Here is a 57,671-nt window from a genome sequence, read left to right as displayed (position 1 = left end):
GAATGATGTAATAATTGGTAATAATGTTACGATTAAATCTGGCGTGCAAATATGGGACGGGATAACAATAGAAGATAATGTATTTATTGGCCCCAATGCTACATTTACTAATGATCTGGTACCTCGCTCAAAAATCTATCCTGAAGAATTTAAAAGAACACTTATAAAAAAAGGTGCTTCTATTGGTGCAAATGCCACTATTGTTGCCGGTATCGAGATAGGCGAGTTTTCATTTATCGGAGCAGGTAGTGTTGTTACTAAATCTATCCCACCTTATACGGTTTGGTACGGTAACCCGGCTGTTCACAAAGGCTACATTACCCAAAATGCAAAAATTTTAGATATAAATTTATTGGATAAAGAAAGCAATATTCAATATGTTTTTGATGGATATAAACCTGTTATAAAATGATTAAGTTTTTAGATCTGCTGGCAATTAATAAACAACATAAAGAGGAATTAAAGAAAGCGTTTGAGCGTGTTTTGGATTCGGGCTGGTATATAATGGGCAATGAATTAAAGAACTTCGAAACCGAGTTTGCAACGTATTGCGGAGCTAAGCACGCAATAGGCGTGGCCAACGGGCTGGATGCATTAATTTTAATTATCAGGGCCTATAAAGAGATGGGGATATTTCAGGACGGTGATGAAATTATTGTACCTGCCAATACCTACATAGCCAGTATTTTGGCCATATCTGCTAATAATTTAGTTCCTGTGTTGGTTGAGCCTAATATAGATACTTATAATATTGACCCTGCACTAATTGAATATCACATAACAGAAAAAACAAAAGCTATTTTGCCGGTTCATCTATATGGCCAACTGTGTGATATGAAGTCAATAAATGCTATTGCCCAAAAACATCAGTTAAAAGTAATTGAAGATAGTGCACAAGCTCATGGCGCAACAAGTAATGGTAAACGGGCCGGTAATTTTGGCGACGCCACTGGCTTTAGCTTCTATCCGGGTAAAAACTTAGGTGCCTTAGGGGATGCAGGTGCTATTACCACTAATGATGACTCATTAAATGGATCTATACGGGCTTTACTAAATTATGGCTCACATAAAAAGTATGAAAACCTATATAAAGGAGTTAACAGCCGTTTAGATGAGTTACAGGCTGCTTTATTAAGCGTTAAATTAAAAACACTTGATCAGGAAACAGCAACTAAAAGAGCAATAGCAAATCGTTACCTGGCGGAAATAAACAATGGTAAAATTATTTTACCAAAAGTGGCTGAACAAAGTGCACATGTTTGGCATTTATTTGTTGTAAGAACAGATACGCGTGGGCATTTACAGCAGTACCTTACAGATAAAGGCATTCAAACAGTTATTCATTATCCTATCCCCCCTCATCAGCAAGAGGCTTATAAAGAGTGGAACCACTTGAGTTATCCACTAAGCGAAATGATTCATCGTGAAGTTTTAAGTTTGCCTTTAAGCCCCGTATTAAAGCCCGAAGAGGTTGATTATATTATAGAAAGCATAAATGAATATTAAAGAAGTTTTAAAGGAAAACATCATTTAATCAGAGCACTTGAAACTTATAAAGACTTCTTTTTTTTCGGCTATAATTACTTTTATTCGCATCGCTTCAGGCTTTGTCGCAAGCAAAGTTGTGGCTTTATTTACCGGTCCGGCTGGTATAGCGCTAATTGGACAATTTTCTAATTTTATAACCATCGCTTTAACATTTGCTAATGGCGCAATTAATACGGGTGTAATAAAATATACTGCAGAATTTGAGGGGGATGAACAGCAATTAAAAACACTATTTAGTACAGCGTTTAAAATAAGCGTAACTTGCTCGGCCATATTTGGCTTAGTGTTACTTTGCATAGCAACTTATATTTCTCAATGGTTATTTCATTCATCACTCTATATAAATCCGCTACGTGTTTTGGGGGTTACTATTATTTTATATGCCCTTAATTCGTTATTGATCTCGATTTTAAACGGAAAAAAGGAAATAAAAAAATACACCTTGGTCAATACAATAGGTAGTATTGTTGGTTTAGTTTTTACAGTTATATTAGTTTATTTTTATAAAATTACCGGTGCACTTTACGCTTTGGTTTTAGCCCAATCCATTGTATTCTTTGTCACCTTAACAATGATTGTAAAAAGTAGCTGGTTTTCGAAATCTTATTTTAACCAGTCTTTTAACAAAGAAACAGCGCGCAAACTATCAGGATTTAGTTTAATGGCTATAGTTTCGGCTTTAACTGTACCTGTTTCGCAGATTATTCTGCGTAATATGGTAATTAATAAATTGGGGATGAACGATGCCGGTTATTGGCAGGGTATAATGCGTATTTCTGATGGTTATCTGCTATTGGTTACTACCTCTTTAAGCACCTATTACTTACCTAAGTTATCATCATTGAATAATGACGACGATCTGCGTAAAGAAATATACCACGGGTATAAAATTATCCTTCCCGTCGTTTTTACAAGTTGTTTGCTCATTTACTGGCTGCGTTTCTTTATAACCCATATGTTATACTCCAAAGAATTTGAAGCCATGACCCAATTATTTGCATTTCAGTTAATTGGCGATTTTTTTAAAATGGCAGCGTGGATACTGGCTTACTTGATGTTAGCCAAAGCCATGACTAAGGCATTCATAATAACAGAAGTCGTATTCAGCATAAGTTATGTTTTGTTAGGATATGTTTGCATACATTTGTTTAACCTAAACGGTATCACTATAGCATTTGCAATTAATTATTTTATTTATTTAATAATTATGACTATGCTTTTCAGAAAATTGTTATTTAAACATGCTTAATTCGCCCCTTGTTTCTGTGCTTATACCATGCTATAACCACGAAAAGTATGTTGCCTATACCCTAAGCAGCATAATTGAAGACACTTACCTTAATAAAGAAATCGTTATTATTAATGATGGCTCAACTGATAATTCAGATGCAGTAATAAGACAATGGATAGCAGAGTATGGTAATAAAGTATCCATTATTTATAAAAGCCGCGAAAATAGAGGAATTTGTAAAACACTTAATGAATTATTAGATATATCAAAGGGGAAATATGTGTTACTTGTAGCAAGTGATGATGCTTTATATGGTAATACTATTCAACAGAGGGTTGAGATGATGGAAAGCAACGAGAAACGTGGCAAATTGGTGCTAATCGGGGATGCTTTAATAATTGATGAGAACAATAATATCAGTGGGCCAAGCTCAATGGCTATTAATGCTGGAAATAAGTTAAAATTTAAAACTGATGAGGGTATTTTAACCGAAATGATAAACCGACCGTCTACTGTTGGACCTATATCATTTATTAATAGATCCATTTATGACAAAATTGGATATTATCCTGAAGATTTATCTGCCGAAGATTGGTTCTTTTATCCAAGAGCCGCTGCCATAAACGCCATTTTATTTTGGGACAATATAGTAGCCAAATATAGAGTACATTCTGGCAATGTTTCAGGGCGCAATATTTCAATTAAGCAAAGCATCAAAAATCATAATGTAGTTAAAATATCAATATTTAGGAATATACGTTGGTTCCCTGGTTTATATTTTAAGCTCATGGGAATAAAGAAACTTCTTAAAATACAGTTAATTATTTTAAAATTAAATTTACAAAAACTCATCTCTGACTGATAAGCAGGTTTGCCAAATTATTATGGATTATTGATTTATCTTCTATTCATCCATATTATTTGCTCATTTACTCCAAGAATTATAAAGTATATGACAAAACATTCTTCGGTAACAGAACAGGCAATTGTGGTTGATTTATTTGTGAAATTATTAATAGTGTTTTTGTCAATCAATTAATAAGCACACCTTATGATAAACGCTTTGTTCCAAAAGATTAGAACCCTTATTTATTTTGCTTTGATATATCCATACTATAAAGTTGTTTTTAAAACGATTGGATCAAAATCAAAAATTATTTCCCCATTAAAAATTAATGGCGCAGCCAATATCTCTATAGGCAATAATGTTGTTGTGGAATATAAAACATGGCTTGCAGCTTATCCTCATACAGGCTTAACAGATTGTAATTTGATAATTGAAGACGGGAGCCGTATAGGGCATTTTAATCACATTTATGCTACCTCAAAAATACATATCGGTAAAAATGTGTTAACTGCGGATAAAGTGTATATAAGCGATAATTTACATTCATACGAAAACATAAATGTGCCAATAGTTAACCAGAAAATAAAACAAATTCAAGAAGTTATCATTGGCGATGGGGCTTGGTTAGGTGAAAACGTATGCGTTATCGGTGCTAATATAGGGAAAGGATGTGTTATTGGTGCAAATGCGGTGGTCACAAAAAACATTCCGGATTTTTGTGTCGCTGTAGGTAATCCCGCCAAAATAATCAAGAGATATAATATAGTTACAGGCACATGGCTGCCGACAAATGCAAGTGGCGAATTTGTAATATAGTAATAGGTTAGCATATGGATTTCTATAAAAATATATTAAGGGCAAGGCGATTATATCACAAACTGAAAACCTGTACATGGTATAAGCTATTTTTAAAAAAGTGCGGTAAAAATAATGTTGTTATTAAACCGATATCGTTTACGCCTAAGGGCATATCGCTGGGAAATAATATTTCTATAAATAATGGATGTAGGTTAGAAGGAGTTTTTAGTCATGCTGGGATAAGTTATAATCCTGTAATTGAGCTAAATAACAATATAAATATTGAACAGAATTTACATTTAACCTGTGCAAATAAAATTACAATAGGAAACGATACTGCAATTTCTGCAAACGTTACCATAACGGATATTATCCACCCATTTGAAAATAACGGAATTATTTATAAAAACCAACCACTTATTGTAAAAGAAGTTGTTATTGGTGACAACTGTTTGATATTAAACAACTCTGTTATATTACCTGGCGTCTTTATTGGAAACGGTTGTGTTGTCGGCGCAAATAGTGTAGTAAGAGAAGGGACATATCCTGATTTTAGTGTTTTGGCCGGGAGCCCGGCTCGTATAGTTAAGCGGTACGATACCACAAAAAAACAATGGGTCAGATAAAATAGGGAACGCATTGATCATAAAAATAATTGAATGAATAAAGTACTAATTACAGGCGGAGCAGGTTTTATTGGAAGTAACCTTGCATTATTGTTATTAAGCAAAGGTTTTGAGATTACTGTTCTTGATAATCTATCGCCCCAGATCCATGGCGATAATGCGGAGAATGAGTCGCCGTTATATTTGGCTATTAAAGATAAAGTTAACTTTATAAGGGGAAGTGTAACTTCAAGAGCAGACTGGGAAAAAGTTATTACAGGGCACAATGTTATTGTGCACTACGCGGCTGAAACCGGCACAGGCCAGTCTATGTACGAAATTGCACGATATACCGAAGTTAATATTCAAGGTACTGCCTTGATGCTTGATATTTTGGCCAACAGCACGCACCAGGTTAAAAAGGTCGTTATAGCATCCTCCCGATCTATTTATGGAGAGGGTAAATATTATGCCGAAGACCTGGATCAATATGTTTACCCGGAGCATCGTACATCGGCCTATATGGATGGCGGAGATTTTGAAGTAAAACATCCTGGTTACTCAAAAGCGTTAAAGCTTGTAGCTACTGACGAAAATTCAAAGATCCATCCATCATCGGTATACGGTATTACCAAACAAAACCAGGAACAAATGATCATGACAGTTTGCCCAACTATCGGCATTGCTCCGGTAGCTTTCAGGTATCAAAATGTATACGGACCCGGCCAGTCATTATCAAATCCTTATACAGGCATTCTTTCGATATTTTCTACACTTATAAAAAACAACAAAGGGATAAATGTTTTTGAAGATGGAAAAGAGAGCAGAGATTTTGTATTTATTGATGATGTTGTTAATGCCACTTATTTAGGTATTATAAATGATAAAGCCGATGGACATGTTTTTAATGTTGGTGCTGGCGTGGCAACCGATGTGCTTACAGTTGCTAAAACATTAATAAAGCAATACAGCATTGAAGTACCGCTTAATATATCAGGCAACTATCGGCTTGGCGATATCAGGCATAATTATGCAGATTTAACTAAGATTAACAAAACGCTTGGGTTTGTTCCTTCCGTTGATTTTGAAACTGGCATTGCCAGGTTTGTTAAATGGGTTAACGGGCAGCAGGTAAACACAGGTAAATACGAAGATTCAATTGCCGAAATGAAAGAGAAAGGTCTTTTTAAATAAATTATGGCAAAACTTGGTTTAGTAACAGAGTACTGTTTACCAATAACGAAGTGTTATGTGGCCTTTTTTAAGTACTGCAATGCAGATATTAAGGATTATTGTTTCACGTTCAATTGATCATCCCTGTAATAATGCTACAAATAGGTTGGTCATACAATCAATAAATAACACTTAACAAACTATTCACATTTTAAAACTGGATAATGATGAATGACACTTTGATTATTCAAAAGATCCACTTTTACGGTACTCGAAAAAGCTGGATGATCGAAGGCGCATTTTATCAACAGTTAGAAAAGCCTAAGGGAGGATTGTCGGAAGCAATGATATTGAGCCTAATTGTTAAGAGATGATAAAGGATATTAAAAATATTTTACGCCGTAATGGATTTCATTCCCGAATAGTGGTGTTGGTGCTTTATTTCGAAAAAAAATTTATCATCAAATTCCCATTCAAAATTATTCGGAAACTTATAAACCAATGTATTTATCATTGTGAAATACATCCAGATAGTTTTGCTGACATTAAAGCTATTGCTACCCTGCGACTACCTCATCCTTTTTTGATAATTGTTCATAGAACGACGAAAATAGGTCTAAACGGTACAATTTTTCAAGGAGTAACTATAGGCGTGGTTGAAAATAAAGAAATTAAAGCGGCCCAAATAGGAGATAATTTTTACATCGGCTGCAATTCTTCGGTTTTGGGGCCAGTTAATATCGTGAACAATGTGACTGTTGGGGCGCATTCATTAATACTAACAGATATTAACGAAAGTGGAGTTGTTTTTGGCTTACATAAAAAAATGAAAGAAACCCTGAAAAATCTGTAGTTAAAGAATACCTCAATTACACATATTGATTTTAAATAGCTTTCAACAAAATTTACTTATCAAAATTAGATGAGTTTTGAGCTATATATAAAATATAATAGTGATGCGTGAGACTTTAGCAAAACCAGAATCACTGCATTTGTCAATGTGTTAACAGGCAGCAATGAATTGAAGGCAAGCGAAAAAACGCTATTGCCAAAATGAAGGATAAAATGTTTTTTATAAATTATGGGAAAAATTGGATTAGTAACGGTTTTGTTTAATAGCGAAAAGGTATTGCCTGGCTTTTTTGAAAGCATAGGAAAACAGTCTTTTGCCGATTATCATTTGTACATCATTGATAACAATCCAAATCAACAATCTGCTGCGTTGATAGAGAACTTGGCGCGAAATAATAAGGTCACTGCATATACCTATATAAAAAACGACACGAATGTAGGCGTAGCAAAAGGTAATAATCAGGGTATAGCCTTATCTGTTGAAGCCGGCACAAGCCATACGCTGTTACTTAATAACGATATTGAATTTTATCAGCCCAACCTGTTGCAGGATATATTAGACCATTCTATAAAAAATAATGAAGCTATCGTTATCCCCAAAATATTTTTCTTTGATAACAAAAAAGTGCAGTTGGCAGGAGCAAAATTTTTATTGTATAAAGGCACAACTATTGGTATTGGCGAAGGAGAAGATGACGCCCCAATATATAATATTGAAAAGTATGTTGATTTTGGCCCAACCTGCTTTGCCTTATTGGATAATAAAATATTTGAAAAGGTTGGCCTTATGGACGAAAAATATTTTGTTTATTATGATGATACCGACTTTATGTACAGAGCGCATTATGTATACGGGTACAAAATTAAATTATTACCCTCCCTGCATATTTTTCATAAAGAAAGTTCGTCCACAGGTGGGGACAGAACCCTATTTTCCATTTTTTATGGTACCAGGAACCGGATCTATTTCATCAGGAAAAACTTTAACGGTTTGCGATTTGCAAGTGCATTATCCTATACACTACTGACAAGGATACTCAGGTATGTTCAATTTAATGCCGACCAAAGAGCCCAATTGGTAAATGGGCTGCGCCAAGGTTTCAAATTATAATTTGTTCAATAATGACGGCTTTAATAAAGGAACGTAATTTTAAAGATAGCATTGTTGTACTGATGTTGCTACTGATAGGCTTTCAGTCATTTCCTATTATTAAGGTTGGTGGGGTATTTAAAATTTATGAGTTATTAGCTTTGACGCTACTTTTTATTGAGATGGTATGTATTGACAAATTTAAATTTGCAAATAGCACATCAATAGCGGCTTGTTGCTTTTTTGTCGTATCGCCTTTAATCAGTTATTTTTACTCCAATATATTTTTAGGATACCCAAGTGGCTTTTTTCATCATTATCCGGATGCGGAATCATTTAAGTTTAACTATTATGTGTTCCCGTTTCTGCAACTCATTTATATGTTTTTCAATTTTACAGCGTTTAACGCTATCGCTATTTCAAAATATATTTATGAGCATTTTGAAAAAATACTGAAAGACATTGTACTGATAGGCACGCTTATAGCTTTTTGTTCCCTGTTTGCATTATTCGTTAAGGATGTTATCATTTTGTTGCCGTCTTTTATTCAAAATAAAACGTATTATGATTTTCGCAGCTCTGGTCTTTCACAAGAGCCAAGCTTTTATATCTTATACCAAGCCTGGATTTGTTTAATAGGGGGATATACCCGGCATCTGTTTAAAAAAAACATCTGGTATTTGATTATGGCTATCAATATTTTGTCGCTACTGCTCACTTTTTCAACGGCAATGTTTGGTTTTGCGCTTATCCTGGCAAGTTCTATTTTTCTTTTTAAAACATCGTTCAAAATTAAAATGGGAATAGTTATTACAATAGCTATCTTGTTGATATTAGGGTATCTGGCATTGCTTTACTTTGATCTTTATCCTGTTTTTGAATACATATTTGTATCCAAGCTATCGGGTTTCTTTTCGGTGCCCGAAACCACTACCGATAGTGGTAGCTACCGGAGCTATACCTCTTCAATAGGTATAAAAATATTTAAAGATCATTGGGTAACTGGCGTTGGTGTAGGCAACAGTATTTATTACATGTACATCTACGAATTTAAAATGGGTATCAGAGAGTTTGGCGAGATGCTAAGCCCCGGTACATTTCCACAAAATTCATTTTCAAGTGTGCTGGCGGATCAGGGAGTAATTGGAGGTCTTTCATTTCTTGCTTTTTTAGGTGGGGCATTAAGAAAGTTTTGGACCAACAGAAATAAAAGCCGTTATAACCAAATGTTTTTACTCGGTACGCTTTTTAATTTTTTAGCGATGCTTTCCATAGCGCCCACCTATTCCCTGTATTTGTGGGTTTTTATTGCCCTGGGGTTGTGTTTTATAAAGTATTTCAACGTAGAACAAAGTAACATAAGCGGAATGGCCAGCAAACTGACCTAAGCTATCAGGCAGCTAAATAATAGTCCACGGTTAAATGAATTATAGAAAAAAATGAAGGAAAAGATTTTATTGGTTGATCAATATAACAAAATTGGAGGAGGGCAAAGTGTTTTGATCAATCTCATCAATTCTTTTAACCATTTAGGCTTTGATTGTACGGTGGCTATTCCCCAAGGAGGGTACATTGAAAGCCAGGTAAATAATTTGAACTTTCATTATCTCCCCGATCTTAAATTAACTAATAAAAAGAAAACCGTATTCGATTCTTTAAAGTTGTTTTTTCACTATGCGGGCATCTTAGGTATAGTTAAAAAGGTACGGGAATCAGATATTATTTATGTTAACGGGCCCCGTTATTTTATCTTTTTTTATTTTATTTCGTTTTTTATCCGACGTAAGTTTATCTATCACGTCCATCTTGATTTTTCCAACGTTGGGAAATTTGTTTTAAAATTATTGTGTAATCAGTCCAACACTTTTGCATTAGTATTTACTTCCCATTTTTTATCAAGCGGGTTTTCAAATTACATAGGCTTAAGCAATACTGCAGCCAACAAAAAACTACATGTGATTGAACCAGGCCTGACCGAAAAATATGAGGCGCTTAAATTTAATGACAGACTTAGCAGCAGTAGGCATCAATTTAATTTCGTCTCCATAGGTAGGGTTTATCCGGGTAAGGGTTTTGATTTGATTGTTGAAGCCGCAAAAATCTACAATGATTATCAATTCTATATCATAGGAAATCCAGTTGAGGATTCATTAGCTTACTATGGATCTTTAAAAAACGATGCTCCGGCAAACGTACATTTTATAAAGGCATCAGATGATATCCCTCAATTGGTTAAGGAATACAATATTCATTTTGCTGTGGTTCCTTCAGATCTTAACGAGGCATTTGGCATTGTAGCAACCGAATTAATGATGTGTTCATGCATTACTTTCGTAAGAAACCGCGGAGGGTTAAAAGAAATATCAGTTAACACAGGAGCAATTCTGTTTGAAGACCGGGATACATTAATAACGGCAATAGCAGAAATAGTAACTTCGTTGAATGAATCGAAAAGCAATTTAGCTTTTAAACAATATAGCAATACTAAAAAATCATATAATTCGGCAGTATTTACCGAAAAATTAAAAAATCTGCTATCAGCTTAAACCTAATAACCACCAATTAATTACATCACCTTGAAAGTTGCATTAGTACATGAATGGCTTACCGTAATTGGGGGCTCCGAAAACGTTTTTAAAGAAATTGCCGCATTATATCCCGATGCGGATATTTATACGCTTGTAGCCCGCAAGGAAACCATTGTTAAGCTTGGCCTTTCCGGGCATAAGATAAACACTTCTTTTATTCAAAAACTGCCATTTGCAAAAACTAAATACCGGGCCTATCTGCCTTTATTTCCTTTGGCTATTGAGCAGTTTGATTTATCAGGTTATGATCTGATTATATCATCCTCACATGCTGTAGCTAAAGGAGCTTTAACCCATTCAAACCAAATACATATCTGTTATTGTCATTCGCCAATACGCTATGCCTGGGACTTGCACCATCAATATTTAAAAGAATCAGGGCTGGACAAAGGCTTAAAGGGTTTCATAGCAAAATATTTACTGCACCGCATCCGGCAGTGGGATATCATAAGCACCAACCGGGTCGATCATTTTATCGCTAATTCAAATTACATAGCCAGGCGAATTAAAAAGATCTATGGCCGTGAAAGTACAGTTATATACCCCAACGTGGCAACAGAAGATTTTTTACCTGTTTATGAAAAAAAGGATTACTACGTTACCTGTTCACGGTTTGTTCCTTATAAAAAAATTGATTTGATTGTACAGGCTTTTGCCCAGATGCCTGATAAAAAATTATTTGTTATTGGCGAAGGTCCTGATTTTAAAAAGGTGAGCAAATTAACTACCTCAAATACTACCTTACTTGGCTATCAACCATTTGATGTGCTTAAAAAATACCTGGCCGAAGGTAAGGCGTTTGTGTTTGCAGCTGAAGAAGACTTTGGCATTTTACCTGTTGAAGCCCAAGCCTGTGGCACTCCTGTAATTGCCTTTGGTAAAGGGGGCGCGTTGGAAAGTGTTGTCGAAAACAAAACAGGCATATTCTTCTATGAACAATCTGCCGAAGCCATTAAAGAGGCCGTGGAGCGTTTCGAGGTTAACGAATCGTTATTTAATTATAAAGAAATCACCCGGCACGCTTCTTCTTTTTCAACAGATATATTTAAAAATGAGCTACTTGTCCAAATTAATAATAAAACACAAAATAAAATAAAGAATAATTAGTTTTTAATTGTAGCGTTCTCGATGAATACCCCGTAATTAAGTTTAACAAACATTGGTTTTATTTAAAAACGATTCGTTTTAGTAAAATTATTATATTTGCACAACTTAACCCTGATCGCAAATGCGCTACTCTAAACTACTTCAGCCATTCACATTTTTTTGTGATTTAATCTTATTAAATATTGCACTGCAGTGTGCCCACCTATTTATATTTGCATTCTATTCGTCAGAAATACAGTCGACTGATTTTTTATTATTAGTTAACTTAACCTGGATTACCATTGCTTCGGTAACTAAAAACTATATCATAAAGAGGCCCCTGATATTAAGTGACAATTTAAGCAAATTCATGTCCTCTATGGTGTACCACCTGGTAATGGTTCTGGGGATTGTTTATTTCTTTAAGCTGTATGAGATAAGCAGAATGGTGATGTTTTGCACATATCTTTTGTTTTTTATCTTCATAGTTGTTCAGCGCTCTCTAATCTTTTTCACACTCGATTATATTCGTAAAAAAGGCTATAATATTAAACATGTCATCATAATTGGCAATGTGGATATCGTTAACCGGGTAAAAAAATCATTTTCAAGGCATCCGGAGTACGGGTATAATTTTATTACCACCATACCCGAAGAAATGATTGAAAGCCTGCCCCATGAAATATTATTTGACAAAATCCTTGAAGCCAGGCCGGATGAAGCATTTATATGCTACAAATTTATGGATCAGCTTTTATTAAATAAACTGGTTGACCTGGGCGATCAGCATTCCATTAAAATTAAACTGGTTTCGGACCTTGTACTTGACAACAGCTATGCCAGCATCGTTAATTATGAAAATCTTCCTGTAATACAGCTCTCCTCTTCTATTGAGCTCAGCCTGAAGATTATTTTCTTCAAGCGTTGTTTCGACATTATGTTTTCCCTTTTGGTAATGATCCCAGGGCTTCCTGTATTTATTGCGTTAGCTATAATAACTAAATTAACTTCAAAAGGTCCGGTTTTTTATCGCCAGGAAAGAATTGGCAGAAATCATAAACCTTTCAGAATGTACAAGTTCAGGAGCATGTACGTAAACTCAGAGCAAGCCGTGCCGATGCTGTCAAAAGATAAAGATCCCCGAATTACGAAATGGGGTGTATTTTTACGCAAATCCAGGCTGGATGAATTACCCCAGTTTTGGAATGTTTTAAAGGGCGACATGTCTATCGTTGGTCCCAGACCAGAGCGACAGTATTTTATTGAACAACTCATAGAAGAATCGCCCAATTACAAAAAATTATTAAAACTTAAACCCGGCCTCACTTCTATAGGGCAGGTAAATTATGGATATGCCGAAAATGTTCAGGAGATGCGTCACCGGGTTCGTTATGATCTTATATATTTAAAAAACGTCAACTTTAATAACGACTTAAGTATAATTTTCCAAACTATAAAAGTGATGGTGCAACTTAAGGGAAAGTAAACATTATTCTAAAACCCGGCACAACGATCTTCTCGAAGATATACACGTATTCAAAAGACAGAGCAGGATGGTAATGAAACCATCCTGCTTTATTTTTATAAACCAATTTACCGGTTACCCTACACATTAAATTATGAGAACACCATTTCTTATTGGATGTTTTTTATTTTCATGGCTCACAACCTCGGCACAAGTGGTTTTAAAAAATCTTTTAACCGAAAACCTGAAAAACCCAATTTGTATTGATGCACACAATCCGCGTTTTAGCTGGCAACTTGCAGAAAAAAATAATAGAGCCGTCGGCCAACAAGCTTATGAAATACAAGTAGACTCAGCCTCGTTCAGCGAAAATAATACAACCCCGTTATGGTCGAGCGGAAAAATAATATCAAATCAATCAGTGTACATACCTTACCGCGGCAAAACACTGCTATCATGCCATAAATATTTTTGGCGGGTAAGAATTTGGGATACCAACGGATTACGTTCAGCTTGGAGTGATCAGGCATTTTGGAAAATGGGCCTGCTATCGGCTTCTGACTGGCATGCCCAATGGATTAGGCCTGCCTTAATTGATACAGTTAACGCTCCCGCTCCTTTGTTGAGGACTAATTTTTCATTAAACAAAAAAATACTGGAGGCCACAGCTTATATAACTTCGCATGGCTTCTATGAAGCACAACTAAACGGGCACAAAGTAGGCGATAGCTTCCTTACACCAGGATGGACAAGTTATAATAAAAGGTTACAATATCAGGCCTATGATGTTACAGCTCTGTTAGCCCAGGGGGAAAATGCCATGGGTATTACACTTGGCAGCGGTTGGTATCGCAGCCCGCTGGGCCCTTATACACCCAGGGCTAATTTTTATGGCGATAAAACAGCGGTTTTAATGGAGATGAGGATCATCTTTACCGATGGCTCAGAGAAAATCATATCGTCAGATCAAAGCTGGAGATCATCTACAGGAGTTTTACAATTTGCCGAGATCTACAACGGTTGTATTATTGATACGAGGTTAGAAAAACCAGGATGGGCAGGGCCCGCTTTTGATGACCATGACTGGCATCCTGTGCGCATAATGCCATACACTAAAAACACCCTTATTGCTACTTATAACGAACCCGTTAAGCAACATGAAACATTTAAGCCAATAAAGCTCATAACTACGCCACGCGGTGAAAAGGTGATTGATTTTGGTCAAAATCTGGTGGGCTGGGTAAAAGTTACACTGAAAGGCCATCCGGGAGACTCAATTAAAATTGCTCACGCAGAAGTACTGGATAAAGCAGGCGAATTTTATACAGAGAATTTACGGGCGGCAAAGGCAGAAAACACTTATATACTAAAAGATACCGTAAAACGTACCTTTGAGCCGCAATTTAGCTGGCAGGGTTTCAGGTATATTAAGGTTAGCGGTATAAAAGGCACATTAAATCCAGATGACTTTACCGCTGTAGCTGTCTATTCGGATATGAAAGCTACCGGAAGCTTTTTATGCTCCAACCCCTTACTTAATCAATTGCAACACAATATCCAATGGGGGCAGAAAGGTAACTTTCTTGATGTACCAACAGATTGCCCGCAACGCGACGAGCGCTTGGGCTGGACAGGAGACGCGCAGGTATTTTCACGTACCGCAGCATTTAATATGGATGTTCACAATTTCTTTACCAAATGGCTCAAGGATGTAGCTGCCGATCAGTATCCAGGCGGTAGTATCCCTTTTGTGGTTCCGGATGTGTTTACAAATGGCACAAATGAGGTGGGCGGCAGTTCAGGATGGGGAGACGTGGCAACCATCATCCCATGGAATATGTATTTTGCATATGGAGACAAAAAGATTTTAGAAAACCAGTTTCAAAGCATGAAAGCCTGGGTTAATTATATCCAAAAGCAAACCAGGAACAATTTATGGGTAACGGGTAATCATTTTGGCGACTGGTTGTTTTATAGTGTGAATAACGACAGGGATGGTACATCTGCGATAACCAATAAATATCTTATCGCACAATGCTTCTATGCATATTCAACCCAAATACTGATCAACAGCGCCAAAGTTTTAAACAAAACAACCGACGAGCAATATTATTCAAAGTTATTGCTCAAAATAAAACGGGCATTTGTAAACGAATATGTTACCGCTAATGGCCTGATCTCATCAGATACCCAAACAGCATACGTATTAGCTTTGGAATTTGATATGCTGCCGGTAAACTTGAGGCAGCAGGCTGCGGCGCGCCTTGTTAAAAACATCGGGCTATACCGGGATCACCTGACAACGGGTTTTTTAGGCACTCCTTATCTTTGTGATGCCCTGACCAGGTTCGGTTACGCCGACGTGGCGTACAAGTTATTATTGCAGGATACTTATCCTTCCTGGCTATACCCAATTAAACAGGGGGCTACTACTATTTGGGAAAGATGGGATGGTATCAGGACCGACGGCAGTTTTGAAGAGTCATCTATGAATTCTTATAATCATTACGCTTACGGGGCTATCGGCGATTGGATGTATCGCTATATTACAGGTATTACGCCTGCCGCACCAGCCTATAAAAAAATAACAATCAAACCGGTAATTGGCGGTGGGCTATCATGGGCCGAAGGAAAATACGACTGCCCGTACGGAACCATCTATAGTAAATGGCAAATCACAGATAAGAAATTAGATATGATGGTAACTGTTCCGCAAAATACAACAGCTGATATTTTTGTTCCCGATTTTTCAGGAAATAATTACAAAAAATTCACTGTGGGTCCCGGCAATTATCATTACAGCAGATGACAGCAATCTATCTCTGAAAACCGGGCACTCCCGCTACATAAATGATGAACCCCGGCAGGTTCAAGTATCTATAAAAATCATATATTCGGTTATAATCAAATAAAATTGAATTTATGGCTTTCGATATAGAAATCCTGGTCAGGTTTTTACTGGCCCTGTTGTGGGGCGGCCTTGTAGGCGCCGAAAGAGAATACCATGGTAAAGCGGCCGGCTTCCGTACTACCATCATGATATCTTTTGGCGCCTGTTTTTTCACCCTTATGTCAACTGCCATTGGAGCGCCCGATAATGCAGACAGGATCGCTTCAAATGTGGTTACGGGGATTGGGTTCCTTGGTGCCGGCGTTATTTTCAGAGGCGAAAACCGGGTTAATGGCATCACTACCGCAGCTACCATCTGGGCCGTTGCGGCAGTAGGCATGGGTATTGGGGCCGGTTACTACTTAGCTGCCGGGTTCGCCAGTATAATGATCCTGTTTATACTTTCCGTACTTCCTTTCTTTCAAAAGAAAATAGATTATTATAACCAATCCAAAACATTTTATATTAAATCCCCGGTCTCGGCAAATGGTATCATGTTGTGCGAAGATATGATGACAGCTCACAAACTGAAATTCAGGATGATTAAGAGAGTGAAAGATGGCGACTATATGCTTTTAACATGGCAGCTTCACGGGCCTTCAGTTAAAATGGATCTGTTCATCAACTCAATTAGCGATATTCCAGTTATCGAACATTTTGAGTTTTCGTGATACCAATTGAAGCTGTAGAGCAGTTTGGAAATCAAAAAATAGTGGCTTTTTAGAATTAAAAAGGGCCACTCTTTTAAAGTGACCCCTTTCAGAACTTAGACAAAGTTCCTGTATGGTGCGGAAGAAGGGACTCGAACCCCCACGCCGTGAAGCGCCAGATCCTAAGTCTGGTGCGGCTACCAATTACGCCACTTCCGCGTTTCTGATTTAACAGGCTGCAAAGATAGCGTTTAAAATTATACTTAAAAACATAATTTTCATTTTTTTGCTATCATGCTCATTTAGTAGGAATTAATTTTTCACAAGCCCATTTATCAGCTGTTTGAAGTATGCCGGTGCGTATAAAAGCCTGCTGCCATACCATGAAAACATTTCACCATCTACCAAAACTATATTTGCATTTGGTAAAAGCGCCCTAAACTCCTCTATATGTTTTTTAGCGAATGGGTATGGCTCTGATGATAGAAAAACAAGATCCGGATTAGCCGCGACTAAAGAATCTGCATCAATCTCCGGGTAACGCCCCCCCTCTGTTACATTGTTTAGTCCACATGTTTGCAGCATACTATCAATGAAAGTTCCCCTGCCGGCAAGCATATAGGGTTTACGCCAGATGAGATAGGCAACTCTCAGCCCTGTTACAGGAAGCTTAATACCCTTAAAACGACCATTAATTTCCGTGCAAAGCACGTTTGCCTGCCCGGGCTTACCTATCATATCACCAATGCAAACAATCATTTGCAAAGCCGATTCCAGATCAAAAATATCACTGATCCAAACCGGGCATATATTCATTAACTCTTCTACCTGAAGACGGTCGTTCTCCTCTTTGTTGGCGATAATTAAATCCGGGTTCAGCAATCGGATTTTTTCGACATCAAGCTGTTTAGTCCCCCCCACTTTCGTTGTTGAATTAAACCTATCTGCCGGATGGATACAAAATTTAGTAATGCCTATCACCTCAACGTTTAAGCCAAGGTAAAAAAGCAATTCTGTTTGTGAAGGGACAATGGATATGATCCGCTTAGGGATTCCGGAAAGTTCAACCCTTCGGCTTAGCTGGTCCCGGAATACCGGCATATTAAAACGCGTTCTTTTCGCCTCTAAACACGTTCCATACCGTTAGGAAGATAATCTTCATATCCAGCAGGAACGACCAGTTTTCAAGATACCAAACGTCGGCCTCCACACGTTCAAGCATAGCCTGTGTGGTTTGAGTTTCGCCCCTCAGGCCCGACACCTGGGCCCAACCCGTAATACCTGGTTTAAGAAAATGCCTTACCATGAAAGTATCAATAAGCTGCGAATATTGCTGCGTATGGCTAATCATGTGCGGCCTTGGGCCTACTACAGACATATTGCCTAATATTACGTTAAAGAACTGTGGCAATTCGTCGATACTTGTTTTACGGATAAATGCCCCGGATTTGGTTATACGTGAATCGCCGCGTGTAGCTTGTTTTTTATCCGAATCGTGATTTACCCGCATGCTACGGAATTTATAGCATTTAAATGGCTTATTGTCCCTGCCTGAACGCTCCTGCACAAAGAATATCGGGCCTTTTGACTCAAGCTTTATAATGATGGCCAAAATGGGGAATAACCAGCTAAAAATAAACAGGATCACAAATATTGAAAAACAGATATCAAACAGGCGTTTGATGGAGCGGTTCAGCATGTTCTCCAAAGGTTCGGGCCTTACGGATATAACCGGGATATGACCGAAGCTTTGTATAAAAGTTGGCTTTTTAGCGTAGTCGTAATATTCTGGCACAAATTTAAACCTGATCAGATTTTTATCCGCATCAAGCATCAACTGTTCTATTTTCTCGGCTTCAGAGTTTGGTAGGGTACAAAATATTTCATCCACTTTATTGTTAAGCACATAGCTTATACAATCATTAGTACCGCCTAAATAAAGGCTTTGATCAAGTACGCTGTCTGATGCATCATCAAAAAAGCCAACAAGCTTATACCCACGCTCGGGGTTTTGTTTAAAAAAGCTATGCAGGTCTGACCCGATGCGGCCCCCACCTATAATGATAACAGTACGTATATCAATAAGCGTTGCGCGGTCGCTTTTACGGATGCTCAGGAATATTAACTTCCATAAACCAAGCAGGAAGCCGAATAAGGCCAACGAATAAAAAAGATACTCGCGTGTTATAAAATACGCCTTAGTGCCTATTAATATAATGATAGTGAAGCAAATAAAGCTTACAAACAGCAGGTAAGTTTTAATTACGCCGCGATAGGTTTTAATTGAATCTTTATTCAGAACATGTTCATAAAGCCCGGTAATATTAGCTGACAGCAGCCAAATTAGATTAAAAACTAACACAATAGGCAGGTACTGCCTGTTGTTAATCCAAAAAATATATGACCGGTCTTCGATGAAGTAAGAAATTACCATGCTCATATTAAGTATAATATAATCAATGGTAAGGTTCACTGCTTTAATAAAAGTAGCGTATCTGTGAATCATGTATATGTGCTTATGTAGTATGCAACCCTGCTAAAATTACTATAATTATTTACTAATAACAATGTCATAATTAAATGGAGACACGGTTACAAATGTATTATTTCCACAGCCACAAAATTAAAAATTAAGAAATTTATTCAAAATGAATTCTCTGTTAACAGTGAGAAAAAAATGATTTTCTATGTGAAAAAATAATTGTAAAACCAACACTTACAACCGTCCGCTTACAACATCCTTGTTTAAAATACCTTTTATATCATAAATTACCGATGATGGCTTATGTTTTAAGCTTGCATAGTCTAAATCATAAAACTCGCGATGTGCCACAGCCATAACAATAGCATCGTAAGCGCCGCTTAGTTGCCCGTAAATTTTTAATGTAGAGATACCATATTCTCTTTTTACTTCATCCGGGTCAGCCCATGGATCATATATTTCACAGGTTGCGTCAAAACCATCAAATCCCTTAATAATATCAATTACCCTGGTGTTACGAACATCGGGGCAATTTTCCTTGAAAGTAAAACCGAGTACCAGGATCTTTGAGTTTTTTACCGAAATATCATTCTTCACCATCAGTTTAATGACTTCAAGGGCAACGTACGTACCCATACCATCATTAAGCCTTCGCCCGGCCAGGATAATTTCGGGATGATAACCCATTTGCTGGGCTTTTGCTGCAAGGTAATACGGATCAACTCCTGTGCAGTGCCCGCCTACAAGGCCTGGTTTAAAATTCAGGAAATTCCACTTGGTACCTGCCGCTGCCAAAACCGCATGGGTGTCAATATCCATGATGTTGAATATTTTGGCAAGTTCGTTTACAAAAGCGATATTGATATCCCGCTGTGAATTTTCGATCACCTTACAGGCTTCCGCAACTTTAATGGCAGGGGCTTTATGCGTTCCTGCTTTTACTATTGACCGGTATAAGTTGTCAATAAAATCAGCAGCCTCAGGCGTTGAGCCCGATGTTACTTTTAAAATATTGGTCAGCGTATGAACTTTATCCCCCGGATTTATACGCTCGGGCGAGTATCCTGCAAAAAAATCCCTGTTATAATGCAAACCTGATTCTTTTTGTAAAACAGGCACACAAACATCCTCAGTTACGCCAGGATAAACTGTTGATTCATAAATAACCACATCCCCCCTCTTCAATACACCTGCTATTGATTTACTCGCCCGGATAAGCAGGCTCAGATCGGGCCGGTTGTGCTGGTCGGTAGGTGTTGGTACCGAAACAATATAAACGTTACAGGAAGCAATGTCTGTTATCTGCGATGTGAAAGTGAGTCCCTTGCTTTCATCCTTTAAATTTAAAACTGCCGATAGTTCGTCGCTACTGGTTTCAAGGGTACGGTCAAACGCGTTATTCAGCTCATCTACCCGGCTTTGTTTAATATCGAAACCTTTTACAGGATATTTTTTGGCAAATTCAACAGCAAGGGGCAATCCCACATAGCCAAGACCTATTATTGCAATATGAATATTTGCAGGAGCCTGAAATTTATTAGTGATCGAATTTGATTGATCAGCCATTTAATTAAACACGGTAGAATATGATAGATACCGGTAAAGATAATCAAATATTACCGAAATCGGATGCCTCCCGATCCAAAGAATGCGCGGCTTAGGCTAATCAAAAGTGTTTCAGGCCGTATATATCTGGTAAACACCTGTTATTGACCGGTTTTGTGCGGAACCTACCAGTAAGGTAGTGATCTTTTTTTCAAGCATTAACTGCTCGGCATAGCCTACAAATTCATGCTCATCAATAATAACCGGGTTAACGGTCATGATTTCGGCGATAGTTAAGGTTGAGGTATCGGGATGTTTAAGCAAGGCCCGGCGAAGGTCGCCATCTGTAACCACCCCCTTAATCCGGGACGCGTCGCCTACTATAACCATACCTAACCTGCCTTCGGACATGCGCAGTAACAGGTCCATAAATGAAGCTTCCTCATTAATAAAAGGAAGCTTATCGGTACGCATGAGGTCTTTAACTTTTACCAGCAGTTTGCGCCCAAGGCTACCGCCCGGATGAAAACGTGCAAAATCATGCTGCTGAAAGTTTCGCGACTCCATTAATGCTATAGCCAGGGCATCGCCCATAACCAACGCCGCCGTAGTTGACGAGGTTGGCGCCAGTTCAAGCGGGCAAGCCTCCCTTTCAACTTTTATATTAAGGTGATAACTGCAGTTTTTGGCAACGGTTGATATAGGATTACCTGTTATACCAATCATCACATTTTTATTCCATTTTAAATAAGGAATAAGTTTCAGCACCTCGTCGGTTTCACCCGAATAGGATATCAATAAAACAATATCATTAGGGCCTACCATGCCTAAATCGCCGTGAAAAGCCTCTCCCGGATGTAAAAAAAAGCTCGGTGTACCTGTACTGGCCAATGTGGCAGCTATTTTTTTACCGATAAGCCCCGATTTGCCAATGCCAATAACAACCAGCTTTCCTGTTGATTTTAATATGGCATCAACAACCCTTGCAAACTCATCATCAATTGAGCAGGCTACCTGCTGCAGCGACTCTATTTCAATATCAAAAACCCTTTTTGCAATATCTTTCATGGATCCGGACATTCAGAACAAAAAACTTATCCTACTAATGGCGCTAAAACCTTATCCAGTTCGTACAGCTTAACCATGTTAGGGCCATCGCTCAAGGCATTATCAGGATCGGGATGAGTTTCTAAAAAGTAACCATCGGCTCCAAAAGCTTTTGCCGCAAGGGCCATCATGGGCACAAAAGTACGGTCGCCGCCGGTTTTTCCTCCTGCGCCGCCCGGGCGCTGAACCGAATGGGTACAATCCATACAAACCGGGTGGCCAAAAGCTTTCATATCGTAAATATTCCTGAAATCGACAGCTAAATTATTATAGCCATACATATTGCCCCGTTCGGTTAATATTACCTGGTTATTGCCGGCTTCAATAACTTTTTGAGCCGGATAAAACATATCATGCCCCGAAAGGAACTGGGCTTTTTTTACGTTGACAATTTTACCGGTTTGAGCAGCCGCAACCAGCAGATCTGTTTGACGGCATAAAAACGCAGGGATCTGCAATATATCGGCAACCTCGGCTACAATAGCCGCCTGGAATGGCTCATGAATATCAGTAGTAACCGGTAAACCAAAACGCTGCTTAACATTCATCAGCATTTCCATGCCTTTCTCTAATCCCGGGCCGCGGTATGAATGAATAGATGTGCGGTTGGCTTTATCAAATGACGATTTAAAGATCACCGGCACATTGTATTTCTGCCCGACTTCGGCTACTTTTTCGGCAACAGTATATAATAACTCCTGGCTTTCCATTACACAGGGGCCAAGAATAAAGAACGGCTTTTGGCTTATTTGTTCAAACAGCATATTGTTAGGATCTATTTATCAGCCACAAAGATGATGATTTTTTTGAGAATCGTACAGAAGGACCATTTCACTCCCGGGCAAACGCACATAAATAGGGTTAACAGGGTTAACACTTTTTTAAAATATCACTCACAAGATATTCATAATCAAACATTTATTTTTTTGAGGGGTTACACTACGCTAATGTTTTTGAGCGCTTAGGCAAGCCCGAATATTTAAATGTTGGCCCTGTACTTCTCTCCTTTTTTACTTACAAATAAAAATATTAAAAAATTTGCGTAAGTGATTGCTTACATATAAATTTGTAAGCAATCACTTACATATTATATTTGATTTAGATGAGACGAGATGTTTTCCAGGCCATTGCCGATCCAACCCGCAGGGATATCATTAACCTGATAGCCTTTAAACCCATGAACCTGAATGCCATAGCGGATAACTTCGATGTAAGTCGTCCCGCTATATCCCAGCATATAAAAATCCTGACCGAATGCGGTCTTATAACCATTAAGAAACAAGGGCGGGAACGGTATTGCGAACCCCGCCTGAAACAGCTTGAAGAGGTTGCTCAATGGGTTGAGCGTTACCGCAAGGGTTGGGATGAAAAATTTGACGCGCTCGACAGCCTGCTCGAAGAATTAAAAAACAATGATAAACCTTTAAAATAATCAATTATGACGAAGCAATTCTGGATCAATCTGCCTGTAAAAAATGTTAATGTATCAAAGGAGTTTTTCAGCAAACTCGGCTTTCGGTTTAACTCGCAATTTGGTAACGGCCCAAATTCTGCAGCCATGCAGGTTGGCGAAAAGGATGTTACAGTAATGCTTTTTGACGAAAGCACCTTTAAAGGTTTTGTTGAAAACTGCGGTCTTGCGGATACGGCCAAGGGAGTTGAAGTTCTGCTGTCTATCGACGCGGAAAGCAAGGAAGAAGTTGATGAACTGGCTCAAAAGGCTATCGAAGCCGGTGGCAAAAGCAATCACAAGCCCCGGGAAATGGATGGCTGGATGTACGGCTGCCTGTTTACTGATCCTGATGGCCATAGCTGGAATGTGCTGCACATGGATATGAGCAAAATGCCAGGGAGATAAAAATCAATTTGTCGCTAATACCCCCTTATCTCGTCGTTTTTGGGCACTATTAGCCCTTGCCAGGGCAGGTAACTTTGAGATATCAAAAGCAACAAATTTTAAACATTAAAAAAACAGAAACCAATGGCAACATTTAAAGCAACCCAGAAAGTAACCCCTTTTTTATGGTTTAACGGCAACCTTGAAGAAGCATTGAAATTTTATACTTCGGTATTTAAAAACTCCGAAAGCGAAGTAAGCTCACTTACCGATCCCGGCAATGGCCGCAAAATGTTAGTTGGAACATTTCGTATCGAAGACCAGCAGTTTTTAGCGCTGGATGGAGGACCGATGTTCAATTTTTCGCCGGCTACTTCCTTTTATATAAACTGCAAAACTCAGGAAGAAATTGATTACCTGTGGGAAGCACTGCCTGCAGGCGGCGGCAAAACCAGTCAGTGCGGCTGGCTCGACGATAAATTCGGCGTTACCTGGCAAATTGTCCCTGAAGTTATGAGCGAGTTACTTTATAATAACGAGAATCCTGAAAAAGCCAAAAAAGTTATGGCTGCCATGATGAAGATGACCAAAATGGACATCAAGCTTTTGCAGGAAGCTAACGATAACGATTAATCAATTACCTAAATAAAAACACCATGATCACCACAAAAAATCAAACAGAAATTAAGGCCGAACCCGGCAAGCAGGAGCTTTTTATAACCCGCGAATTTGAAGCACCGCGTGAGCTTGTTTTCAGAGCTTTTACCGATCCTGAGCTTATTGTTAGATGGCTGGGCCCACGCGAACTTAAAATGCGCATAGATCAATTTGACTGCCGCAGCGGAGGCGCTTACCGCTACATTCATACCGACCCTGCCGGTAATGATTATGGCTTTCATGGTGTTATCCATGATGTAACCGCCCCTGAACGTATCATCCAAACATTTGAGTTTGAAGGATTGCCCGAAAGTGGTCATGTAACGCTTGAAACCACCAGATTTGAAGCACTACCAGGCAACCGTACAAAAGTGACTGTACAATCTGTTTTCCAATCGGTGACCGATCGTGACGGCATGCTGCAATCGGGCATGGAACGCGGGGTAAATGATTCGCACTGGCGTTTGGATGAGCTTTTTGAAGCGGGAGAAATAAAATAGAAGCAAAAGCCTGCATGCAGAAAGCCAAAAGCTTTTGATTATCAGCACCGGGCTTGTACTACTTACCTTTCCTGATTGCTTCAAGTATCGTTTTCATTTTTTCCTGAGCTGCGGTTGAACTGATCTCATGCTTCATCACCATCAGGCATTTACGGCACAAGCAATCAGGATAGGTTAAGCGGATATAATCGCGCTCCTGGTCGGTGAAGCTGATGCCCTGGCACTGGCACAACAGGATGCTGCCTACTTTGCATTCAAACGGCTCTTTACACCGGGGGCAGTATTTATTTTCATGCTTTGTCATATTAGGTATATAAAACTGCTGTGCACGTTGTTACGGTACACAGCAGTAATCATTTTTAAGCAGTTACATTGCTGATAACATTTTCGCGGACAGCTTTCGCGGCTTCAACCATTTCTATTAAGGCTTTTTGGGTTTCATCCCAGCCCCGTGTTTTTAAGCCACAATCGGGATTTACCCAAAGCTGGGCATCGGGTATTACGGACTGGGCGCGTTTAAGCAAACGGATCATTTCCTCCCTGTTGGGCACACGCGGCGAATGGATATCATATACACCGGGGCCAATTTCATTAGGATACTTAAAATCGGCAAAAACATCCAGCAGCTCCATTTGTGAGCGCGATGTTTCTATCGTGATCACATCGGCATCCATATCGGCTATGCTTTTAATGATATCATTAAACTCCGAATAGCACATGTGCGTGTGGATCTGTGTACTGTCCTGAACGCCGCTTGCCGAAATCCTGAAAGCTTTAACTGCCCAGTCGAGGTAATTTGCCCTGTCATCCCTGCGAAGCGGTAATCCTTCGCGAATGGCCGGTTCATCTATCTGGATGATCTTGATACCGGCGCTTTCCAGGTCACAAACTTCATCACGAATGGCCAAAGCTATCTGCGTACAGGTTTCGGAACGGGGCTGGTCATTGCGCACAAACGACCATTGCAAAATAGTTACCGGGCCGGTTAACATCCCCTTCATCCATTTTGAGGTTAGTGATTGCGCATAAGCGGACCATTTTACCGTCATAGGCTGTGGCCTTGATACATCGCCATAAATAACCGGTGGCTTAACACAGCGGCTGCCATAGCTTTGCACCCAGCCATTTTGTGTAAAGGTAAAACCGGCCAGTTGTTCGCCAAAGTACTCAACCATATCATTACGTTCAAACTCGCCATGTACCAGCACATCCAACCCTATTTCTTCCTGCCATTTTATAGCTTTTTCAGTTTCGGTAGCTATCAGTCTATTATATTCCGCCAGTGTTATCGCACCTTTTTTTAATTGGGCCCGCCAGCTTCGTACTTCGGCTGTTTGCGGGAACGAACCAATAGTTGTGGTAGCAAAAAGCGGCAGGTCAAGCAGTTGCTGCTGCTGTTCTTTCCGTGCAGGAAAAGCACTTATCCGCTTTGCATCATTTTCGGTAATGGCGCTTACCCGTTGGTTAACCGCCGGGTTATGGATCAGTGCAGATGTTCGGCGGGCCTCGTTTGCCTGCCGGTTTTTTGCCAGCTGATGCAGGCTGCTATCGCTCACCACATCTTCCGATAATTTGCTGAGCAATACCACTTCGTTTATTTTTTGGCGCGCAAAAGCCAGCCACTGCTTAATTTCGGGAGTAAGCACTTCGTCGTTGGTTTCATTTTGCAGATCGCATGGCGAATGGATCAATGAGCATGAAGGGGCTATCCAAACACGGCCGGCACCTAATTTATCCTTCGCGCTCTTTATAATGACCAGCGAGTTATCAAAATCATTTTTCCAGATATTGCGCCCGTCAACAACCCCTAAAGAAAGGATAGTTTTTTGGGGCAAATGCTCCATTACTTCATTCAATTGCTGAGGCGCCCGCACTAAATCGACATGTAAAACATCAACAGGTAAAATTGCCGCTAATTGAGTGTTATCACCCAGGCGTTCAAAATAAGTTGCCAAAACTATCTTCAGGAAAGGAAATTCTTTCCTCAATTGCTTATAAGTATCTTTAAATACCCCTTGTTGTTTTTCGCTTAAATCAAGCGCTAAAAACGGTTCATCAAACTGGACCCATTCGGCACCCAAAGCTTTAAGCTTATTCAGGATGTCAAAATAAACAGGCAGCAGATTTTTGATCAGGTCTATCCTATCGAAACCAGCCTCTTTCTCTTTGCCCAACAACAGGTACGATACAGGCCCGATCAACACCGGCTTGCTAACGATGCCCAACTGTTTAGCCTCATAAAACTCATCGATAACTTTGGTGGAGAAAAGTTTAAACTGCTGGTCTTTATAAAACTCGGGTACTAAGTAATGGTAATTGGTATCAAACCATTTGGTCATTTCCATGGCTACCACATCCAATCCATCTTTTTGATAGCCGCGGGCCATAGCAAAATACAGATCGAGCTCGGTATTGCCTTTTTGACTGATCACTTCATGATAGCGTTTAGGAATAGCGCCAAACATCAGCGAATGATCAAGCACCTGGTCATAAAATGAAAAATCATTTGATGGGATCACGTCAATCCCGGCTTCTTTTTGCAACAGCCAGTTTTCTTCCCTGATGTATTTACCAACGGTAAGCACATTTTTTAAGCCCGTTTTGCCTGCCCAGTAGTTTTCGCAGACCTTTTTTAATTCGCGCCGGCTACCAATACGCGGGTAGCCTAAATTTTGCGTTAGCATTCTTTTAATTGATTAAATGAATAAATCGGTTAAAAGCTCTTTTAGCTAAGCTTCGCAATACTTTGTTGATATGTAAAAATGGAGAGAATATATGGGCACAGCCCGTCATAACGGGCCATGGACCCAACAGGCAAGTAATCATAACCCAGACCAAAGCTTCATACCGCGAAAGCATTGTCAATTCAGTATTAGGCAGGTCTCCTGACTTGTAACATTTTTGCCGCCCTTCCCATCCCTTTCATCAGGACAGTGGACATCACTGGCAAAAACCTTTGTGTTACTTACAGTTGCGCGACAGTTCGTGATTTACACACGATTCCCTATTAATCTACAATTAAGTAAAACCTATACCGGTTGATGAAGTAAAGTAAAGAACTTATCGGGGCAAATATAATGATATGCCGGCTGAATATTCAGGTTATTTTATTGGTGAAATTATAGGTTATACCATGGTCAATAAACGCGTAAACCTATAAAGTGTTGAATTGTACCGTCTTTATGTATCGTTGTAAAACAGGTGAAGCCGATAATTAATTAACGGCTTCACCTGTTATTTAAGGCAATATCATTCAGCTTATACCGCTACCTCAGCAGTTAAAATAACAGCAGCTTCTTCTTGTTTTTGGTGCGAAGTCCTTGCTTTGATGAAAAGCACCAGGGTAATAACAGCCAGTATCGCGAACGATAGATAAGCGGTTCCTAATAACTGCTGATTTTTGATGGCCATAATATTTACAATGCCGTAGCTAAAAAATGAAGTGATAATATAAAGCGAGCCGCCGGTCACGCCGCTTGCAATACCCGCATTTTTTGAAAACCGGCCTAAACAGTAGGCAAATATATTATTGAATATAAAGCCAGATAACAGGTGGACCAATGCTGTAAAGGCCATCAGCGTAAATAAATTTGTTTTAATCCCTGCTGTAAACACCATTAAAGCGGCAAAGCCTAATTGCAGTGCAAGCGCTATAGATACTTTTTTGATAAGCGGTTTCCTGATGAGGGCTTTTGAAATAATACCGCCCGCCATCAATGATACCCCCGAAAGCAGCGAACAATAACCGGTTACCACAGGCGACAAATGAAATACATGCTCAATTATAAAAGGGCTGCTCATCCCATACACCACCAACATAGCATAGCTCAGGGAGATCAGGATAAGTCCCAGGGAAAAATCGCGGGTTTTAATGGTAGCCAGGTAAACCTGCAAAATACTTTTAGCTTTGAACGGGTGATAATTTTTTAATGATTCGCCACCGTATACCAGCTCTAAAACAAGTAGCGAAAGAGTGGCTATCCCCAGGAAAAGGAAGTTGGATTCCCAGCCAAAAGCAGCTTCAAGGTAACCTCCAATAAAGGGTGCTACAATAGGCGCGGTTGCCCAAATGATAGAAAAAAGACTTGTGTAATGTTTAAGCTGCTCGCCCGAGTACATATCTACAAAGTATGCCCTCTTCCCTACTACAATAAGCGCTACCGTGATGCCCTGCAAAATACGCATGGCATAAATAAGCTCGATATTATGACAGATAGCTATGACAAAACTTGCAAATGCAAACACCAGCAAGGAAACAGTACCGATACGGTACCGGCCAAAGCTATCGAGCAAGCTGCCAACAAACAACTGACTAACGCCCGAACTGATCATAAAAGCGATGAGCGAAAGCTGAACGGCCGAATTATTGACAGCTAATTCCCTGGCCATAGAAGGTAGGGAAGGTATATAAATATCAGTTGCAAAACCCGAAAGCGGGATCAGCGCGAACGCTAAAATTGTGCTGATGCCCCTGTGATGTTCTTTTATAAGTTTCATAGCTTAATGTTAAAATTTAACAGATCGTAAAAACAGTATGCTGTGCGTTTTTATTTAAAACAAAAATAGACTAATTGGTTTATTAAATAAAACCACTTGGTCTACTTTTAACCATATTTACATTACTATGTCAATCACTGCTTAGCCGGCTTATAAATACAGGCATTCATAAGATGAGTGTAAAAAAATCAACCTAAAGTTATACATTTACAAACCAAACCTGAAATAAAACACTAACTAACAGCTATTTACAAATAATAAAACACTCAGTTAATTTCAACAGGCAATCAACGGCCTTTATTTTTTTAAACCATTTAGTCTATATTTGCATAGTAAATAACTGAAGATGAGCAAAGGCGAGCAAAAAAGGCAATTCATTATTGAGCAGGCAGCGATTTTATTTAATGAGAGGGGAATTGCCGGCACTTCGGTTGATGAGATACTTGAAGTTGCCAATACCAGTAAGGGATGTTTTTATGGCCATTTTGAAAGCAAAGACGAACTGGCACAAGCCGCTGTTGATTACCTTTTAGGAAAACTAAACGACAGGAGGAACAACACAGTAAGCAAACATAAAACTGCCATTGCCAAGATCAATGCCGCTTTAGACAACAGCAAAAATCCATTGAAAAGCTATATTGAAGGCGGCTGCCCGATAGTTAATTTTTCGACAGAGACGGATGACACTAACCCGGCCATCAAAAAAAAGCTAAAAGACATGGTTGATACCGCAATAACAACCTATGCCAATATTATTCAGGACGGAATTGATAATGGGGAACTCTCAAACGCCATAAATCCCGTTGAATTTGCAACCCGAATGATGCTTTCGATAGAAGGAGGCAACGCGATCTGCAGGGTATTAAACAGCACAAAACCAATGCAGATCATGATCAATAGCCTGAAAAACGAACTGGCATCATATGCCCTGTAAAAAGCATAAACACTCTATGGCTTTGCGATAGCTTCATTGATCAATTGTTCGGCCTCCGCGCTCCCCGGGCCCGGAGCATCAAAGCTGAGCATTTTGCCTTCTTTATCAATCAATATATATTTTGGAATTGCATAGGCTATGTATGATTGTGCAACTGTACCGTCTTTGTCATAAAGCTGCAGCCAGTCCGGCTTTTCTTCTTTGAGTGCATTTCGCCATTCCTTTTCTCCGTCATGTACGGCAATACTAACAAAAGCAACCTGGGGATTAGCTTTAAACTTGTCGCTTAGTTTTTTATATGCGGGCATTTCCTGGCGGCAGGGCCCGCACCAACTGGCCCAAAGGTCAATATAAATAACTTTTCCTTTAAAATCGGCCAGGTTAAAAACCTTGCCACGGTCGCTGGGCAAAGTAAAATCCGGAGCCGGCTTCCCAATTTGCACCTGCATCAGCTGTAACTTTTTTTCGGTAAAATTACCGGCGATGTTATTTTTTAAAACCGGGTTACTCATGGCGTCAATGAACACGCGCATCTCCTTTTGGGCTATATTCAGTTTTTCAAGAGAGTTAGCACTACCAATTCTTTTTTCAACGTACCGGTTCAGGTAATAGTCCCTAACCTTGCCGGTAAAAAGCTGTTTGATTTTGCCAAGTGTGTACCCGGGCTGCTTCACCGATGCAGAATCGCGCAGCAGATCCAGCCGCTGTTCATAGGCATAATAAAGTGGCAAAACCCATGATTTATAATCTTCTGATACTAAATATTCGTCATGCGATATACCTTTTGAAAATGCTGAGGGGGTGTTTTTTGATACCAGCTCCCGCATCTGCGCTGCATTGTATTTACTCAAATCAAGGTGCTGAAGCAGCATGTAAAAATTTAAGCTTTGATTATCTAAATCAATCATTTTCTTAAACGTATTGAAATATTGATCCTGTTTTGCCGGCTTGTTAAACACAACACTTAGTAACGAGTCTTCCAACGTTTTGCTTTTTTTAAGGAATTGGATTAACTCATCGGTCTTTAGTTCATACCACGCTGTCTTGTCGTTCCGGGCAACCAGGATTGAATCTAATTTTACACGGTATTGATTGGTTTCGGCACCTATACCGGTTATCTTTTTAGTTTTCGACAGGTTGACATAATCAATAGCGTCACCGGTTATATGGAGATCATAACCCGGTGCCACATAGATCCGGTTGATTTGAGTGTTGTTTTGCTGGATGCTGGTGCGTTGAGGCTTGGCTATTTTGTACGTTTTTAAATAAAACTCGCCCGAATCATTAAGCCTGATGGTATCCATAAGAAGTTTACCGTTGGCATCTTCAAAAAAGACCTTCAACATTTTTTCGGCCGAATTGCTGAGCTTTCCCTGTATAACAAGTGGCTGAACCGGGTTTTGAGCTACCCCCCTGCCGATAAAATAAAATGAAAGCAGGAACAGGATCATTTTTTTCATAGATGTAATTGGTAGGTTTAAACAAATATAAAGCTCAGCAGCTTATTTCAATACAACTTCGGGATTTAGTTTGCATGTTATCCCAAGCCAGAGGCAGACTGAACCAGCGATGGTTCAAAAATGAAAAACATAGTCCCATCAGCTTTGCCAATCATAAAAAAACAAAAAAATTTGATAAAATGCTAAATCGATTTAATTATATTAGTCGAACCAATTTATCTACTTAATGCAACCAGGAAAAACCAACCTGACCCTCACCAATTAATCAATGAAATCTTCATGAAACACCTTCTGATTCTAACTTTATCTCTAACTATCATTCTCTCATCACAAAACAGTAACGCCCAGCCTGTTCATAAAACCGCAGAGGAAAGGACATGGAATGCACAATGGATCTCCGTGCCCAACATCACCGGAAATGAATACGGTATTTATTATTTCCGTAAAAACATTGAGCTTACCAACAAACCGGCCAGCTTTGTTATTCATGTATCGGCAGATAACAGGTATAAACTGTACGTAAACGGTACATTGGTATCATTAGGCCCGGCAAGGGGCGATACTTTTTACTGGAACTATGAAACCGTCGACCTTGCGCCCTATCTCGTAACCGGTAAAAATACGGTAGCTGCTTTAGTGTGGAACGAGGCTCAGTACCGCCCTGAAGCCCAGATCAGTGTCCGTACCGCTTTTATTATACAAGGCAATTCAGTAGCCGAAGAGATCCTTAACACCAATAACACCTGGAAAAGCATCCAGGACAAAGGCTATCAGCCCATCTGGGGCTATTTCGCTGCCAGCACCGGCGAAATGGTGGATCTGAATAAAAGCATGATGAACTGGTACTCGCCTAACTTTGATGATAGCAGCTGGCCAAAGGCAGCTAACCTCTTCGGCGGGCAATTAAAGGGCCGGTGGGATGGATTCGGATGGCAATTGGTACCATCCTCAATTCCGCACCAGGAATTAATTTATGAGCGGATCCCCGTTGTACGTAAAGCCTCCGGGATAGATGTTCCCCCGGTTTTTCCGGGCACTAAAACGCCGCTTACTATTCCTGCAAATACTACAGTTACCATGCTGCTTGATCAAACACATCTTACCAATGCCTATCCTACCATTAATTTCAGCGGTGGGAAAGATGCCGGGATCTCTTTAAGTTATGCCGAATCGCTTTTTGATAATTTAAGCAAATATGGAATGCGCAAAGGCAACCGTAACGATGTGGAGGACAAGGATTTTTCGGGCAGAAATGATAGTTTGATCTCCAACGGCAGCAAAGGACAATCATATACTACGCTCAACTTCCGTACTTTTAGGTACATCCGCTTAATTGTGCATACACAAAACGAGCCTTTGGTTATTGATGACCTGTATGGCACCTTTACCGGGTACCCATTTAAGCAACGTGCCGTTTTCAATACCGATAATAAGGAAATAAAACAAATGCTCGATATCGGCTGGCGTACCGCCCGTCTTAATGCGTTTGAAACCTATACAGATTGTCCTTATTATGAACAGCTGCAATACATTGGCGATACCCGCATCCAGGCCATGATATCCTATTACTATAGCGGCGATGACCGGCTGGCTCGCAATGCCATTAACCTGATGGACCATTCCCGTTTAACAGAGGGCGTTACCCAAAGCCGTTACCCTACGCATGATACCCAAATTATTTCAACTTTTTCATTATGGTACATAGGCATGCTGTATGATTACTGGATGTACCGCAATGACAGTAATTTTATTAAGGATAAGCTGGATGGCGAACGGGCAGTATTAAAGTTTTTCAGCCAATACCAACAAGCTGATGGCTCATTAAAAAATACCCCTTACTGGACCTTTGTGGATTGGGCCAGCGGCAAAAACTGGGATATAGGCTCGCCGCCAAAAGGCACCGACGGCAGTTCGGCCATTATTGATTTGCAATTACTTTGGGCTTATGAGTGGGCTGCTGCTATGGAAACAAAAATGGGCATGCCCGGTTACGCCACTTTATACAACAAAGAAGCTGCTAAGCTTAAGCAAACTATTCAACGCAAATATTGGGACCCGGCAAAAATGCTGTATGCCGATACATGGGACAAGAAACAATTTTCGCAGCATGCCAATTCATTAGCCATACTTACAGGCATGGTAAAAAACGCAGATCTGCCCGTGTTATCCAAACGATTATTAAGCGATACCTCATTGACCCAATGCACCATTTATTTTAAATATTACCTGCACCAGGCCTTAGTAAAAGGTGGTTTAGGTAACGATTATATGAATTGGCTGGATATCTGGCGCGAGAATATTAAAATGGGCTTAACCACCTGGGCCGAATATTCCGATCTTAAATACAGCCGTTCAGATTGCCATGCCTGGGGAAGCAGCCCCAACATTGAATTCTTCAGGACTGTTTTGGGTATTGACAGCTATTCGCCCGGATTCAGCAAGATCAGGATCGAACCACATTTGGGAACAATGACAAATGTGAGCGGCGAGATCCCCCATCCTGATGGCAAGGTTGCAGTAGCTTATGTTTTAGAAAATAACAGATGGAAAATAAAGGTCAGTTTACCGCAGCACACATCCGGCATATTGGTATGGAGGGCAAAAACGTACTTACTTAAAAGCGGTGAAAATGTGATGATTATTTAAATACAAGCAGTTGAAGACTTACGAAGTTTTAAAAACTTCGTAAGTCTGGCTTCTATCATTTAAGCTTTTTAATTAAGCAAATGCCTTTCGTCCTGCCTTAAAATCATTTGTTCCCTGGCGCTTAGCAGCACCATAATAAATAATCCAAGTAAAATACAAACAACCACACCAAAATTGGCTGTAAGTATACTTGAACTTACATTTCTTTGTCCGTTTTGTAGCAGGCGGTTGCTCTCGCCAACTTGTATCGCTATCAGTTGATCAAGCGATTTAAGTGCCTGATTAAAAACATACTCTGCATTATTCAGGCCAGCTTCCTGCTGCTGCAGATGACGCAATTGCACACGAAAGGTCTTCCATTTTGCTGATTCTTCGCGTGTTAATTGGGTGGCCTCATATTTCTTTGCTAACGCTTCTATAGCTGCATAATTACCATTAATTTTTACCTGAACATCTGCACCAGAAACAGCTGCCAGTTTATTTTCATAAAGCCGACTGCTTATTTCATGTACAAAAGTAGCCGGCAATAAGCGGTCCTTCATAATGGATGTCAACGTTTTATCCAATTCTTTAACATTGTCCCGCCCATTCCAGTTGGCTAATAAAAGCATAGCGGTAAGCACAGCTAAAGCCAAAACCATTCTCGCTTTATTTTTTATGATAAAAGCCCGTGTCATAACAGTAAATTTTCATTAAAGATAATAAAAGGGTGCCCGGTTACAGAAAACCTATCCCCTGCAAGTGTATCATTTACATCTGCTAATATATGGTTCTTTTAAAATTAATCAATCTTTAAACCGGATGATGATCCCCTGATCTGGAGGTTGGTTTTAAGAATTATGGAATGAGAAGCAGTACTAACTCCTTTTGTATTAAGCTTTTTGAGTAGCACGGTGATCACATTATCGGCAATTTCTTCAACCGGCTGAGCTATGGCGGTTACCGGGGGCGAGTACAGCTTAAAAACGTCATAATCATCAAACGATATAACGGCCATATCCCCGGGCACTTTAATACCCAGCGTGTTAAACACTTTTAACCCACAGGTACCTACATGGTTGGTGCCAAAAACTACCGCGTCGAGATCCTGATGCTTTTTAAAAAAGGCAGTCATCGGTTTAATGATCATTTCTTCGTCCTGGTTAAAAACAATCTCTTTAACCACCGGAGCAAAACGGCTTTCCTTCAGCGCATCCTTATAGCCCTGCATCCGGGCCAGCATTTGTGTTTGTGACGAAGCGAAAGTAACGAAGCCTATATTTTTGTAACCCTGTTGTATTAAGTGCCTGGTGGCATTATAGGTGCTGAAAAGGTTATCAATCTCTACATAATCGGTATTTACTTTGGGTAAATGCCTGTCGAACATTACCACCGGCAAGCCATCCTTAAGCAGCTGTTCTACATCGTCTTCAATACCTTCGGGCGGGGCAATAATATAGCCATCCACATGCCTGTCACGAAACATGCTAATTAGTTCCCTGGTTTTTTGGGTATCATTATCGGTACTGCAATAAATTATTTTGTAGCCGTTTTTATAAGCCCTATCCTCAATAAGCCGGGCTATGCTGGCAAAAAAAGGGTTTGAAATATCTTCAACCATTAAACCAATGGTATTTGATTTACCGGTACGCAGGCTTTTAGCCAGGGAATTAGGTTTATAACCCACTTCTTCTACATATTTGGTAACACGCTCTACCAGGTCTTCACCTATCCGTTTTTCCTTTGCACGCCCGTTCAGTATAAACGATACGGTGGTTTTAGAAACCTTTAATTCATTGGCGATATCAACAATCGATAGTTTTTTCAATGGCTTATAATTGGCTAAAATCAAATATAAAATATAATCGCTTAATAACCATGATTTATTAAGCGATTATTGGCCAAAATATAAAAATAAATCGATTAAGCTAATTTGCTCATATTCCTTTTTTATTCAGTTTAGGATAACTGATCCCGAACAAAAATATCACCATATAACAAATGATAGGCAGGTAATAAGCCGTAGCAACATTGTGATTAGCGATGAGGCCCATAACAGGCGGAAACAATCCTCCACCTACAACTCCCATTACTATAAATGATGACGCGTTTTGCGTTTGTGAACCTAAATTTTTCAACCCCAGGCTAAATATGGTTGGGAACATAATACTGAAGAAAAAGTTGATGAACAGCAATGCAACAAATGATACCACGCCAAATCCCTGTGCTACAATAACACACATCAGGATATTGCCCAGAGCAAATATCGCCAGCAGTTTGTTTGGCGCTATGTAACGCATCAGGAAGGTGCCAATAAAACGGCCGGCCATCATCATCACCATGCTTAATGAAAAATAATAGCTCGCGCGTTCGTCGGTTAAATGCATGATCTCGTGACCGTAGTTGATGAAAAACGCCCAGGTGCCGCCTTGTGCTGCCACGTTAAACAGTTGAGCTATGGCCGCAAAAACGAAATGCTTTTTTTTGAACAGGCTTTCCGGAATATGTCCTTCGGCAGCAACAGCGTATGAATCTGTTGCTACAACATGCGGATCCTGCAATGACGGCACTTTTAAAAATGAAAATGCTACACCAACTAATGCTATCACCGCTCCTATCACAATATACAGGTGTTTAACAGATATCAGGTCGTTAGAATGCTCCTGCCCTCCTTTTAAAACGAAATAGCCGCCCAACAGCGGACCAATAACGCCGCCGACACCGTTAAAGGCCTGCGAAAAGTTAATGCGCTGGTCGCTGGTACGCTGATCGCCGAGAGAGGCAACAAATGGATGGGCAACGGTTTCGAGTGTAGCCAGGCCGCAAGCCAGGATAAACAAGGCAATCCGGAAGAAGTCAAACGATTTAGCATCAGCCGCCGGAACAAACAGGAATGCCCCTGCAGCATACAGCCCCAGGCCTAAAAGCACACCGTTTTTATAACCAAATTTTTTCATGAACATACCTGCCGGGATGCCCATCACCGCGTAAGCGCCAAACAATGATAACTGTACATAAGCCGAACGTGATTTTGAAACATGTAAAACATTTTGAAAATGCTTGTTTAATGTATCGCCGAGGGTCATGGCTATGCCCCAGAGCATAAATAATGAGGTAACAAAAATGAGTACTACAAGGAACTTGCGTTCGGTGAATTTGGGTTTGGTATCCATTGTGCAGGTTTGTTTGTTAATTGGACCGGTAAATTAGTTTAAAACTTCAACGTACCAAAGGCCTATTATTACTTTTCTGTTATTACCGGATCATTATAAGGCTGTACCAATAGTTTCAGCTGATCCTTGCCCAGCAAGGCTGCGTCAAATTCAATCCTGATATCTTTTGATTCGCCCTTCATCAGCGAAAAATAGTTATCATTCATTATTGCCGGCAGTATCTGTTCACCCGTGGCGGCTTTTGTTGCCTGTACGCGAATGCTAAATGCAGCCGCCTTTGATGAGGATGGGTTGCTGATCTTTGCATTCACATAATACTTGCTGTTAATTTGTTTTATGGTTGATGACACCTTAAGGTTAACCTTTGGCAGTTGGTTAAGGGCGGTAAAATCTGTGCGTTTATTACCCCGCCAGTAAAAATTATCTGATACCAGTTTTCCGTTTTTATCAATCAATCTTAGTTTGATGAAATGAACATCCGTAAGACCACTGCTTTTCGGCGCGCCGCCGTACACCTCAAAATCCCAAAGCGAGTAGCCCCATCCCGATCCGCGCTGTAATCCATACATACGCACGTAGCGGCCTTTTACCTCATCAAAAGTGATTTGCTGCACGCCAACATGCCCATCGCCGCTTTCATAAACATCTTTCCAGCTTTTGGCATCGTCAGATACCTGGATCTTGAAAGCTTTACCATATGCCTCCTCCCAATTCAATTTAACACCGTTTATCTCTTGCTCCCTGCCAAGATCAACATAGATCCATTCAGCATCGCTGAAATTACTGGCCCACCTGCTTCCCTGATTACCATCCGTTACAGAACCGGCCTCCCCCATGGTGGTTGATGATGCAAATGCGGGTTTGTTAAGTGCCAGGTTTTCGCGGTTATCAGCAAAAGCCATGGTAAAGCAATTCAGCGCTGTATTCGATGGCGCATCGATAGTTTTTGACTGGCTGTATTCTTTTACGATCTGTCCATCGCTGTTATAAACATCGGCATAAGCAATGAGGCTGTTTTCGTCGGTGCGAGTGGTGTTGATCACTTTAATAGCATTATTTACCGGGTTCCATTGAATATGCACCGGTTCGCAGGCTTTTTTAGCCCCCCAGTAGGCACCGGTGAGGTCATAATAGTAATCATAGGTTTGCCACACCAATGAAGGATAGGCCGACTGGCTCATCCAGGTCATAATGCCCGAAGCATCTTCCCAAATGTTATCTTCCCAGCCCTCATACATGGCTTTATTGGTTTCGATGTTTAGCAGCTGTGCTTTACGGCAATAATCTTCGATACCCGAAGCGGCTCCGTAACGGTTTTTAATTCCATCGTCGTACCTGTCGGGGCCTGCATTACCTGCGGACGGGCCAAAGAAATGCAGGTTCCACATCTCGTTGCGGGGCCACCATTTATCCTTCGGCATAAACTTTTTAAAGCTGTCGAAATTGGTAAATACCGCCGTACCTATCTCGCTGCGAAGACCCCAACCCTGGTTACCGCCAAATCCATTAGGAAAACGGCTGAAATACCAGCGCGGATCAAAGTTAGTCCACGGACCGCTGCCTGTTAGGTTACCGGCATGCGAGTTGGGCTGATAATACCTTTCGTTACCATCGTAAGCGCTAATGTCTTCGCGAAGCCAGTTGTTAAGCGGAGGTAAAGGCTCGCCCTCATTATCACCGCACCAAATGGCAATGGAAGGATGGTTCCTGAACCGTTTTATTTTTTCGATAGCATTGGCATTGAAAGTATTTACATCATTAGGCAGGTTGGGGATGGAGTTAAGCCAGAAATCATCCCAGATCATAATGCCGTATTTGTCGCAGGCATCATAAAATTCTTCGTCCGTGGTTGAGCCTATCCAGTTGCGGATGATGTTAAAATTCATTTCCTTATGCAGACGCACTTTGGTATCATACTCGTCTCCCCGGCAACGTAACATATACTCGGCCATCCCCCAATTGCCGCCCTTTAAAAATACTTTGGTGCCATTTACATACAAATGCAATACATGGCCCACGGTATCATAGCTGTATTTTTTGATACCGAACCGGATCTGTTTGCTGTCAGATACTTCATCGCCAAGCTTCAGGCTTAAGTTACAGGTGTACAGGTTGGCATCGCCATAGCCATTGGGCCACCACAGCTTTGGGCCGTTGATCACCAGCTGCGAAAAATGTTTTGGGTCGATTTTTACCTCGGCATTGCTGTTAGCACCCACAAATACCTTTTGCGTAAACTGGATATTTCCAGGATTAATAACACCGGTTAAGGTCCCCGATTGAAAAGTATCGGTGCTGTTTTTCACCCCAACCGAAACCGATACTTCAGCCCGGGCGGTAGTAGGCACATCTGTACGAATCCAGGGATCATTAATGGTAAGGCTACCTGTGTTGCTCAGGTAAACATCATCAGTAATGCCGCTATTAAGGCCTGGTACATAAGGCATCCAATCCCAACTGGCGCTGGGTATATATGTTGGGCTGGCATAATTTACCAATGGGTTCAGCGGACAGTAAACCAAAACAGCCAGCGTATTTGCCCCTGTTTTATTTAAAAGTTTCGTTACGTCATACATGCCCCGCTGCATAAAACCATCTAAGCTACCTATCTTCTTCCCATTCAGGTAGATCTCGGCTTTGCGGTTAATGCCTTTGAAATTAAGCCAGATTTTTTGTTTAGCGAAACCTGCAGGTACGCTGAACTGCGTACGGTACCAGAAATTGCGGTCGTACTTCTTTTTATCAACCTTATAAATATTATCGCCAAAATTGGGATCCTTTTCCAAACCGGCTGCTACGTATGATGAAAATACAGTACCGGGTACGATAGCCTTTACCCAATCAGTAGTGGCGTAACCGTTTTTGTAGATGTCAAGACTGTCGGCTCCCAGATCGGCCTGGGCTTTTACTTTCCAGGTGATTTGTTTATTGGTGTTGTTGAGGTAAAAGATTTCCTGTGCTGATGCCTGGTTGAGCAGCAGTATCACCGAAGTAAGTAATAGAATTGACTTTTTTATTTTGTAAATATTGATCATAAAATCGTTTTAGCTAATATTCTAATAATTCTTAAAGTAAACCGTCATTGTGAGGAACGAAGCAATCCCTGATTTGCAGATCGGCTCTGTATAGTTTGGGATTGCTTCGTTCCTACCCATGACATAATAAAAAATACAGTCATGCTGAACTTGTTTCAGCACCCCACATGCAAGGTCGCTTGCATAGCCGCTCAGCGCGTGGGATCCCGAAATAAATTCGGGATGACGGGTAGTGTAAATGTCATTTCACCTTCAGAGGCCTCCGGATTTAAACATTCGCAATGACGTTTTCCATATTCTTCTTAATTTTGTTATTGAGCTTTTGATAGCGAAAACGGTCTGTCTTCAAGCGCTACGCCTCGGGTCACAGCTGGTTTATCACCCATTTCAAAGTGTAATATGCCGCCGTTCATAATATCAGCATGGCTGATCCAGTTATGGGTATAAGGCTTACCATTAAGCGTCGCCGACTGAATATACACGTTCTCTTTGTTGTTATTGTTAGCTTCTATCACGAACTTTTTGCCATTTTCCAAAGCGATAGTCATCTTTTTAAATAGCGGACTACCAATCACATACTGATCGGTACCGGGGCAAACACTGTAAAAGCCAGCGGCGCTCAACACAAACCAAGATGACATCTGTCCTTCATCCTCATCACCAGGGTAACCATTTTCGCCGGCGTTATACATCTTATCCATCACACTGCGCAAATGTTGCTGCGCCTTCCATGGCTGGCCGGCATAGTTGTACATGTAAAGCAAATGGTGAATAGGCTCGTTACCCTGGGCGTACTGACCCATTTTAAATTCGGCCATCTCTGTCATTTCGTGGATCACCTGTCCGTACCCTCCTACTTTGATTGTTCCAGGCTCAGTAAATACCGAATCAATCTTAGCAGTAAAGTTTCTCTCTCCGCCCATCAGGTTGATCAAGCCCTGCGTATCCTGAAAAACAGACCAGGTCCAGTGCCAGGCATTACCTTCGGTATAGGGGCCACCCCAATCCATTGGGTCAAAAGGTTCAATCCAATTACCTTGCGCATCTTTCGCGCGCATGAAACGGGTTTTGGTATCAAACAGGTTTTTATAATTGTACATCTGCCGGGCAAAAACATCTTCATAAAATTTATTGCCGGTGAGTTTAGCCAGTTGATATCCGCAGAAATCATCGTATGCAAACTCCAGCGTCCAGGCAGTTGAACCAAGGGTTTGCGGCGTAAAAGGCACATAACCATTGGCATAATATTCCTTCCAGCCCGGGCGGCCATTGGCACTGCCCCACGGACCTTTATTGGTAGCTTCATGATAGTAAGCCTCCAGGGCTTTTTTGGGGTCGAAGGTGCGGATCCCTTTCACCCATGCATCGGTTAATAGGGATATGGCATGGTTACCGAGCATTCCTCCCGTTTCACCCGGGAACGACCAGGCCGGCAACCAGCCGCATTGCTGCTGCGCATCAAGCAAGGCATTTACAAGCCGGCCTTCCATCTTGGGGTGCAATACAGTATTCAGCGGGAATTGGGCACGGAAAGTGTCCCAAAAACCATTATCGGTATACATATAACCGTCATGTACCTTGCCATCGTAAGGGCTATAATAGTATGGCTTCCCATCTTTATTATATTCAAAAAACTGGTGTGAGAATAGATTGGCGTGATACATGCACGAATAAAAAGTCGCCTTCTGATCTTCCGTGGCCCCCTCAATGGCCATACGGCCAAGCAATTGGTTCCATACTTTATCAGCAGCTTTACGGGTATCATCAAATGATTTGTATTTACCCAGTTCAGTTGTCAAAGTAAGTTCGGCCTGCTCCGGGCTGATATAGGATGAAGCTACTTTCGCTTGTACCGTTTCGCCATCTTTAAATTTGATATAGGCCCCGATACCTTCGCCCTCTGCCGATTCGTTCTTTTCCGAAAGGGTATTCTTTTTATTTTCCCAGGTGCCGTAATCGGTAAAGGGCTTATCAAAAATAATGACAAAGTAATTCCTGAAATCTTTAGGGGCCCAGCGGCTGTTGTTTACGTAGCCTGTTATCTTCCGCTCGGCCGGGATGATTTTTACCCCGCTCATTTTAGTGTAGCCATCTAAAACAAGATAAGAGGCTTTACCTTTCGGGAACGAAAACCTCAGGTGCGCTCCCCGTTCGGTCGGCGACATTTCGGTTGTAATATTATTATCAAGTTTTACCTTATAGTAACCTGGTTGCGCTATCTCGTTATCGTGGCTAAATGATGCCGCCCGTTCATCTTCATTAACAACTAATTTCCCTGCAACCGGCATGAGCGAAAATACCGCATAATCATTTACCCATGAACTGCACTGGTGCGATTGCTGAAAACCGCGGATAGTATGCTCAAAATACTGGTACTTCCATCCATCGCCGTTTTTGCCGGTTTGCGGTGTCCAGGTGTTCATGCCAAAAGGCAATGAGGTAGCCGGGTAGGTATTACCATATGAGAACTCATATTTGGTATTGGTGCCCTGCCGGGTATTTACATATTTAACAAGATTAGCCTCCTGCGCAAACAGGTTTCCGGCATAAATAAGCGCAGCAGCGCATACAAGCGAACGTATTTTCATTGGGTTATATTAAACACTAATTCCATTCGTGCTCCTTCAATTCGAGCCTATTCGTGTTCGTTAAACTTTACCCTGATAAATCTTGGCCTGTACAGGTTTGGATATTTCTTCAGATCGTTTAAAAAATCAACCGAGTTAATGTTATAGCTGATCAGCAGTTCACCGGGCTTTGATAAGCTTGGATGCGCCTTGGCATTATAAACCACAAACGTTTTGGCGATAAGATCAGGCTTGCAATCCCATAATTTAATGATCGGGCCAAACGGACCTACCGGGCTTGCACCTATCCGCATCCCCACCGATGTGGTCATCCCCCCTACCTGGAATATCAACGCATAACGACCATCCGGCAGCGGGCTAAAACTTAACTCATTTGATACGCTGCTTGTTACATTGGCAACCTGTTCCATATCGGCAACCCAGGCTTTGCCATTATAGAAAGTCCACTTACTATAATCTTCAAAATCCCCGGGCAGTACACGGGCAACCATCAGGTGCTTGGCCATGCCACGTACCCCATAAACATAAATATAGCCATCGGGCTTTGGCGCACCGGCTTCTTTGGTATTTACATAAATGCCGGCACCAAACGAGCCGCTTTCCCCTTTCTGATCTACCAGGTAAAACGGCGTATCCATTTGCTTCAGGTCTTTATACGGAGGCTTGCTGTTTGCCGGGATCTTGATGAGCGTGTTGCCAACTTCCCTGAAACCAAATGCTTCGTTGCTTACGTTATGCACCCTGTATCCAAAAATATAGATGCTGTTATTCATTGCCTGGTTTACAAAGCCATCGCCAAGCCAGTAGTAATCTGTAGCTCCTGTTTTAGGTGTATGGGGGATAAAAATAGACTCCGGTTTTCCTTTAGCGTTTTTATCCCAGTAAAATTTCATTTGTTTATCCAAAGGCTCGTTGCCTTTTAGTTCAGCTACCGCATTGTGGATCATGATGGCTCCCGACGCCGTTGTGTTATCACGCACCGCGCCTATCATGCTGTCGCTGAAAATAAAAAGCACTTTATCGTTATGTTTTGCCTGGCCGGTCTCCTTCCCATTCAAAGGGATAGTATAAATACCATCGCCCCCAAACCAGCCCGAATCACGCTTTAGCAGGGCCGACCATTCCGGCGCGGCCTCTACCTTAAATTTAATATCGGTAAGATTAACGGTATCAGTTTTTTGCGCAAAGGCTCTGTTGGTTAAAACCAAGCTCAAACAAGCTAAACAAACAAGGGTAATTTTCTTCATTAAATGATATTTATAATACAGGTAAATGTTTATGATGATGGCTTTTGTGTTTAGCAAACAGCACAATAAAACCTGTTAATCCACCCATCAGCATTAAAAAGCCGATGAAGCCGGCCTGGGTAAACGGTAAACCTAAAAAATGATAAACCGGATTTATACGGATCTGCTCTATCAAAAAACGCTCGGTACCGTTGAGCACAAGGTAAAGGAAAAACATAAAACCGGGTGTAACTATCCGTTTACGAAAAACCCACATCAGCAAAAACATACCAATGCAAAGTACAGCCTCATAAAACGGCGTGGGGTACACCGGGTTAGCCAGTTGATTGCAATAGTTGCCCAGGCAACCGGGTATCAGTGTACCTGCATTGACAGCATTATGCGGATAATTGAACGCCCACATCCAATCGGGCAGCCAGCTTAAAAAACCGGGTTTTAGATGTGGGTTAACCTTACCCCAATCGCCGTCACCCGCCAGCTGGCAACCAATACGGCCAATGCCATACGCCAGCATCATGCCCGGCGAACCGATATCGGCAAGGTGGACCAGTTTCATGTTATGCCGGTGGCCGATATACAAATAAGTCAATGCGCCAAAGATCAGGCCGCCGTAATAAGCAAATCCGTTGGCCGAAAATATAGTACCCAGCGGATCATATCTCAACCTGCCAAAATGCTCAACGATATCAAAAAGCTTGGCGCCAATGAAACCGAAAAGTCCAACACTGAAAACAATCAGCCCCATTAATTGATAAGGGTGTACAGTATATTCGGTTGTTTGCGGTTTAGGCAATGCAAATTTCTTTCGGTCGCAGTAAATCCAAAAGGCAAATGCACCGCCAATAAATACGCCTGCTGTTAAATTTCCCTGCAATGAAAGAATATATGCCCGCGGGTTTGCAGCAAAAACCTGGTAATTAAAAACGGCTCCAAAAAGTTTAAAGCCAAATAAAAAACCGGGCAAAAAATTAATGATCATTTCAGCTGCTGAAGCGGGTTTTCCGATGATTACCTTCCGCTTAAATGCACTGATCTTTCCAATGGCTTCATATCTTTTAAATTCAGAAGTAAACACTATGTAGGCAAATAAAAAGGCGAGTGCTATAAAAAAACCAAGCGTTTGGATAGGAAATCCAATCCGGATATGGAAGAGATAATATATCAGATCGCCGATGGTTGGAAACATATCCTAATTTAAAGTTTATCTGCCAAATCAAAAAAGGAAGCCGGCACCGCAACGCCGGCCCCTTATGGTTTATCTATTGGTTTTTAAAAACCTGCCTGGATGCCCAGGTTAATCACCCGCTGGTTAATGTACGCATCGCCCGCGGTATTGGTAGCAATTTCGGGGTCCTGCTGATATTTTTTGTAGTTATCAAAAGTGAGCAGGTTATATGCGCTCATATAAATGCGGGCATTATTAATCTTGAAGGGCAACAATTTAGTTGGCAATTGGTAACCGATATCAACCGTTTTTAACCGCACGTAATGCGCGTTTAATAACCAGTAATCAGAAAAATAAGCCGTAGGGCTGTTTACCGAAGTTGGATTGGTAGTTAACCTTGGGAAGGCGGCATTAACCGGGTTTTCGGATGTCCAGCGTTCCTGGTGAATGGGCTGAAACTGGCTTTGAAACGGTTCGATACCTGTACCAATCACCGCGAAACTGTAGTTAAACGATCCCTGCAAAAGCACACTTACACTAAAACCTTTGTAAACCGCCTGCAATGAAAGACCGAGTATGGTATTTGGCAGGTTTGGATTTCCGATCGGCCTTTTGTCAAAAACGTTAATAACGCCGTCACCGTTCAGGTCCTGGTATTTCAGATCGCCGGGCTGTAGTGGGATACCGTTATCAGGTACGGGTACCGATTTGCTTCCCGAATTGATGGCGGCAATATCGGCAGCGGTATAGTATCCCAAAAAGTGATAACCATATTGCTGTCCAATTGAATGACCGGTTTGCGCCAGCCATGGATATGCCGGGGTAGCCTCATCTTCATATAGGATCTTGTTTTTAGCATACGAGAACACGAAACCAACGTTGTACTGTACTTTGCCGAGCGTGCTATGATAGCTGATCTGCCCGTCGAGGCCCTGGTTACGGGTTTTACCGATATTTACGGCAGGCAAACCAACACCCAAAATCTCCGGTATACTCCCGGGTGTAATCAGCTGATTGTAACGGATATCGTGGAAATAATCGGCCGTGATGGATATTTTATCATTAAATAAGTTGGCATCCAGCCCAATGTCCACCTTTTTGGCACGTTCCCAAACTACGTTCGGGTTGCCCAAAGAACCTTCATATATAGAATTATAGTTTTGAGCTGTTTCGCCAAAATTGTAACCACCGCCCTGGTTGTAAACCTGGTTATATACATAACGGTTACCCGGCGCTGCATCCGAACCAACCAAACCATAACTGCCCCTTATTTTCAAAAGACTGAACATAGGGAAGGCTTTTTCAAAGAACGACTCTTTGGCGATATTATAACCAAAGCTCACAGCCGGAAAAATCCCAAAGCGGTGATTGGCTGCAAAGCGGTCGGTGCCGTTATAGGCTACGTTAAAGTCGAACAGGAATTTCTGTTTAAAGTCATACCCCACCTTGCCCGATATACCGCGGAACTTTTGCGGCACACCAACCTGCGCGCCATCAAGCAGCGGGTAGGTGAAATACGTTTGCGAAGTTTGATTGAACAACAACAATCCCGAAAAATGGTGCGAACCACGAAATGTCCTGTCGTAATTGGCGTAAAGCTGCAGGTTGTAGTTATTGGTATTGATATCGGTGCTGCCCGTTAACGCATAAGTTTGATATACATAGGTAGCACCCGGCCTTAAGGAATATTGATTAGTAGCCGGATCATAATGATAAGCAGGGATGCCTCCGTTAAAGATTTGCTTGGTAAATTGTTCAATGCTTGAATAAGCAACCCTGCCTGTTACCGAAAGGCCATTGGTTAAAGCATCAAGTCTTTGGGTTGCGCCAAAAAGCACATTAAAATCGGTACGGCGGGAATGTTGATAGCCTCCTGTTGCCAGCCTGGCGTTAAGCGTTGGCAGGTGATCGGGATTAAACGATGAATAGGCGTATGAATAACTTCCGTTAGGGTTAAGATATGGCGCCGTAAAAGGCGTTTCCTTGGTAAAATTATATACCTCGCTCACGGCGTTCTGGTTATAAGGCTGGTTCAGGTCGGAGAAACGGGTGGTAATGTCCAGCCGCAGGTCAAGGGTTTTATTGGCTTTCAGATCGAGGTTTGAGCGAAAGTTATAGCGTTTAAAATAGTAATTGGTATTCACCAAACTTTGCGGATCGGCAAAATCACGTACCAGGCCATTTTGGTTTAGCGCGCCACCCGAGATAAAATATTTTACCCCGGCTGTACCACCCGAAATATCCAGGTTGGCATTGGTTTGATAGGTGTATTTCTTGAATATCTTGTTATACCAATCAACATTGGGGTGGCCGTATGGATCGGATCCATTTTTAAAGAGGTCAAGGTCCTGCTGGGTAAAGCTAAGCGGGATGCCGTCATTATGCTGGGCCTCATTAATCAATACCGCTGTATTATATGAATCTAAAAACTGCGGCGTTTTAGTAGGCTGCTGGATGCCGCTTTCCACACGAAGATTCACTTTAGGGGTGCCGGCCTTGCCGCGGCGGGTGGTTACCACCAATACGCCGTTAGCTCCCTTGATACCATAAATAGCCGTTGTTGACGCATCTTTCAAAATCGAGATGCTCTCTATCTCATTCACGTTGATCTGCTGCAACTGGTCATAGCTGTACTCAATGTCATCTACAATAATGAGCGGCTGGTTACCCGATGGGTTTAGCGAGCTTACCCCGCGGATATAAAAATCTGAAGCATCCTTACCCGGCTGGCCCGAACCTTGCTGCGAAAAAAAGCCCGGCAATTTACCGGTTAAAGCATTTTGCACGTTGGCTGTTGGCACGGTGCGGATCTCACTGGCCGAAATGGAACTTACAGCACCGGTATTGGTGATCCTTTTTTTAGTTCCGTAAGCTACTACGGCTACTTCATCCAAGCCGTTGGTATTGGTTTGCAGTATGATATCCATTCTGCCCGATTCAGATACACGGAGCTCACGCGGGATATAACCAATAAAACGTACAATGATGGTATTTGACTGCCCTTTAAGAACAAGCCTGAACTTACCACCCTGATCTGTAATAGCACCGTTATTAGGAACACCTTTTTCAATTACCGATACCCCTGGCAATACCCCGGTAATATCGCGTACAGTACCTGTTACAGTCCTGCTTTGTGCAAATGACACCGCCGGGAGCAGGATCATTAATATCTGGAAGAGAAGTATTATTTTTCTCATAAAGCTTAATTTTTTTGGTTTAACTGGCTGAGATTTTGAGATTACCATCCTGGATTTTGTTTCATATTCGGGTTCTTCAAAACCTCGTCATAAGGTATTGGGTACAGGTACATCTTAGGCGCTTCGAATTTGGTAGTGAGCGCATTCACCACGTTATAGGTAAGGCTGGAGCCTATCTTCACAATGCTGATCCCTTTTTGCGGCTGGTTCATTACCGTTTCGGCAATTTTCCAGCGGCGGATGTCCCAGTAGCGGTTCTCTTCAAAAGCCATTTCCAGGCGCCGCTCATTTTGGATGATGGCGCGCATCTCCGCTTTGCTCATACCGGCTTTAAGTCCGTAATTGCCGGTGCCCGCATCTATACCTGCCCTTTTCCTGATGCTGATAACAGCATTATAAACCTCGGGAGTTGCACCTGCCGATTCATTGAGTGCTTCGGCATAGCCTAAAACCACATCAGCATAGCGCAGGATCTGCCAGTCTATGACATGCGCAGCGTAGGCATTGGTGTTTTCAAAATTGCCCATAAACTTGCGCATGTAATAGCCTGTTTTGGTTTGTTGTAATGAACCGTTGGGTTTGCTGGCCCCTCCTTCATACAATTGCAGATCTGAGTTAAGCCATCTTGCACCGTTATAGAGCACGGTATAGGTTAAGCGCGGGTCGCGGTTCTGGTAAGGGTTGTCCGGGTTATAACCTGATGCCGGATCAGTAATAGCCAAACCGTTTTTCATGGGGAAGGCATCAACCAATTGCTGTGTAGGACTGGTTTGCCCCTTGCCTACCGCCCCGGTAAATCCAACCGGGCCATTAGTGGTTTCAATCGAGGATGAATTATCTGTTTGGCGGATAAATATATTTTCAGAGCTGTTTTGAGTCAGAAATACATCTTTAAAGCTGGGCAATAACGAATAAACATTCAGGTCCATTACCGCTTTTTCGGCAGCAGCAGCCTGTGCCCACCTGTCGGCGCTAAAATCGGTATAACCGGTTAGTGGATTTGAGGCATCGATATTCTGCCCGTTAAATAATGGGCTTGCCGCATATAGCAGTACTTTGGCCTTTAAAGCCATGGCGGCGCCTTTGGTAGGGCGGTGGTAATCAGCATTAGGGTTGCTTAGCGGCGCGCTCATCAGGGTATCCTTAATGGCATCGCATTCGCTTACAATATACTTGATACAATCGGCAAAGGAATTACGGGGCAAGGCTACATTATCTGTTATAGTAAACACCTTGTTGCCCAATAAGGGAACGCCACCGTAACGTTTAACCAGTTCAAAGTAATATAGCGCCCTTAAAAAACGTGCCTCGCTTTTCCATACATATTTCATGGAGTAACCATGGTATTGTGCAAGTACCGGCACTACATCAATATTGTTCACAAACTCATTTGCCTTGCGGATGCCGGCGTAGTAATAAGCCCAAAGGTTTTCACCGGCGGGGATAGTATATGAATTATAAGATGCTGTTGAAAGTATGGTTACTACATTTGATGATACCGAAGCCGATGACATGGCATCATCACTGGCCGCGTCAAGGTAGTCGTTCCCTACCCTGTTGTGCCCGTTTTGGAGCGCTGCATAAATCCCATACAGGAACATTTGGGCATTGGTGCCTAAGGAATCTTTTTTATCAAACACGTAATTGATAGTAACCTTATCAACCGGGAACTGCTCATATTTTTTACAGCCGGCCATTATGGTTAAGATGCCGGCGGCCGCTAAAATTATTTTGTTGAAACTCTTCATGATCGTAATATTTTTATGATGGCCAAAATCAAAGCTTAATGTTAACGCCGGCATTTATTACCCTTTGAATTGGGTAAGCAGTACCGTATACCTCCGGATCAAAATCTTTGTAGCCATACAGTGTATACAGGTTTTCGCCGTTCACAAATATTCTCAAACCCGATAGCCTGAGCTTATGTGCCCACTCATAAGGCAGATTGTAACCTACCTCGGCATTTTTTAGCCTTACATAATTGCCTTTGCGCAGGTACAAGGTTGAGTTGGCGGTATTATTGGCGTTACCTATTGATAACCTTGGCGCAGTAGCCGTAGCAGCGGTTTCGGGTGTCCACCGACCTAAAATGGTTTCGTACGCCTGCCCGCTGTAAGTAAGCCCGAGGAAACCCACACCTGCAAAGCCGTTCACCTGCGAGTTATTGAACATCAGCTCGCGGTTCGTCACGCCCTGTAACAGGAAACTCAGACTAAAACCTTTATAATTGAAGCCCGCCGAAAAGCCATAATAAACAAGCGGCCGGTTACCACCTATGGCCGAAACATCAAATTGGTTGATAATATGATCGCCGTTAAGGTCTTTGTATTTTACATCTCCTGCCTGTGCGCTGTAACCGGTAGTTGTTGCACTGGTGGCAGCATCCTGGGCATCCTTGAAATAACCGATAGCCGTGTAACCATAAATAGCGTTGGTTGAGCGGCCGGTGTGCCTGAGCCATGGGTAAGGATATGGCTCTTCGTCGCTAAAAATAATTTTAGACGATTGGATAGAGGCGTTACCCGAAATAAAGTAATTGAAATTTTGGACGTGGTTTTGATAAGTTAAAGTAAGTTCAGCGCCTTTGTAAAGATTAATACCTAAATTTTCGTAAGGATATGAGGTACCCAACAAAGCAATACTGTTTCCTCTAACCTGCAACAGATCATAATACCTGTCGTGGTAATAATCGGCAGTAATATTGAAATGATTATTAAACAGGGAGATATCGGCCCCTATATCCAGCTTACGGGCTTTTTCCCAGCGGATGTACGGGTTGGCCAATGTGTTTTCAAAATAACCCTGTACCGGGCTTTTGCTGGTACCTGTGCTGTATGAATAGCCCTGCGAAGGGCCGTAGGTTTGCAAAAAGTTATAGTAACCGTAATTATCTACGTTGTTGTTTCCGGTTTTACCATAGGTGGCGCGCCATTTCCATGAGTTTATCCAGCTGAAATTATCTTTAATAAAATCCTCTTTACCCATTTGCCAGCCAATACCGCCGGCGTAAAACAAGCCATATTGATTGCCCGGAGGATAACGGTTATAACCGCTACTGTTGACAGCCGCTTCAATAAAGTATTTACCATCATAATTATAACCCGCTTTTAATGCACGGTTTGTTGTTACCTGCGAAAGGTCATAGTTTAATACTACCGAGCGTACATCATACAGTGCCATACCGGTTATATTGCTTTTGCCAAAAGTCCTGTCGTAATTAACTGATGCCTGGGCAAACGAGTAGCGGGCGCTTGAAACCGTACTGAACGAATTGTTTTGCGCGACCGATGAGCCCACTGCCGAATAAGAACTGTCGGCGTTAAAAGAATAGGCATTATTTTGCAATGAGCGATTTAAAAAACTTTGCGATGAAAAAGCAAGGTTGCCTTTTGCCTTTGCCGACAAGCCTGGTGTTATGCTGCTGAGGTTATAATTCAGATCGAGGTTGGCCAGTACATCATTGCTGCTGGTGCGCTGATAGCCTGAAAACTCGGTTTGCGAAAGCAGGTTGTTGGTATATGTTGTTGTACCGCCAAATGTGTTATTTGGATTATAAAGCGGATATGCATTGTTTGGCGTGCTGTAAAGAGCGCCCAATATGTTTCCATACCCTGCCCCTGGCTGCGTGCTTTGCTGGATACGGCCAAATAACTGAAGATCGACAGTAAATTTTTTGGTTACGTTAACCGCGAGATCGGAGTTAATGATATAGCGGTTAAGATCATTATTGGTGTTGTAGGGTACAGCTGATGCGGTGCGGAACATCCCGGCCTGGTCAAGGTAGTTTAATGACACGCTGTACCGCGCTACCTGGGTACCGCCGTTAACATTAAGCTTGTAGCTGGTCATCGGCGAATTATCGCGCAATATGGTTTTAAACCAGTTAACGTCCGGATGTCGTAAAGGGTCGGTGTGGTTGCGGTAGGCGTTAAAATCGGCACTGCTGTAAAGGGCCGGCTTACCATCGTTTTGTAACGCTTCATTATATAAATACGCATATTGATAAGCAGGCAGCGGGTTTGGCAAGCCTAAAGGCTGCTGGGTGCCCGTTTGTGCAGTGAATGAAATATGCGGCGTACCCACCTGACCGCGTTTAGTAGTAATAAGTAAAGTACCGCGCGAACTGTTGATGCCCAGCATCATATTTGAAAGCGCATCCTTTAATACCGAAACCGATTCGATACTTTCCGGATCAAGCGACGCTATCTCACGCTGAACACCATCGATAATCGTTATCGGCCCCTGCCCTCTTAATGAAAGGCCGAACTCGGTATTGTCATTGGCCGAATAATTATTGTGCTGCACTACCGCCCCGATAAAATCATTTACAGTCTGCACGCCGGTTTGGGGTGCGGCGAAACCGCTATACTGCTGGGTATATAAACCGGGGAATTGCCCGGGTAAAGCATAGGTATACAAAGTTGCCGGTGTGCTGGTAAGCTGGTTGGTATAGATAGTTGATATGGCACCCACATTTTTTGATGTGCTTATGGTATCATAAAGCACATTAATGGTTTTAGGTGCCTGAATATAGGTATCTATGAGCCTCACCGTTAATTTAGCAGTGTTTTTAACAGTAACTTGCCGGGCGTTATAATTCGCGGCGGTAAATACCAGCGCATCTCCCTTTATGGCGTTGATGGCAAACATGCCGTCTTTACCGGTAGTTAGGGTACTATTTTTTCCTTTATTAATTACTTTAACACCCTGTAGTGGGTTACCATACTCATCAAGTACAATACCGCTTACCTGACCGGGCCGTGCAGGCGCCACGGAAGCTGTATCCTGCTGCATGGCTGCATAGCTGGTTTTAACCAGTAGCAGCATCAACAGCGTGATACCTGTTAAACATTTATTTACGTAGCAATAAGCCATATTTTTCAGGTTTAAAATTGTTGGCAAAAGGTTTAAATATCGTTTTAGCAAAAGCAATATTGTGTAGTGCATTTGCTTGTTATTTACATTTTCAGATCAACCGCATTTAAATGTATAGGTGAACGGGGCATCAGTATTACCATAGCCTACCTTTACCTTGCCCGTTTTATCTGTAAGGAAGTACTCCATTCTTGTGATGGTTTGCGTATCCCCTGCATTAAAGAATGATCTCGGCCAAAACGTAAGCTGGTACTTTTTACTGGTGGCAGTAGTTTGTTTCAATAATGTTTTAGTGGTTTGCTCACAAACTTTTATGGTTTTGCCATCGCTGGTGTAGGCCGTTGCGCACAGGTAAACTTCACTTGCGCCGCTTAACTGTGTATCGGTAACTGTACCATCAAAAGTCAGGGTTACAAAATCGTTATCCAATGATTTTGGCGGATCGATTGTGGTAAGCTGCGGGTTACAAAAGTCAACCAGGTCACCGCTGCCGCCGGTTACTTCAAAACAGGTATTACCAAGCAGCACGCTGTAATAAGTACCGTTGCCATCGCTGGTAAAACCGTTGCCGCTGTCGGTTATGGTATAGCCCAGTTTAACCAACATGTTATTATTATCGGCGCCTATTTTTGTTTTGATATTCAGGTCGACAATAAACTCTACCCCACCGGTATGGCTGTAGGCTTTATCAGTTTGGTAAGCCACCCATTCCATATCATCAATAAGGTTACCACCGTTACCGAAAGTTTTTTTCATGTATGCCGACCAGGTAAGGCCGTCGCCCTTTTTAGGTAAAGTACCGTCGGGGATCAGGGACATGGTTCCGTTACCTTGTTTGCTGGTGTACGTTATAGTGGTATTCTGCGCTGCCTTCCAGCCTTTAGGCACCAAAAAACCAAAAATGAGGTAGTCGGGGCCTCCATCTCCCACGGTAGGGATATCACAGTGTACCGTTATCGGCACAACTGAACCTACGGTAGCTGTGGCCGGCTGATCAACACTGGTAATTTGTTCGCCGCAGCAGGCTAAAGCAATACCCAGCACCACCAAAGCACACAGCTTCCATAAATTTTTACCTTTTATATGTAAATATGATCTCATAATTTATCGGTTGCTTTTAGTTTATCAATTGGCTTTTTCAAGCACGTACACATAAGTATTATTGGTACAGCCCGGACTGAATGTTATACTAAGCTGCCTTTTGCCGTTTACTATAGGATAAGTAAAAGCTGTTGAAACAGGCTTATCGCCCGTGGCAGTAAAGGTGATCTTAAACGGATACTGCGGATCATCAAGTGCAAAAGCACCGTCCTTGCTTACCAGGAAGGGCAATTTGTTCACCAGTGTATACCCTTTATCGGTAAAGCTGATCCTGAACTGGCTAAAATCAATAATGGAGGTTAAATCGGTGCCATTACGGGTAGCTTTGATCACCCGCCAGTTGCCGGCGATATCTTTGGGAGCCTCGCTTCCGGGTACTATCTTTTCGGTTTTACATGATGATACTGCCATCATAAAGACAGCTATCAGCAGCATGTAAAACCATTTTGCTTTGTAATTATATTTCATATCAATACTATTATACTGTTGGTGATTAATAGCCCGGATTCTGGATCAGTTCGGGCGATTTGGCTACCTCGCTTTGCGGGAAAGGCCACAGGTACATCGCTTTACGGAAATTGCGTTTGCGCACATCAAATTGTTTGTAGGCCACCGCAGCACCATCGCGGTCAACCTCCATGCCTTTGGTAACGATGTTGTCAGTTTGATCAGCAATTTTCCAGCGGCGCACATCCCAAAAGCGGTGCTCTTCAAAAGCCAGCTCAATACGGCGTTCATTTTGAATGGCTGTACGCATATCAGCCTGGCTTAAACCCGCGGGCAACTGGTATGGGTTTAAGCCCGCCCTTTGACGGATAGCCTCAACTGCCGAATAAACTAATGCGGTTGGCCCTTCATATTCATTAGCAGCTTCGGCATAGTTCAGCAGGATCTCGGCATAGCGGATCAATGGCAGGCAACGATCTGTCCGGTGCATAAAATCATTGGCTACGGCAGCCGGGTCGAGCATTTTATTGGTATAGTATCCGGTGGTAGTGCCAACATGTACGGCATCAGGCCCTGTTGTATTTCCGTTGTATTTGCCAACAAAAATATTTATGGGCGAGGTACCCGACGAAAGCCTGATTTGCAGAGGTGTTTGGTCATGGATGATGCTATAATCCAAACGCGGATCGCGGTTAGCATATGGATTATTGGGATTATAGTTTGATGTAGGGTCTGTTATACTTTTACCGTTGCTCATCGGGAAAGCATCAACCAATCCCTGCAGGGGGAAAGCACCGTTTTTGCCTGTACGGGTTGGCGGCTGCCATAAATTCTCTAAATCCACGTTGCCGGTCGGGCGCATCAACTGGAAAATATATTCGGTATTTACGCGCTTGGTAAACAGTTTTTGAAAGCCAAAACCCGGGGCAGTGGCATTGTCAACGTTGAGACTATATACGCCAGTTGAGATAACGGCAGCAGCCGCTTGTTCGGCAAGTCTCCAGCGTTCTTTATCGTAAGCCGGGTATCCCACCAATTCAAGCGTTTTACCCTCACCAATAGATTGCCCATTGAACAAAGGGCTTGCGGCATAAAGCAGCACCCTTGATTTTAAAGCAAGGCAGGTCCCTTTTGATGCACGGCCATAGTTTACCCCCGATTGCACAGTCGGCAGGTCCTGCGCTGCCGCGTCACACTCGGCAAGGATATAATTCACACAATCGGCATAGGTATTGCGGGCAGCCGGGATCTTATCCGTATAGGTGTAAACACTGTCGCCAAGTAAATGCACACCGCCGTAATGTTTCAGTAATATCGCATAATACCAGGCCCGTAAAAACCGCGCCTCGGCTTTCATTTGTGTTTTGACGAAATTATTGATTGGTGCCTTAGGTAAATTTTTAAGCAACTGGTTTACCGAGCGGATATTGGTATAACAGGTTTTATATGCATCATCGGTAACCACGGCGGCATTGATGGTGCCGGTTTCAAATGCCAGGGCTGTTGATCCGGCAGATGCTGATACTTCCGCTTCGTCGGAGGCAGCATCGATACCGCCGTTAGGCGTAGGCGAAAGTATTGGCCCGTAGGTAAACCTTCCTGCCGCCGCACTAAAACCAACATTGCTGTAAATGCCGGCTAAAAACGATACGGTATTAGCACTATCGGTAAACACTGTCTCCCCGGTTAGGTTTGATGTTTGTGTTTGTCCCAGGAAACCTTCCTTTTTACATGAAGTAAAAACAAGGAAGCCCCCGAAAACCGAATAAGCAAGAACCTTAAAGTAAAGTTTTTTCATACTATAGGGGTTAGTTAACATTATGCTTCGACAGAGAAAATATAAAATCGTTTTAGCAATTTTATATTTTAACCCGCGGAGCAAACGTTTTAAAAGCTGTTTGTTAATTGGTTTATAATTCAGATGTTGAAATCTGATACTAATATAGTTTATAAAAACGATTTAGCAAATTTTTCGAGTTATTTTTTTATAATTTTTAAAATCACAATTTCGATACTGGAATTTTAACAATTACAACATTTGCAATCGGTTGAAAATGTTGTAATTGTTATTATAAAAAGCTATCTATTTTATTCCTTCAAAAAAACGACTGAAATACAGTGCCTGGTAGTTAATGGAATTGCCCCAAAATTCCCAGGTATGGCTTCCCGGCCTTACAGTATAATCATGAGGAACTTTGCGTTCAAGCAGCTTTTCATGCAGTTCCTGGTTAGCCTGGTAAAGGAAATCGTCATAACCAACATCAAAAGTAATAGCAAGTGAGTTGGGTTTTAACAGGTAGATGAGGTTTACCACGCTGTTTTGTTCCCACCTGTCGGGGTGTTCGCTGTATTTACCCAATACGCGTTCGATGCCAA

General features: G+C 41.5%; 44 protein-coding genes, 1 tRNA gene and 1 riboswitch (2 of these 46 cut by a window edge). Of the genes, 21 read left to right on the top strand and 24 right to left on the bottom strand.

The window, feature by feature from the left end; genetic code table 11:
- The 15 genes from ACEN82_RS08905 to ACEN82_RS08835 all read left to right on the top strand — a co-directional run.
- On the top strand, positions 1-412 hold the 3' portion of the coding sequence (locus tag ACEN82_RS08905) for an acyltransferase (RefSeq protein WP_413323078.1). 140 nt of this gene lie to the left of the window's left edge; the window shows 412 of its 552 coding nt (coding positions 141-552); its start codon lies beyond the left edge, outside the window; the stop codon is at positions 410-412.
- A complete protein-coding gene (locus ACEN82_RS08900) occupies positions 409-1,506 on the top strand; it encodes a DegT/DnrJ/EryC1/StrS family aminotransferase (RefSeq protein WP_413323077.1) in 1,098 nt (365 codons plus the stop codon). Before ACEN82_RS08905 ends, ACEN82_RS08900 begins: the two co-directional genes overlap by 4 nt.
- Positions 1,507-1,543: 37 nt before the next feature.
- Positions 1,544-2,797: an O-antigen translocase gene (locus ACEN82_RS08895; protein ID WP_413323076.1), complete on the top strand. Its 1,254-nt coding sequence runs from the start codon at positions 1,544-1,546 to the stop codon at positions 2,795-2,797.
- Positions 2,790-3,641, top strand: coding sequence for a glycosyltransferase family 2 protein (locus ACEN82_RS08890; protein ID WP_495644098.1), 852 nt, complete (start codon positions 2,790-2,792; stop codon positions 3,639-3,641). The genes ACEN82_RS08895 and ACEN82_RS08890 overlap by 8 nt, the downstream gene beginning before the upstream one ends.
- A gap of 189 nt (positions 3,642-3,830) precedes the next feature.
- Positions 3,831-4,442, top strand: coding sequence for an acyltransferase (locus tag ACEN82_RS08885; RefSeq protein ID WP_413323171.1), 612 nt, complete (start codon positions 3,831-3,833; stop codon positions 4,440-4,442).
- Between the two features lie 14 nt (positions 4,443-4,456).
- Complete coding sequence (locus ACEN82_RS08880; protein WP_413323170.1) at positions 4,457-5,050, top strand: acyltransferase; 594 nt, start codon at positions 4,457-4,459, stop codon at positions 5,048-5,050.
- A gap of 33 nt (positions 5,051-5,083) precedes the next feature.
- On the top strand, positions 5,084-6,223 hold the full coding sequence (locus ACEN82_RS08875) for an NAD-dependent epimerase/dehydratase family protein (RefSeq protein WP_413323169.1): 1,140 nt from the start codon (positions 5,084-5,086) through the stop codon (positions 6,221-6,223).
- Between the two features lie 349 nt (positions 6,224-6,572).
- Positions 6,573-7,055, top strand: coding sequence for an LbetaH domain-containing protein (locus tag ACEN82_RS08870; protein WP_413323168.1), 483 nt, complete (start codon positions 6,573-6,575; stop codon positions 7,053-7,055).
- Positions 7,056-7,283: 228 nt separating this feature from the next.
- Entirely contained in the window at positions 7,284-8,165 is an 882-nt protein-coding gene (locus tag ACEN82_RS08865; RefSeq protein WP_413323167.1) for a glycosyltransferase family 2 protein, read from the top strand.
- 11 nt (positions 8,166-8,176) lie between these two features.
- Positions 8,177-9,532: an O-antigen ligase family protein gene (locus tag ACEN82_RS08860; protein ID WP_495644097.1), complete on the top strand. Its 1,356-nt coding sequence runs from the start codon at positions 8,177-8,179 to the stop codon at positions 9,530-9,532.
- A gap of 51 nt (positions 9,533-9,583) precedes the next feature.
- Complete coding sequence (locus ACEN82_RS08855) at positions 9,584-10,690, top strand: glycosyltransferase family 4 protein (protein ID WP_413318919.1); 1,107 nt, start codon at positions 9,584-9,586, stop codon at positions 10,688-10,690.
- A 30-nt stretch (positions 10,691-10,720) separates the two neighbouring features.
- Positions 10,721-11,839, top strand: coding sequence for a glycosyltransferase family 4 protein (locus tag ACEN82_RS08850; RefSeq protein WP_413318921.1), 1,119 nt, complete (start codon positions 10,721-10,723; stop codon positions 11,837-11,839).
- 121 nt (positions 11,840-11,960) lie between these two features.
- A complete protein-coding gene (locus tag ACEN82_RS08845) occupies positions 11,961-13,304 on the top strand; it encodes a sugar transferase (protein WP_413318923.1) in 1,344 nt (447 codons plus the stop codon).
- A gap of 133 nt (positions 13,305-13,437) precedes the next feature.
- A complete protein-coding gene (locus ACEN82_RS08840; RefSeq protein WP_413318925.1) occupies positions 13,438-16,092 on the top strand; it encodes a family 78 glycoside hydrolase catalytic domain in 2,655 nt (884 codons plus the stop codon).
- A 113-nt stretch (positions 16,093-16,205) separates the two neighbouring features.
- Positions 16,206-16,844 carry an MgtC/SapB family protein gene (locus ACEN82_RS08835; protein ID WP_176627350.1) on the top strand — a complete coding sequence of 213 codons (639 nt, stop codon included), beginning with the start codon at positions 16,206-16,208 and terminating at the stop codon, positions 16,842-16,844.
- A 113-nt stretch (positions 16,845-16,957) separates the two neighbouring features.
- Here the strand turns inward: ACEN82_RS08835 and ACEN82_RS08830 are convergent.
- From ACEN82_RS08830 to kdsA, 6 genes are all read right to left on the bottom strand, one after another.
- Positions 16,958-17,042 (bottom strand) — tRNA-Leu (locus ACEN82_RS08830).
- Between the two features lie 93 nt (positions 17,043-17,135).
- Positions 17,136-17,924, bottom strand: a complete 789-nt coding sequence (locus ACEN82_RS08825) for an ABC transporter substrate-binding protein (RefSeq protein WP_413318927.1) — start codon at positions 17,922-17,924, stop codon at positions 17,136-17,138.
- 1 nt (position 17,925) lies between these two features.
- A complete protein-coding gene (locus ACEN82_RS08820) occupies positions 17,926-19,329 on the bottom strand; it encodes an undecaprenyl-phosphate glucose phosphotransferase (protein WP_090527329.1) in 1,404 nt (467 codons plus the stop codon).
- A gap of 210 nt (positions 19,330-19,539) precedes the next feature.
- Entirely contained in the window at positions 19,540-20,871 is a 1,332-nt protein-coding gene (locus tag ACEN82_RS08815; protein ID WP_413318929.1) for a nucleotide sugar dehydrogenase, read from the bottom strand.
- 111 nt (positions 20,872-20,982) lie between these two features.
- Positions 20,983-21,918: a KpsF/GutQ family sugar-phosphate isomerase gene (locus ACEN82_RS08810; protein WP_413318931.1), complete on the bottom strand. Its 936-nt coding sequence runs from the start codon at positions 21,916-21,918 to the stop codon at positions 20,983-20,985.
- 26 nt (positions 21,919-21,944) lie between these two features.
- Positions 21,945-22,721: a 3-deoxy-8-phosphooctulonate synthase gene (kdsA, locus tag ACEN82_RS08805; RefSeq protein WP_413318933.1), complete on the bottom strand. Its 777-nt coding sequence runs from the start codon at positions 22,719-22,721 to the stop codon at positions 21,945-21,947.
- Between the two features lie 338 nt (positions 22,722-23,059).
- Here kdsA and ACEN82_RS08800 point away from each other — a divergent pair, with 338 nt between their 5' ends.
- The 4 genes from ACEN82_RS08800 (at position 23,060) to ACEN82_RS08785 (ending at position 24,951) form a co-directional block, all read left to right on the top strand.
- Complete coding sequence (locus ACEN82_RS08800; RefSeq protein ID WP_413318935.1) at positions 23,060-23,389, top strand: ArsR/SmtB family transcription factor; 330 nt, start codon at positions 23,060-23,062, stop codon at positions 23,387-23,389.
- Between the two features lie 6 nt (positions 23,390-23,395).
- A complete protein-coding gene (locus ACEN82_RS08795; protein ID WP_090527313.1) occupies positions 23,396-23,815 on the top strand; it encodes a VOC family protein in 420 nt (139 codons plus the stop codon).
- A 123-nt stretch (positions 23,816-23,938) separates the two neighbouring features.
- On the top strand, positions 23,939-24,427 hold the full coding sequence (locus tag ACEN82_RS08790) for a VOC family protein (protein WP_090527310.1): 489 nt from the start codon (positions 23,939-23,941) through the stop codon (positions 24,425-24,427).
- A gap of 23 nt (positions 24,428-24,450) precedes the next feature.
- Positions 24,451-24,951 carry an SRPBCC family protein gene (locus tag ACEN82_RS08785; protein ID WP_274989006.1) on the top strand — a complete coding sequence of 167 codons (501 nt, stop codon included), beginning with the start codon at positions 24,451-24,453 and terminating at the stop codon, positions 24,949-24,951.
- Positions 24,952-25,009: 58 nt separating this feature from the next.
- Here ACEN82_RS08785 and ACEN82_RS08780 read toward each other — a convergent pair whose 3' ends face one another.
- The 3 genes from ACEN82_RS08780 to ACEN82_RS08770 form a co-directional block, all read right to left on the bottom strand.
- On the bottom strand, positions 25,010-25,255 hold the full coding sequence (locus tag ACEN82_RS08780; protein ID WP_413318938.1) for a cysteine-rich CWC family protein: 246 nt from the start codon (positions 25,253-25,255) through the stop codon (positions 25,010-25,012).
- A gap of 55 nt (positions 25,256-25,310) precedes the next feature.
- On the bottom strand, positions 25,311-27,635 hold the full coding sequence (gene metE, locus ACEN82_RS08775) for a 5-methyltetrahydropteroyltriglutamate--homocysteine S-methyltransferase (RefSeq protein ID WP_413318940.1): 2,325 nt from the start codon (positions 27,633-27,635) through the stop codon (positions 25,311-25,313).
- Positions 27,636-27,808: 173 nt separating this feature from the next.
- Positions 27,809-27,999: riboswitch (cobalamin riboswitch) on the bottom strand.
- A gap of 210 nt (positions 28,000-28,209) precedes the next feature.
- The gene (locus ACEN82_RS08770; protein WP_413318942.1) at positions 28,210-29,448 is read right to left on the bottom strand and encodes an MFS transporter; all 1,239 of its coding nucleotides are present in this window, start codon (positions 29,446-29,448) and stop codon (positions 28,210-28,212) included.
- A gap of 346 nt (positions 29,449-29,794) precedes the next feature.
- Between ACEN82_RS08770 and ACEN82_RS08765 the strand changes: the two genes are divergently transcribed.
- Positions 29,795-30,382, top strand: a complete 588-nt coding sequence (locus ACEN82_RS08765; RefSeq protein WP_413318944.1) for a TetR/AcrR family transcriptional regulator — start codon at positions 29,795-29,797, stop codon at positions 30,380-30,382.
- 14 nt (positions 30,383-30,396) lie between these two features.
- Here ACEN82_RS08765 and ACEN82_RS08760 read toward each other — a convergent pair whose 3' ends face one another.
- On the bottom strand, positions 30,397-31,842 hold the full coding sequence (locus tag ACEN82_RS08760; protein ID WP_413318946.1) for a TlpA family protein disulfide reductase: 1,446 nt from the start codon (positions 31,840-31,842) through the stop codon (positions 30,397-30,399).
- Positions 31,843-32,121: 279 nt separating this feature from the next.
- Between ACEN82_RS08760 and ACEN82_RS08755 the strand changes: the two genes are divergently transcribed.
- Positions 32,122-34,488 carry an alpha-L-rhamnosidase-related protein gene (locus tag ACEN82_RS08755; protein WP_413318948.1) on the top strand — a complete coding sequence of 789 codons (2,367 nt, stop codon included), beginning with the start codon at positions 32,122-32,124 and terminating at the stop codon, positions 34,486-34,488.
- 68 nt (positions 34,489-34,556) lie between these two features.
- On the opposite strand, the gene ACEN82_RS08750 is transcribed toward ACEN82_RS08755, so the two are convergent.
- The 14 genes from ACEN82_RS08750 to ACEN82_RS08685 all read right to left on the bottom strand — a co-directional run.
- The gene (locus ACEN82_RS08750; protein WP_413318950.1) at positions 34,557-35,129 is read right to left on the bottom strand and encodes an MCP four helix bundle domain-containing protein; all 573 of its coding nucleotides are present in this window, start codon (positions 35,127-35,129) and stop codon (positions 34,557-34,559) included.
- Between the two features lie 140 nt (positions 35,130-35,269).
- On the bottom strand, positions 35,270-36,295 hold the full coding sequence (locus tag ACEN82_RS08745) for a LacI family DNA-binding transcriptional regulator (protein ID WP_413318952.1): 1,026 nt from the start codon (positions 36,293-36,295) through the stop codon (positions 35,270-35,272).
- 109 nt (positions 36,296-36,404) lie between these two features.
- The gene (gene fucP / locus ACEN82_RS08740) at positions 36,405-37,640 is read right to left on the bottom strand and encodes an L-fucose:H+ symporter permease (RefSeq protein ID WP_413318954.1); all 1,236 of its coding nucleotides are present in this window, start codon (positions 37,638-37,640) and stop codon (positions 36,405-36,407) included.
- Positions 37,641-37,708: 68 nt separating this feature from the next.
- Positions 37,709-40,675, bottom strand: a complete 2,967-nt coding sequence (locus ACEN82_RS08735) for a discoidin domain-containing protein (protein ID WP_413318956.1) — start codon at positions 40,673-40,675, stop codon at positions 37,709-37,711.
- A 311-nt stretch (positions 40,676-40,986) separates the two neighbouring features.
- Entirely contained in the window at positions 40,987-43,263 is a 2,277-nt protein-coding gene (locus ACEN82_RS08730; RefSeq protein WP_413318958.1) for a GH92 family glycosyl hydrolase, read from the bottom strand.
- Positions 43,264-43,310: 47 nt separating this feature from the next.
- Positions 43,311-44,510 (bottom strand): DUF5005 domain-containing protein, encoded by a 1,200-nt coding sequence (locus tag ACEN82_RS08725; protein WP_188832516.1) that lies wholly within the window; start codon positions 44,508-44,510, stop codon positions 43,311-43,313.
- Positions 44,511-44,520: 10 nt separating this feature from the next.
- Positions 44,521-45,696, bottom strand: a complete 1,176-nt coding sequence (locus ACEN82_RS08720; protein WP_188832517.1) for a prolipoprotein diacylglyceryl transferase — start codon at positions 45,694-45,696, stop codon at positions 44,521-44,523.
- Positions 45,697-45,779: 83 nt separating this feature from the next.
- Positions 45,780-48,872 (bottom strand): SusC/RagA family TonB-linked outer membrane protein, encoded by a 3,093-nt coding sequence (locus tag ACEN82_RS08715; RefSeq protein ID WP_188832518.1) that lies wholly within the window; start codon positions 48,870-48,872, stop codon positions 45,780-45,782.
- A gap of 41 nt (positions 48,873-48,913) precedes the next feature.
- The gene (locus ACEN82_RS08710) at positions 48,914-50,620 is read right to left on the bottom strand and encodes a RagB/SusD family nutrient uptake outer membrane protein (protein ID WP_413318961.1); all 1,707 of its coding nucleotides are present in this window, start codon (positions 50,618-50,620) and stop codon (positions 48,914-48,916) included.
- 28 nt (positions 50,621-50,648) lie between these two features.
- Positions 50,649-53,747, bottom strand: a complete 3,099-nt coding sequence (locus ACEN82_RS08705) for a SusC/RagA family TonB-linked outer membrane protein (RefSeq protein WP_413318963.1) — start codon at positions 53,745-53,747, stop codon at positions 50,649-50,651.
- A gap of 96 nt (positions 53,748-53,843) precedes the next feature.
- Positions 53,844-54,848, bottom strand: coding sequence for a DUF4961 domain-containing protein (locus tag ACEN82_RS08700; RefSeq protein WP_413318965.1), 1,005 nt, complete (start codon positions 54,846-54,848; stop codon positions 53,844-53,846).
- A 24-nt stretch (positions 54,849-54,872) separates the two neighbouring features.
- Positions 54,873-55,316 carry a DUF5004 domain-containing protein gene (locus ACEN82_RS08695; protein ID WP_413318967.1) on the bottom strand — a complete coding sequence of 148 codons (444 nt, stop codon included), beginning with the start codon at positions 55,314-55,316 and terminating at the stop codon, positions 54,873-54,875.
- A gap of 25 nt (positions 55,317-55,341) precedes the next feature.
- Positions 55,342-57,093, bottom strand: coding sequence for a RagB/SusD family nutrient uptake outer membrane protein (locus ACEN82_RS08690; protein ID WP_413318969.1), 1,752 nt, complete (start codon positions 57,091-57,093; stop codon positions 55,342-55,344).
- Positions 57,094-57,378: 285 nt separating this feature from the next.
- Positions 57,379-57,671, bottom strand: partial view of an alpha/beta hydrolase gene (locus tag ACEN82_RS08685; protein WP_413318971.1) — the final stretch only. It continues 538 nt past the right edge of the window; the window shows 293 of its 831 coding nt (coding positions 539-831); the start codon falls outside the window, past its right edge; its stop codon occupies positions 57,379-57,381.

The organism is Mucilaginibacter sp. Mucisp73 (assembly GCF_059491465.1).
Note: the sequence above shows the minus strand (reverse complement) of the source record. Positions and strands in the feature narration are given on the sequence as shown.

What these genes read in the sequence shown, in the direction of transcription:
- ACEN82_RS08900 (WP_413323077.1), top strand. Translation starts at nt 409, where the DNA reads ATGATTAAGTTTTTAGATCTGCTGGCAATTAATAAACAACATAAAGAG.
- ACEN82_RS08890 (WP_495644098.1), top strand. Translation starts at nt 2,790, where the DNA reads ATGCTTAATTCGCCCCTTGTTTCTGTGCTTATACCATGCTATAACCAC.
- ACEN82_RS08885 (WP_413323171.1), top strand. Translation starts at nt 3,831, where the DNA reads ATGATAAACGCTTTGTTCCAAAAGATTAGAACCCTTATTTATTTTGCT.
- ACEN82_RS08880 (WP_413323170.1), top strand. Translation starts at nt 4,457, where the DNA reads ATGGATTTCTATAAAAATATATTAAGGGCAAGGCGATTATATCACAAA.
- ACEN82_RS08875 (WP_413323169.1), top strand. Translation starts at nt 5,084, where the DNA reads ATGAATAAAGTACTAATTACAGGCGGAGCAGGTTTTATTGGAAGTAAC.
- ACEN82_RS08870 (WP_413323168.1), top strand. Translation starts at nt 6,573, where the DNA reads ATGATAAAGGATATTAAAAATATTTTACGCCGTAATGGATTTCATTCC.
- ACEN82_RS08865 (WP_413323167.1), top strand. Translation starts at nt 7,284, where the DNA reads ATGGGAAAAATTGGATTAGTAACGGTTTTGTTTAATAGCGAAAAGGTA.
- ACEN82_RS08860 (WP_495644097.1), top strand. Translation starts at nt 8,177, where the DNA reads ATGACGGCTTTAATAAAGGAACGTAATTTTAAAGATAGCATTGTTGTA.
- ACEN82_RS08855 (WP_413318919.1), top strand. Translation starts at nt 9,584, where the DNA reads ATGAAGGAAAAGATTTTATTGGTTGATCAATATAACAAAATTGGAGGA.
- ACEN82_RS08845 (WP_413318923.1), top strand. Translation starts at nt 11,961, where the DNA reads ATGCGCTACTCTAAACTACTTCAGCCATTCACATTTTTTTGTGATTTA.
- ACEN82_RS08840 (WP_413318925.1), top strand. Translation starts at nt 13,438, where the DNA reads ATGAGAACACCATTTCTTATTGGATGTTTTTTATTTTCATGGCTCACA.
- ACEN82_RS08835 (WP_176627350.1), top strand. Translation starts at nt 16,206, where the DNA reads ATGGCTTTCGATATAGAAATCCTGGTCAGGTTTTTACTGGCCCTGTTG.
- ACEN82_RS08825 (WP_413318927.1), bottom strand. Translation starts at nt 17,924, where the DNA reads ATGCCGGTATTCCGGGACCAGCTAAGCCGAAGGGTTGAACTTTCCGGA.
- ACEN82_RS08820 (WP_090527329.1), bottom strand. Translation starts at nt 19,329, where the DNA reads ATGATTCACAGATACGCTACTTTTATTAAAGCAGTGAACCTTACCATT.
- ACEN82_RS08815 (WP_413318929.1), bottom strand. Translation starts at nt 20,871, where the DNA reads ATGGCTGATCAATCAAATTCGATCACTAATAAATTTCAGGCTCCTGCA.
- ACEN82_RS08810 (WP_413318931.1), bottom strand. Translation starts at nt 21,918, where the DNA reads ATGAAAGATATTGCAAAAAGGGTTTTTGATATTGAAATAGAGTCGCTG.
- kdsA (WP_413318933.1), bottom strand. Translation starts at nt 22,721, where the DNA reads ATGCTGTTTGAACAAATAAGCCAAAAGCCGTTCTTTATTCTTGGCCCC.
- ACEN82_RS08800 (WP_413318935.1), top strand. Translation starts at nt 23,060, where the DNA reads ATGAGACGAGATGTTTTCCAGGCCATTGCCGATCCAACCCGCAGGGAT.
- ACEN82_RS08795 (WP_090527313.1), top strand. Translation starts at nt 23,396, where the DNA reads ATGACGAAGCAATTCTGGATCAATCTGCCTGTAAAAAATGTTAATGTA.
- ACEN82_RS08790 (WP_090527310.1), top strand. Translation starts at nt 23,939, where the DNA reads ATGGCAACATTTAAAGCAACCCAGAAAGTAACCCCTTTTTTATGGTTT.
- ACEN82_RS08785 (WP_274989006.1), top strand. Translation starts at nt 24,451, where the DNA reads ATGATCACCACAAAAAATCAAACAGAAATTAAGGCCGAACCCGGCAAG.
- ACEN82_RS08780 (WP_413318938.1), bottom strand. Translation starts at nt 25,255, where the DNA reads ATGACAAAGCATGAAAATAAATACTGCCCCCGGTGTAAAGAGCCGTTT.
- metE (WP_413318940.1), bottom strand. Translation starts at nt 27,635, where the DNA reads ATGCTAACGCAAAATTTAGGCTACCCGCGTATTGGTAGCCGGCGCGAA.
- ACEN82_RS08770 (WP_413318942.1), bottom strand. Translation starts at nt 29,448, where the DNA reads ATGAAACTTATAAAAGAACATCACAGGGGCATCAGCACAATTTTAGCG.
- ACEN82_RS08765 (WP_413318944.1), top strand. Translation starts at nt 29,795, where the DNA reads ATGAGCAAAGGCGAGCAAAAAAGGCAATTCATTATTGAGCAGGCAGCG.
- ACEN82_RS08760 (WP_413318946.1), bottom strand. Translation starts at nt 31,842, where the DNA reads ATGAAAAAAATGATCCTGTTCCTGCTTTCATTTTATTTTATCGGCAGG.
- ACEN82_RS08755 (WP_413318948.1), top strand. Translation starts at nt 32,122, where the DNA reads ATGAAACACCTTCTGATTCTAACTTTATCTCTAACTATCATTCTCTCA.
- ACEN82_RS08750 (WP_413318950.1), bottom strand. Translation starts at nt 35,129, where the DNA reads ATGGTTTTGGCTTTAGCTGTGCTTACCGCTATGCTTTTATTAGCCAAC.
- fucP (WP_413318954.1), bottom strand. Translation starts at nt 37,640, where the DNA reads ATGGATACCAAACCCAAATTCACCGAACGCAAGTTCCTTGTAGTACTC.
- ACEN82_RS08735 (WP_413318956.1), bottom strand. Translation starts at nt 40,675, where the DNA reads ATGATCAATATTTACAAAATAAAAAAGTCAATTCTATTACTTACTTCG.
- ACEN82_RS08730 (WP_413318958.1), bottom strand. Translation starts at nt 43,263, where the DNA reads ATGAAAATACGTTCGCTTGTATGCGCTGCTGCGCTTATTTATGCCGGA.
- ACEN82_RS08725 (WP_188832516.1), bottom strand. Translation starts at nt 44,510, where the DNA reads ATGAAGAAAATTACCCTTGTTTGTTTAGCTTGTTTGAGCTTGGTTTTA.
- ACEN82_RS08720 (WP_188832517.1), bottom strand. Translation starts at nt 45,696, where the DNA reads ATGTTTCCAACCATCGGCGATCTGATATATTATCTCTTCCATATCCGG.
- ACEN82_RS08715 (WP_188832518.1), bottom strand. Translation starts at nt 48,872, where the DNA reads ATGAGAAAAATAATACTTCTCTTCCAGATATTAATGATCCTGCTCCCG.
- ACEN82_RS08710 (WP_413318961.1), bottom strand. Translation starts at nt 50,620, where the DNA reads ATGAAGAGTTTCAACAAAATAATTTTAGCGGCCGCCGGCATCTTAACC.
- ACEN82_RS08705 (WP_413318963.1), bottom strand. Translation starts at nt 53,747, where the DNA reads ATGGCTTATTGCTACGTAAATAAATGTTTAACAGGTATCACGCTGTTG.
- ACEN82_RS08700 (WP_413318965.1), bottom strand. Translation starts at nt 54,848, where the DNA reads ATGAGATCATATTTACATATAAAAGGTAAAAATTTATGGAAGCTGTGT.
- ACEN82_RS08695 (WP_413318967.1), bottom strand. Translation starts at nt 55,316, where the DNA reads ATGAAATATAATTACAAAGCAAAATGGTTTTACATGCTGCTGATAGCT.
- ACEN82_RS08690 (WP_413318969.1), bottom strand. Translation starts at nt 57,093, where the DNA reads ATGAAAAAACTTTACTTTAAGGTTCTTGCTTATTCGGTTTTCGGGGGC.